The organism is Streptomyces sp. NPDC005706, from assembly GCF_040631045.1.
In the GTDB taxonomy this organism is placed as follows: domain Bacteria; phylum Actinomycetota; class Actinomycetes; order Streptomycetales; family Streptomycetaceae; genus Streptomyces.
In genome coordinates this window covers 172642-229639 of record NZ_JBEXYS010000001.1, presented here as the reverse complement: position 1 = coordinate 229639, position 56998 = coordinate 172642, and the positions used below count along the sequence as shown (strand labels likewise).

General features: G+C 71.8%; 51 protein-coding genes and 2 tRNA genes (2 of these 53 running past the window's edge). 34 read left to right on the top strand and 19 right to left on the bottom strand.

Annotated elements, in window-relative coordinates:
* Positions 1 to 45 carry the 3' end of a phosphatase gene (locus tag ABZ478_RS01035; RefSeq protein WP_359544397.1) on the top strand. It extends 744 nt beyond the left edge of the window, so only the last 45 of its 789 coding nucleotides appear in the window; its start codon lies off the left edge, out of view; the stop codon is at positions 43 to 45.
* A 76-nt stretch (positions 46 to 121) separates the two neighbouring features.
* Here ABZ478_RS01035 and ABZ478_RS01030 read toward each other — a convergent pair whose 3' ends face one another.
* Positions 122 to 466: a hypothetical protein gene (locus ABZ478_RS01030; RefSeq protein WP_359544396.1), complete on the bottom strand. Its 345-nt coding sequence runs from the start codon at positions 464 to 466 to the stop codon at positions 122 to 124.
* A gap of 513 nt (positions 467 to 979) precedes the next feature.
* Between ABZ478_RS01030 and ABZ478_RS01025 the strand changes: the two genes are divergently transcribed.
* The 3 genes from ABZ478_RS01025 to ABZ478_RS01015 are packed head-to-tail and all read left to right on the top strand — an operon-like array spanning position 980 to position 4424.
* Positions 980 to 1393 (top strand): hypothetical protein, encoded by a 414-nt coding sequence (locus ABZ478_RS01025; protein ID WP_359544395.1) that lies wholly within the window; start codon positions 980 to 982, stop codon positions 1391 to 1393.
* A gap of 29 nt (positions 1394 to 1422) precedes the next feature.
* Positions 1423 to 2139 (top strand): ABC transporter ATP-binding protein, encoded by a 717-nt coding sequence (locus ABZ478_RS01020; protein WP_359544394.1) that lies wholly within the window; start codon positions 1423 to 1425, stop codon positions 2137 to 2139.
* On the top strand, positions 2136 to 4424 hold the full coding sequence (locus ABZ478_RS01015) for an FtsX-like permease family protein (RefSeq protein WP_359544393.1): 2289 nt from the start codon (positions 2136 to 2138) through the stop codon (positions 4422 to 4424). The genes ABZ478_RS01020 and ABZ478_RS01015 overlap by 4 nt, the downstream gene beginning before the upstream one ends.
* A gap of 71 nt (positions 4425 to 4495) precedes the next feature.
* On the opposite strand, the gene tesB is transcribed toward ABZ478_RS01015, so the two are convergent.
* From tesB to ABZ478_RS01000, 3 genes are all read right to left on the bottom strand, one after another.
* Complete coding sequence (tesB, locus tag ABZ478_RS01010; protein WP_359544392.1) at positions 4496 to 5362, bottom strand: acyl-CoA thioesterase II; 867 nt, start codon at positions 5360 to 5362, stop codon at positions 4496 to 4498.
* A 34-nt stretch (positions 5363 to 5396) separates the two neighbouring features.
* Entirely contained in the window at positions 5397 to 6554 is a 1158-nt protein-coding gene (locus ABZ478_RS01005; protein ID WP_359544391.1) for an acyl-CoA dehydrogenase family protein, read from the bottom strand.
* 135 nt (positions 6555 to 6689) lie between these two features.
* Entirely contained in the window at positions 6690 to 7295 is a 606-nt protein-coding gene (locus ABZ478_RS01000) for a TetR/AcrR family transcriptional regulator (protein WP_359544390.1), read from the bottom strand.
* Positions 7296 to 7390: 95 nt separating this feature from the next.
* On the opposite strand from ABZ478_RS01000, the gene ABZ478_RS00995 reads away from it, so the two are divergent.
* From ABZ478_RS00995 to ABZ478_RS00950, 10 genes are all read left to right on the top strand, one after another.
* Positions 7391 to 9007, top strand: a complete 1617-nt coding sequence (locus ABZ478_RS00995; protein WP_359544389.1) for a carboxyl transferase domain-containing protein — start codon at positions 7391 to 7393, stop codon at positions 9005 to 9007.
* A gap of 11 nt (positions 9008 to 9018) precedes the next feature.
* Complete coding sequence (locus tag ABZ478_RS00990; RefSeq protein ID WP_359544388.1) at positions 9019 to 10944, top strand: acetyl/propionyl/methylcrotonyl-CoA carboxylase subunit alpha; 1926 nt, start codon at positions 9019 to 9021, stop codon at positions 10942 to 10944.
* Positions 10945 to 11886 (top strand): hydroxymethylglutaryl-CoA lyase, encoded by a 942-nt coding sequence (locus ABZ478_RS00985; protein ID WP_359544387.1) that lies wholly within the window; start codon positions 10945 to 10947, stop codon positions 11884 to 11886.
* A 5-nt stretch (positions 11887 to 11891) separates the two neighbouring features.
* Positions 11892 to 13052, top strand: coding sequence for an acyl-CoA dehydrogenase family protein (locus ABZ478_RS00980; protein WP_359544386.1), 1161 nt, complete (start codon positions 11892 to 11894; stop codon positions 13050 to 13052).
* A gap of 183 nt (positions 13053 to 13235) precedes the next feature.
* Entirely contained in the window at positions 13236 to 14282 is a 1047-nt protein-coding gene (locus tag ABZ478_RS00975) for an ABC transporter substrate-binding protein (RefSeq protein WP_359544385.1), read from the top strand.
* A 38-nt stretch (positions 14283 to 14320) separates the two neighbouring features.
* Positions 14321 to 15142 (top strand): siderophore-interacting protein, encoded by an 822-nt coding sequence (locus tag ABZ478_RS00970; protein WP_359544384.1) that lies wholly within the window; start codon positions 14321 to 14323, stop codon positions 15140 to 15142.
* Positions 15143 to 15285: 143 nt separating this feature from the next.
* The gene (gene desA, locus ABZ478_RS00965; protein ID WP_359544383.1) at positions 15286 to 16728 is read left to right on the top strand and encodes a lysine decarboxylase DesA; all 1443 of its coding nucleotides are present in this window, start codon (positions 15286 to 15288) and stop codon (positions 16726 to 16728) included.
* Entirely contained in the window at positions 16712 to 17998 is a 1287-nt protein-coding gene (locus ABZ478_RS00960; protein WP_359544382.1) for a lysine N(6)-hydroxylase/L-ornithine N(5)-oxygenase family protein, read from the top strand. The genes desA and ABZ478_RS00960 overlap by 17 nt, the downstream gene beginning before the upstream one ends.
* Entirely contained in the window at positions 17995 to 18534 is a 540-nt protein-coding gene (locus ABZ478_RS00955; protein ID WP_359544381.1) for a GNAT family N-acetyltransferase, read from the top strand. The genes ABZ478_RS00960 and ABZ478_RS00955 overlap by 4 nt, the downstream gene beginning before the upstream one ends.
* Positions 18531 to 20300, top strand: a complete 1770-nt coding sequence (locus tag ABZ478_RS00950) for an IucA/IucC family siderophore biosynthesis protein (protein WP_359544380.1) — start codon at positions 18531 to 18533, stop codon at positions 20298 to 20300. The genes ABZ478_RS00955 and ABZ478_RS00950 overlap by 4 nt, the downstream gene beginning before the upstream one ends.
* Positions 20301 to 20362: 62 nt before the next feature.
* Here the strand turns inward: ABZ478_RS00950 and ABZ478_RS00945 are convergent, their stop codons facing one another.
* Positions 20363 to 21967, bottom strand: a complete 1605-nt coding sequence (locus ABZ478_RS00945) for a beta-N-acetylhexosaminidase (protein WP_359544379.1) — start codon at positions 21965 to 21967, stop codon at positions 20363 to 20365.
* A gap of 119 nt (positions 21968 to 22086) precedes the next feature.
* The gene (locus ABZ478_RS00940; RefSeq protein ID WP_359544378.1) at positions 22087 to 23652 is read right to left on the bottom strand and encodes a metallophosphoesterase family protein; all 1566 of its coding nucleotides are present in this window, start codon (positions 23650 to 23652) and stop codon (positions 22087 to 22089) included.
* A 165-nt stretch (positions 23653 to 23817) separates the two neighbouring features.
* Between ABZ478_RS00940 and ABZ478_RS00935 the strand changes: the two genes are divergently transcribed.
* Positions 23818 to 24075: a hypothetical protein gene (locus tag ABZ478_RS00935; protein WP_359544377.1), complete on the top strand. Its 258-nt coding sequence runs from the start codon at positions 23818 to 23820 to the stop codon at positions 24073 to 24075.
* A gap of 26 nt (positions 24076 to 24101) precedes the next feature.
* Complete coding sequence (gene glmS, locus ABZ478_RS00930; protein ID WP_359544376.1) at positions 24102 to 25919, top strand: glutamine--fructose-6-phosphate transaminase (isomerizing); 1818 nt, start codon at positions 24102 to 24104, stop codon at positions 25917 to 25919.
* 230 nt (positions 25920 to 26149) lie between these two features.
* On the opposite strand, the gene ABZ478_RS00925 is transcribed toward glmS, so the two are convergent.
* Positions 26150 to 26677 (bottom strand): universal stress protein, encoded by a 528-nt coding sequence (locus ABZ478_RS00925; RefSeq protein WP_358937851.1) that lies wholly within the window; start codon positions 26675 to 26677, stop codon positions 26150 to 26152.
* Positions 26678 to 26994: 317 nt separating this feature from the next.
* Between ABZ478_RS00925 and ABZ478_RS00920 the strand changes: the two genes are divergently transcribed.
* The 4 genes from ABZ478_RS00920 to ABZ478_RS00905 all read left to right on the top strand — a co-directional run bounded on the left by ABZ478_RS00920 (position 26995) and on the right by ABZ478_RS00905 (position 29773).
* Positions 26995 to 27252, top strand: a complete 258-nt coding sequence (locus tag ABZ478_RS00920; RefSeq protein WP_359544375.1) for a hypothetical protein — start codon at positions 26995 to 26997, stop codon at positions 27250 to 27252.
* A gap of 377 nt (positions 27253 to 27629) precedes the next feature.
* Complete coding sequence (locus tag ABZ478_RS00915) at positions 27630 to 28841, top strand: helix-turn-helix domain-containing protein (protein ID WP_359544374.1); 1212 nt, start codon at positions 27630 to 27632, stop codon at positions 28839 to 28841.
* Between the two features lie 130 nt (positions 28842 to 28971).
* Positions 28972 to 29574 carry an oligoribonuclease gene (gene orn / locus ABZ478_RS00910; protein ID WP_359544373.1) on the top strand — a complete coding sequence of 201 codons (603 nt, stop codon included), beginning with the start codon at positions 28972 to 28974 and terminating at the stop codon, positions 29572 to 29574.
* A 126-nt stretch (positions 29575 to 29700) separates the two neighbouring features.
* Positions 29701 to 29773, top strand: a tRNA-His gene (locus tag ABZ478_RS00905).
* Positions 29774 to 29881: 108 nt separating this feature from the next.
* Here ABZ478_RS00905 and ABZ478_RS00900 read toward each other — a convergent pair.
* From ABZ478_RS00900 to ABZ478_RS00880, 5 genes are all read right to left on the bottom strand, one after another.
* Positions 29882 to 30937, bottom strand: a complete 1056-nt coding sequence (locus ABZ478_RS00900) for a LacI family DNA-binding transcriptional regulator (protein WP_358937843.1) — start codon at positions 30935 to 30937, stop codon at positions 29882 to 29884.
* Between the two features lie 212 nt (positions 30938 to 31149).
* On the bottom strand, positions 31150 to 32607 hold the full coding sequence (locus ABZ478_RS00895; protein ID WP_359544372.1) for a GH1 family beta-glucosidase: 1458 nt from the start codon (positions 32605 to 32607) through the stop codon (positions 31150 to 31152).
* Between the two features lie 63 nt (positions 32608 to 32670).
* Positions 32671 to 33591, bottom strand: coding sequence for a carbohydrate ABC transporter permease (locus ABZ478_RS00890; RefSeq protein WP_358937839.1), 921 nt, complete (start codon positions 33589 to 33591; stop codon positions 32671 to 32673).
* A 14-nt stretch (positions 33592 to 33605) separates the two neighbouring features.
* A complete protein-coding gene (locus ABZ478_RS00885) occupies positions 33606 to 34604 on the bottom strand; it encodes a sugar ABC transporter permease (RefSeq protein ID WP_359544371.1) in 999 nt (332 codons plus the stop codon).
* 400 nt (positions 34605 to 35004) lie between these two features.
* A complete protein-coding gene (locus tag ABZ478_RS00880; RefSeq protein WP_359544370.1) occupies positions 35005 to 36327 on the bottom strand; it encodes an ABC transporter substrate-binding protein in 1323 nt (440 codons plus the stop codon).
* 495 nt (positions 36328 to 36822) lie between these two features.
* On the opposite strand from ABZ478_RS00880, the gene ABZ478_RS00875 reads away from it, so the two are divergent.
* Together ABZ478_RS00875 and ABZ478_RS00870 are read left to right on the top strand one after the other, a co-directional pair.
* Entirely contained in the window at positions 36823 to 37860 is a 1038-nt protein-coding gene (locus ABZ478_RS00875; RefSeq protein ID WP_359544369.1) for a LacI family DNA-binding transcriptional regulator, read from the top strand.
* A gap of 264 nt (positions 37861 to 38124) precedes the next feature.
* On the top strand, positions 38125 to 39558 hold the full coding sequence (locus ABZ478_RS00870; RefSeq protein ID WP_359544368.1) for a GH1 family beta-glucosidase: 1434 nt from the start codon (positions 38125 to 38127) through the stop codon (positions 39556 to 39558).
* Between the two features lie 128 nt (positions 39559 to 39686).
* On the opposite strand, the gene ABZ478_RS00865 is transcribed toward ABZ478_RS00870, so the two are convergent.
* The 3 genes from ABZ478_RS00865 to ABZ478_RS00855 all read right to left on the bottom strand — a co-directional run bounded on the left by ABZ478_RS00865 (position 39687) and on the right by ABZ478_RS00855 (position 43394).
* A complete protein-coding gene (locus ABZ478_RS00865) occupies positions 39687 to 41141 on the bottom strand; it encodes a cellulose binding domain-containing protein (protein WP_359544367.1) in 1455 nt (484 codons plus the stop codon).
* Between the two features lie 175 nt (positions 41142 to 41316).
* Entirely contained in the window at positions 41317 to 42690 is a 1374-nt protein-coding gene (locus ABZ478_RS00860; protein ID WP_359544366.1) for a HAMP domain-containing sensor histidine kinase, read from the bottom strand.
* Positions 42687 to 43394 (bottom strand): response regulator transcription factor, encoded by a 708-nt coding sequence (locus tag ABZ478_RS00855; RefSeq protein ID WP_359544365.1) that lies wholly within the window; start codon positions 43392 to 43394, stop codon positions 42687 to 42689. Before ABZ478_RS00855 ends, ABZ478_RS00860 begins: the two co-directional genes overlap by 4 nt.
* Before the next feature lie 99 nt (positions 43395 to 43493).
* Here ABZ478_RS00855 and ABZ478_RS00850 point away from each other — a divergent pair, with 99 nt between their 5' ends.
* The gene (locus ABZ478_RS00850; RefSeq protein WP_359544364.1) at positions 43494 to 44015 is read left to right on the top strand and encodes a hypothetical protein; all 522 of its coding nucleotides are present in this window, start codon (positions 43494 to 43496) and stop codon (positions 44013 to 44015) included.
* A 74-nt stretch (positions 44016 to 44089) separates the two neighbouring features.
* Here ABZ478_RS00850 and ABZ478_RS00845 read toward each other — a convergent pair whose 3' ends face one another.
* Together ABZ478_RS00845 and ABZ478_RS00840 are read right to left on the bottom strand one after the other, a co-directional pair.
* The gene (locus tag ABZ478_RS00845) at positions 44090 to 44959 is read right to left on the bottom strand and encodes a fused MFS/spermidine synthase (RefSeq protein WP_359544363.1); all 870 of its coding nucleotides are present in this window, start codon (positions 44957 to 44959) and stop codon (positions 44090 to 44092) included.
* Between the two features lie 34 nt (positions 44960 to 44993).
* The gene (locus tag ABZ478_RS00840; RefSeq protein WP_359544362.1) at positions 44994 to 45404 is read right to left on the bottom strand and encodes a hypothetical protein; all 411 of its coding nucleotides are present in this window, start codon (positions 45402 to 45404) and stop codon (positions 44994 to 44996) included.
* 266 nt (positions 45405 to 45670) lie between these two features.
* Between ABZ478_RS00840 and ABZ478_RS00835 the strand changes: the two genes are divergently transcribed.
* The gene (locus ABZ478_RS00835; protein ID WP_359544361.1) at positions 45671 to 47122 is read left to right on the top strand and encodes a hypothetical protein; all 1452 of its coding nucleotides are present in this window, start codon (positions 45671 to 45673) and stop codon (positions 47120 to 47122) included.
* Positions 47123 to 47243: 121 nt separating this feature from the next.
* Here the strand turns inward: ABZ478_RS00835 and ABZ478_RS00830 are convergent, their stop codons facing one another.
* Positions 47244 to 47840 carry a histidine phosphatase family protein gene (locus ABZ478_RS00830; protein WP_359544360.1) on the bottom strand — a complete coding sequence of 199 codons (597 nt, stop codon included), beginning with the start codon at positions 47838 to 47840 and terminating at the stop codon, positions 47244 to 47246.
* A 211-nt stretch (positions 47841 to 48051) separates the two neighbouring features.
* Here ABZ478_RS00830 and ABZ478_RS00825 point away from each other — a divergent pair, with 211 nt between their 5' ends.
* From ABZ478_RS00825 to ABZ478_RS00785, 9 genes are all read left to right on the top strand, one after another.
* A complete protein-coding gene (locus ABZ478_RS00825) occupies positions 48052 to 48996 on the top strand; it encodes a phosphatase PAP2 family protein (protein WP_359544359.1) in 945 nt (314 codons plus the stop codon).
* 1 nt (position 48997) lies between these two features.
* Positions 48998 to 50089 carry a hypothetical protein gene (locus tag ABZ478_RS00820; RefSeq protein ID WP_359544980.1) on the top strand — a complete coding sequence of 364 codons (1092 nt, stop codon included), beginning with the start codon at positions 48998 to 49000 and terminating at the stop codon, positions 50087 to 50089.
* Positions 50080 to 51714, top strand: coding sequence for a hypothetical protein (locus tag ABZ478_RS00815; RefSeq protein WP_359544358.1), 1635 nt, complete (start codon positions 50080 to 50082; stop codon positions 51712 to 51714). Before ABZ478_RS00820 ends, ABZ478_RS00815 begins: the two co-directional genes overlap by 10 nt.
* Positions 51711 to 53048 (top strand): AAA family ATPase, encoded by a 1338-nt coding sequence (locus ABZ478_RS00810; RefSeq protein ID WP_359544357.1) that lies wholly within the window; start codon positions 51711 to 51713, stop codon positions 53046 to 53048. Before ABZ478_RS00815 ends, ABZ478_RS00810 begins: the two co-directional genes overlap by 4 nt.
* On the top strand, positions 53045 to 53194 hold the full coding sequence (locus ABZ478_RS00805) for a hypothetical protein (RefSeq protein ID WP_359544356.1): 150 nt from the start codon (positions 53045 to 53047) through the stop codon (positions 53192 to 53194). The genes ABZ478_RS00810 and ABZ478_RS00805 overlap by 4 nt, the downstream gene beginning before the upstream one ends.
* Positions 53191 to 53340 (top strand): hypothetical protein, encoded by a 150-nt coding sequence (locus tag ABZ478_RS00800; RefSeq protein ID WP_359544356.1) that lies wholly within the window; start codon positions 53191 to 53193, stop codon positions 53338 to 53340. Before ABZ478_RS00805 ends, ABZ478_RS00800 begins: the two co-directional genes overlap by 4 nt.
* Before the next feature lie 148 nt (positions 53341 to 53488).
* Positions 53489 to 53860, top strand: a complete 372-nt coding sequence (locus tag ABZ478_RS00795; RefSeq protein WP_359544355.1) for a hypothetical protein — start codon at positions 53489 to 53491, stop codon at positions 53858 to 53860.
* A 114-nt stretch (positions 53861 to 53974) separates the two neighbouring features.
* On the top strand, positions 53975 to 54547 hold the full coding sequence (locus tag ABZ478_RS00790; protein ID WP_359544354.1) for a bifunctional DNA primase/polymerase: 573 nt from the start codon (positions 53975 to 53977) through the stop codon (positions 54545 to 54547).
* Positions 54538 to 54611: transfer RNA gene (locus ABZ478_RS00785), tRNA-Lys, on the top strand. Before ABZ478_RS00790 ends, ABZ478_RS00785 begins: the two co-directional genes overlap by 10 nt.
* Before the next feature lie 139 nt (positions 54612 to 54750).
* On the opposite strand, the gene ABZ478_RS00780 is transcribed toward ABZ478_RS00785, so the two are convergent.
* Positions 54751 to 56076, bottom strand: a complete 1326-nt coding sequence (locus ABZ478_RS00780; protein ID WP_359544979.1) for a M6 family metalloprotease domain-containing protein — start codon at positions 56074 to 56076, stop codon at positions 54751 to 54753.
* A 320-nt stretch (positions 56077 to 56396) separates the two neighbouring features.
* On the opposite strand from ABZ478_RS00780, the gene ABZ478_RS00775 reads away from it, so the two are divergent.
* Positions 56397 to 56998, top strand: the 5' end (the start) of a protein-coding gene (locus tag ABZ478_RS00775) for a bifunctional diguanylate cyclase/phosphodiesterase (protein WP_359544353.1). 1213 nt of this gene lie beyond the right edge of the window; 602 of the gene's 1815 nt are visible here — the first part of the coding sequence; the start codon lies at positions 56397 to 56399; its stop codon lies off the right edge, out of view.

The window sequence follows — 56998 nt, the reverse complement described above, 5'->3', positions numbered from 1 at the left end:
GACCCCATGACGGTGTATCTGCTGGCGGCGGCGGGTCTCGACTAGGGCCTGTCCGGCGGGAACGGCGGATGTGCGGCTCCGTGGACGGGGCCGCACATCCTTGTCTCAGGTGATGGTCGGCTCAGCGCCCTCCGTGGCCGCCGCCGCCGTGGCCGCCGCCGTGACCGCCGTGGTCGCCGCCGTAGCCACCGTGGTCGCCACCGTAGCCGCCGTGGTCGCCGCCATAGCCACCGTGGTCGCCGTGGTCGCCGCCATAGCCACCGTAGTCGCCGTAGTCGTCGTCATCGTCGTCGTTCCACCACCCGTTGTGGTGGTTGTAGTGGTCGTTGTCTCCCCAGTCCCGGTCGTGGCCGCCCCAGTCCCGGCTGTGGCTGTAGGAGCCGTGGTCGCTGTGGTCGGAGGCCGAGGCGGTGCCCGCCGTGCCGACCGCTGCCCCGCCGGCCAGCAGCAGGCCTGTGGCGGACATGGCGACAAGGCGCCTCGTGCGCTGTGCTCGCATGGGAAATACCTTCCATCCCTGGGTGGATGGCCGCCGCCGCGGATCAAGGGGGAAGAGCGGGGCGGTCGAAGAGGTGTCACCGCAGCATGTGATGCGGCACGACGTGCGTCACCTTGCCGGCGCCTGTGGCCCACCCCGTACGCGATCGCGCCCTCGGGTGCCGTGGCTGAGGTCCGGGCTCATCCGAACACTCGCCGGCCGGGCATGCCGTGCACTGCGGCTTTCACTTTCAGAGCCTAGTCCCCCATGCGTCACACGTCATTTTGAGCAGGCAACTATTTTCCGCCCGCCTCAAAAAACCTCGGAAGATCATATTCCGCCCAGCGGCAGGCAAGGTGACGGCAAAGTATGCCCGGAACTACCGCCCCAAACACCGCCATACCTCACCCAAATTCGTCCGGCGCCGACCACTCCTGCGGCTACGTTCTAGAAGTTCCTGGCCTGACCACCAGGAATCACACAACTGAAACGGGAGAACACATGCGGAAACTGGCAACGGGCATCCTGACGGCAGCCCTGTTCGCCACGGGGGCAGGAACCGCGTTCGCAGCCTCTTGGCACACGATTCCGACGCTGCACACGGGTGGAGCGAAGTTCTACGACGGCCAGTACAAGTTCTGGCCCGCCGGCCAGCACCACGGCGCCTTCGAGTGGAAGGGCAAGCTCCAGGACGCCGACCACGGTGACGGACACAACGTGTACATGCAGGTGAAGGTCGAGGGTTACGACTGGAACCGGTACAACGGCAAGCAGAAGAAGACCGTCCCCATGGACAACTACAACTGGGACGGCGCAGAGCGCTACACGGTCAACGCCTACATACGCGTCTGCCGTGACAAGGGCTCGTTCCACCCGGACAACTGCTCCGTGACCAAGCACTACAAGCGGCCGTAGCCGGTACACCGGCGAGATTTAGGGCCCAGGTGCGAGCCTGGGCCCTCCCGCTTCTGGGGGAAGTCATCACTACGTCACACATTCTCTCCGCCTCGGGCGTCGAACTCTCCTACGGCGATCACCTCGCCGTCCGCGGCGTTGATCTCTCGATCGCGCGGGGCGAGGTCGTGGCCGTCACGGGGCAGAGCGGTTCGGGCAAGTCCTCGCTGCTGTACTGCCTGGCCGGGGTGCTGGCGCCCGCGCGCGGGCGGGTGCGCTTCGACGGGACGGTGCTCGCGGACCTCGACGACGAGGAGATGAGTTCGCTGCGCCGCGAGCGCTTCGGCTTCGTCTTCCAGTACGGCGAGCTGCTGCCCGAGCTGACCGTCGAGGAGAACACGGCGCTGCCGCTGCGCCTGGCCGGGAAGCGCAAGAAGGCCGCCCTGGCGGAAGCCGGCCGGGTTCTGGAACGGCTCGGCCTGGGTGAGCTGCGCGAGCGGCGGCCCTCGCAGGTGTCGGGCGGTCAGAGTCAGCGCGTCGCGGTGGCCCGTGCCCTGGTGCACCGCCCGGCGGTGGTCTTCGCCGACGAACCCACCGGGTCGCTGGACAGCGCCAACGCCGCCGCCGTTCTGCGGGAGTTCCTCGACCTGGCGCGCTCCCAGGGCACCGCCGTGGTGCTGGTGACGCACGATCCAGCCGTCGCCGCGCGGGCCGACAGCCACTACACCATGGCCGACGGCGTGCTCTCCCCACGAGGTGTCTCATGAGGGAGTTCCTACTCGGACTACGGCTGCTGTTCGGCGCGGGACGGGGCAACCGGCTGCGCTTCTTCCTCATGGCGGCGGGCAGTTCCCTCGGCGTGTGCTGTCTGGCCCTGGTGCTGACGATCCCGGCCGTCCTGGACGCGCACGACGGACGGACCGCGGCCCGTGAACCACAGACGACGTCCGTGGGCAAGGCAGGGGCAGGCTCGGCGCTCGTCCTGGAGCGCCGCGATCCGCACGGCTCCAGGCCGTTCACCCGGATGTTCGTCGCCCGCGGCGGCGCGCACCAGCAGCCGCCGCCCGGCCTCGACGCGCTCCCGGCCCCCGGCGAGCTGTACCTCTCCCCCCGTCTGCACGACCTGCTGCACTCCGAACCCGGCATCAAGGGGCTGCTGCCGGGCCGGGAGAAGGGCCTGATCGGCGCCCACGGTCTCGCGGACCCGGACGAGCTGTACGCCTATGTCGGCACGACCCGCGCGAAGATCGCCCACGACGCGGACACCGGGGCCCTGCAGTCCTTCGGCTACTCCTACGCTCCGGTCTCGGTCGTCGAGCCCTCCACTCTGACCAACCTGCGCTTCGCCCTCGCCACTCTGGTCCTGCTCCCGCTCGCTGTCTTCCTTTCGGTGTGCGCCCGGCTCTCCGCCGCCAGCCGCACCCGGCGCCTCGCGTCGCTGCGGCTGCTGGGCCTGAGCACCAGGGGCACCCAGCGCGTCAACGCCGCCGAGACGGTGGCCGCCGCGCTGCTCGGCGTCCTGCTCGGGCTCGGCGAGTACTGGCTCCTCAACCAGGCGATGTCCCGCTCCGGCCTGCCCGCGTTGCGCTGGTACCCGGCGGACGGCGCGCTGTCCTGGACCACCGTGGCCGTCTGCCTGATCGGCTGCCCGGCCCTCGCCTGGTTCGTCGGCCGGGCGAGCGCGCGCGGCGCCGCCGCCAACCCGCTGGCGGTGCGCCGTACGGCCGTGCCGAAGCCTCCCTCCAAGTGGGGCGGCCTGTTGCTGGTCACCGGGCTCGGCATCGTCACGGGCTTCTGCGCGACCGGCCTCACCGACCATCCCGCGACGAGCAACGGTGTCTTCGGCATTCTCCTGGTGGGCGGAGTACTGCTGACCGGGATGGGGCTCGTACTGGCTCTGCCCTGGCTGTCGTACCTGCTCGCCCGCAAGGTGGCCGGCACCACCCAGTCCCTGACGCTCAATCTGGCCATGCGCCGCAACGAGGTCGAGCCCGGCAGCGCCATGCGGGTCGTGACCGGCCTGGTGCTGCTGGTGTTCGCGGCGTCGCTGGCACAGGGTGTGCTGATCGAATTCGAACAGGTCAGCAGGCCGAACAATCCCGTGCAGGACTACTCCATGCCGCTCACGGACCTCTCCGAGAGGCAGCAGGAGCGGCTCACCGAGGTGCCGGGAGTACGGGCGCACGCTCGGACGATGGAGTCCTGGAGCAAGCCGACGGATTCCGGCATTCCGCCGCAGGCCACCGCACTGATCGCCACCTGCACCCAGCTGACGCGGCTGGTACGGAGCGTCGAGGGATGCCAGGAGGGGCGGGTCATGCGGCTTGTGAATCCGAACAGCTCCACCGATCCGGACATCCGGCCCGGCGCCTCCTTCCCTTTCCGGCTGCGGGACGGGCAGCGGCACCTCACGCTGTCGCTCACGCTCCCGTCCGCCGCCACCGTCGTGCGCCCGTACGACCCCTCAGTGGTCGGCGACGCGTCCGTGATCGTGCCGCCCTCGCTGCTGCCGGCCCACGCCCGGCCGCAGTCGGGCTCGCTGGTCCTGGACAGCGACTCCGACCCGCACGTCGTCCGCACCGTCCTGGACGGCATCGGAGCCGCCGCGCCCACCGTCTCCGTAGAGCCGGTCGGCGTCAACGTCGACAGCCTGCAGCAGATCGCCGTCATCGAGACGCTGCTGGTCCTCGGCATGATCATGGGGCTGGTGATCGGTGTCGCCGCCTTCCTGGTCGCCGTCACCGACCGGGCCGTCGAACGCCGGGCGCAGGTCACCGCCATCACCCTGATCGGGGCCAGGCGCCGCACGCTGCGCGCGGTGCAGAGCGTCCAGGTCGTGCTGCCGCTCGCCATCGGTCTCACGCTCGCCGTGGTCACCGGAAAGCTCGCCGAGTCCAGCTATCTGATCACCGGAGGCGGTGCGGTCTTCTGGGACTTCGCCGGGGTCCCGGTGCTGGTGTGCGCGGCCCTGGGTGTGGTCGTCGTCGCGACGCTGGGCACGCTGCCGCTGGTGGGGCGGCGCATCGATCCGGAACTCGTCCGGCGGGACTGACCCGGCGCGGCGAGGCCCGCCCGCGCCCCCCTTGGTGCGAGGGCGCGGGCGGGCCTGCCGGCGGGACGGGTTCAGCGCGGGACGCGGACCACGCCCTCCTGGATGACCGAGATGGCCAGCCGTCCGTCCTGGGTGTAGATGCGGGCCTGGCCGAGGCCCCGGCCGCCGTGCGCGGACGGCGACTCCTGGTCGTACAGCAGCCACTCGTCGGCGCGGAACGGCCGGTGGAACCACATCGCGTGGTCCAGCGACGCCCCGACGACGTCCCCGACGGCCCAGCCGCCGCGACCGTGCGCGAGCAGCACGGAGTCGAGGAGGGTCATATCGGAGACGTAGGTGGCGAGTACGACGTGCAGCAGCGGGTCGTCGTCGAGCTTGCCGTTGGTGCGGAACCACACCTGGGAGTGCGGCTCGCGCGGCTCGCCGAACCTGCCGTACGGCGGCTCGTCCACATAGCGCAGGTCGATCGCCTCGCGGGCCTCGAGGAAGCGCTCCACGACCTCGGGCGCGAGATGGCCGTAACCGCGCATCCGCTCCTGGGACGTGGGCAGCGCGGCCGGGTCGGGCGCGGCCGGCATGGCGGTCTGGTGGTCGAGCCCCTCCTCGTACGTCTGGAAGGACGCCGAGAGATGGAAGATCGGCTTGCCGTGCTGCACGGCGACCACGCGGCGGGTGGTGAAGGACCGGCCGTCGCGGATGCGGTCGACGCTGTAGACGATCGGCGCGCCGGGGTCGCCCGGGCGCAGGAAGTACGCGTGCAGGGAGTGGGCCTGCCGGTCCCCCGGGACCGTACGCCCGGCGGCGACCAGCGCCTGCGCCGCGACCTGCCCGCCGAAGACGCGGGGTACGACGGCGGAGCGGGACCGGCCGCGGAAGATGTCCTCCTCGATCTGCTCGAGATCGAGCAGATCGAGGAGGTTCTGAAGTGCCTGGCTCATGAGGTGGTTGTACCCGCCAGTGATTGCGGGGACCTTACAGACCCATGTCCTTGGCGATGATCGTCTTCATGATCTCGCTGGTGCCGCCGTAGATGCGGTTGACGCGATTGTCCGCGTACAGGCGGGCGATCGGGTACTCGTTCATGTAGCCGTAGCCGCCGTGCAGCTGGAGGCAGCGGTCGATGACGCGGTGCGCGACCTCGGTGCAGAACAGCTTGGCGGAGGCGGCCTCGGCGGGGGTCAGCTCACCGGCGTCCAGGGCCTCGGTCGCGCGGTCGGCGACGGCTTCGGCGGCGTCCACCTCGGCCTGGCAGGCGGCCAGCTCGAACTTGGTGTTCTGGAAGTGGGCGACCGGCTTGCCGAAGACGGTGCGCTCCTGCACGTACTGCTTGGCGAACCGGACGGCGGCCTTGGCCTGGGCGTAGGCGCCGAAGGCGATGCCCCAGCGCTCGGAGGCCAGGTTGTGGCCGAGGTAGTAGAAGCCCTTGTTCTCCTCGCCGAGCAGGTCCTCGACCGGCACCTTGACGTCGACGAAGGCCAGTTCGGCGGTGTCGGAGGTGCGCAGGCCCAGCTTGTCCAGCTTGCGGCCGATGGAGTAGCCCTCGGACTTGGTGTCCACGGCGAACAGGGAGATGCCGTGGCGCCGGTCCTCGGCGGTCGGCGCGGCCGTACGGGCGCAGACGATGACCTTGTCGGCGTGCACACCGCCGGTGATGAAGGTCTTGGCGCCGTTGAGGACGTAGTGCGTGCCGTCCTCGGAGAGCTTGGCGGTGGACTTCATGCCCGCGAGGTCGGAGCCGGTGCCCGGCTCGGTCATCGCGATGGCCCACATCTCCTCGCCGGAGACGAACTTCGGCAGGTAGCGCTTCTTCTGCTCGTCCGTGGCCAGCATCTTGATGTACGGCAGGGCGAGCAGCACGTGCACGCCGGAGCCGCCGAACTGCACGCCGGCGCGGGCGGTCTCCTCGTAGAGGACGGCCTCGAACTTGTGGCTGTCCAGACCGGCGCCGCCGAACTCCTCGGGCACGTTGATCCCGAAGATGCCCAGCTCGCCGAGCTTGTGGTAGAAGTCGCGCGGCGCCTGGCCGGCGGCGAACCACTCGTCGTAGACGGGGACGACCTCGGCCTCGATGAAGGCGCGAAGGGTCTCCCGGAACGCCTCGTGATCCTCGTTGAACACCGTACGGCGCACGCCGCCACCTCCACGTACCTCGGCATGACATTCGGGCATGTCTAAGCGCTTGCTCAGAGTCCAAGATACTGGCGGGTACGTTCAGCCGTCCAGGGTGACCTTGGCCACCCGGCGGTCAGGAGCGGCCCTCCCGGCTCAGCCCTCGGCCGCCCCGGCCGCCCCGAAGGCCCCCCGGGCCATCCGGTGCAGCAGGGCCGCCGTGGCCGCACGGCCCGGCAGGGTGCCGGCGCGGCCGAGGTGCGGGGTGGAGTTGAGCAGGCCGAAGACCGAGTGGACCGCCGAGCGGGCGCTGGGCTCGGTCAGCCCGGGGTAGACCTCGCGCACCACCTCCACCCACAGCTCCACGTACTGCCGCTGGAGCTGCCGCACCAGCTTGCGGTCGCTGTCGCGCAGCCGGTCCAGCTCGCGGTCGTGCAGGGTGATCAGGGGCCGGTCGTCGAGGGCGAAGTCGATGTGCCCCTCGATGAGCGAGTCCAGGACCTCCGGGGCCCCGGTCCTCCCGTCGGCCTCGGCCAGGCGGAGCTTGGCCCCGGTCAGCAGCCGGCCGCTGATGCCGACCAGCAGCTCCGCGAGCATCGCGTCCTTGCCGGGGAAGTGGCGGTACAGGCCGGGGCCGCTGATGCCGACCGCGGCGCCTATCTCGTCCACCCCGACGCCGTGGAAGCCGCGCTCGGCGAAGAGCCGGGCAGCCTCCTTGAGGATCTGCTCGCGGCGGGTGGGGGCGTCGGTTCTGGTGACCATGCCAGTAATTCTAGACAGCGAGGTTAGCGGTCGTTAACCTGAAGGAAATGGTTAACGCTCATTAACAGTCACCACTGGGTGAGGGGACCGCAAGGATGCAAGAGGCACCGGAGCTTCACAGCGCGGCCGATCCCGCGTCGGAGGCCTGGCGGGCCAATGAACAGGCTCATCTCGCACTCGTCGGGGAGCTGCGCGGCAAACTGGCCGCCGCCGCTCTCGGCGGCGGCGAGAAGGCCCGGGCCCGGCACACCGCGCGCGGCAAACTGCTGCCGCGGGACCGGGTGGACACGCTGCTCGACCCGGGATCGCCCTTCCTGGAGCTGGCTCCCCTCGCCGCCGACGGGCTGTATGACGGGCAGGCACCGGCCGCGGGCGTGATCGCCGGTATCGGCCGGGTCAGCGGGCGCGAGTGCGTGATCGTCGCGAACGACGCCACCGTCAAGGGCGGCACGTACTACCCGATGACGGTGAAGAAGCACCTGCGCGCGCAGGAGGTGGCCCTGGACAACAGGCTGCCCTGCGTCTACCTGGTCGACTCCGGCGGGGCGTTCCTGCCGATGCAGGACGAGGTGTTCCCGGACCGTGAGCACTTCGGGCGGATCTTCTACAACCAGGCGCGGATGTCCGGCGCCGGCATCCCGCAGATCGCGGCCGTCCTCGGTTCGTGCACGGCCGGCGGGGCCTACGTACCGGCGATGAGCGACGAGGCCGTCATCGTCCGCAACCAGGGGACGATCTTCCTGGGCGGCCCGCCGCTGGTGAAGGCGGCCACCGGCGAGGTCGTGACCGCCGAGGAGCTGGGCGGCGGCGAGGTGCACTCCCGGATCTCCGGGGTCACCGACCACCTCGCCGAGGACGACGCGCACGCCCTGCGGATCGTGCGGAACATCGTCGCCACGCTGCCCGCCCGGCAGTCCCTCCCCTGGGAGGTCACCCCGGCCGTGGAGCCCAAGGTGGACCCGGCCGGGCTGTACGGCGCCGTCCCCGTGGACTCCCGCACCCCCTACGACGTGCGCGAGATCATCGCGCGTGTGATCGACGGCTCGCGGTTCGCCGAGTTCAAGGCCGAGTTCGGGCAGACCCTCATCACCGGCTTCGCCCGGATCCACGGCCACCCGGTCGGGATCGTCGCCAACAACGGCATCCTGTTCTCGGAGTCCGCCCAGAAGGGCGCCCACTTCATCGAGCTGTGCGACCAGCGCGGCATCCCGCTGGTGTTCCTGCAGAACATCTCCGGCTTCATGGTCGGCCGGGACTACGAGGCGGGCGGCATCGCCAAGCACGGCGCCAAGATGGTCACGGCGGTGGCCTGCACGCGCGTGCCGAAGCTGACCGTCGTCGTCGGCGGTTCGTACGGCGCCGGCAACTACTCGATGTGCGGCCGGGCCTACTCCCCCCGCTTCCTGTGGATGTGGCCCAACGCCAAGATCTCCGTCATGGGCGGCGAGCAGGCCGCCTCCGTGCTCGCCACGGTCAAGCGGGACCAGATGCAGGCGCGCGGCGAGGAATGGCCCGCCGAGGAGGAAGAGGCCTTCAAGGCCCCGATCCGCGCCCAGTACGAGAACCAGGGCAACGCCTACTACGCCACCGCCCGCCTGTGGGACGACGGCGTGATCGACCCGATGGAGACCCGTCAGGTGCTGGGACTCGCCCTGACGGCCTGCGCCAACGCGCCGCTGGGAGACCCCCAGTTCGGCGTCTTCCGGATGTGAGGAGGGGAACCGTGTTCGACACAGTGCTGGTGGCCAACCGGGGCGAGATCGCCGTACGCGTCATCCGTACGCTGCGCTCGCTGGGCGTCCGCTCGGTGGCGGTCTTCTCCGACGCCGACGCCGACGCGCGGCACGTCCGGGAGGCCGACACGGCGGTACGGATCGGCCCGGCGCCCGCGGCCGAGAGCTATCTGTCGGTGGAGCGGCTGCTCGAGGCCGCCGCCCGCACCGGCGCCCAGGCCGTCCACCCCGGCTACGGCTTCCTGGCCGAGAACGCCGGCTTCGCGCGTGCCTGCGAGGAGGCGGGGCTGGTCTTCATCGGCCCGCCCGCGGACGCGATCGCGCTCATGGGCGACAAGATCCGCGCCAAGGAGACGGTGAAGGCGGCCGGGGTCCCGGTCGTGCCGGGCTCCAGCGGCAGCGGCCTCACGGACGCCGAACTGGCCGGTGCCGCCCGCGAGATCGGGACGCCCGTGCTGCTCAAGCCCTCGGCGGGCGGCGGCGGCAAGGGCATGCGGCTGGTGCGGGACATCGCCGTGCTGGAGGAGGAGATCGCGGCCGCCCGCCGCGAGGCCCGCGCCTCCTTCGGCGACGACACCCTCCTGGTGGAGCGGTGGGTCGACCGTCCCCGGCACATCGAGATCCAGGTGCTGGCCGACGGGCACGGCAACGTCGTCCACCTCGGCGAGCGCGAGTGCTCGCTGCAGCGGCGGCACCAGAAGATCATCGAGGAGGCGCCGAGCGTGCTCCTCGACGAGGCCACCCGGGCCGCGATGGGCGAGGCCGCCGTGCAGGCGGCCCACAGTTGCGGTTACCGGGGCGCGGGCACGGTGGAGTTCATCGTGCCGGGCGGCGACCCCTCGTCGTACTACTTCATGGAGATGAACACCCGTCTCCAGGTGGAGCACCCGGTCACGGAGCTCATCACCGGGCTGGACCTGGTGGAGTGGCAGCTGCGGGTGGCGGCCGGGGAACGGCTGGGCTTCGCGCAGGAGGACGTCCGGCTGACCGGGCACGCGGTGGAGGCCCGTATCTGCGCCGAGGACCCGGCGCGCGGCTTCCTGCCCTCGGGCGGCACGGTGCGGCTGCTGAACGAGCCGCAGGGCGACGGCGTGCGCACCGACTCGGGGCTCAGCGAGGGCACCGAGGTGGGCAGCCTCTACGACCCGATGCTGTCCAAGGTGATCGCCTACGGCCCGGACCGGGAGACGGCGCTGCGCAGGCTCCGCTCCGCGCTCGCCGAGACGGTCACGCTGGGCGTGCAGACCAACGCGGGCTTCCTGCGGCGGCTGCTGGCGCACCCGGCGGTGGTGGCCGGCGAGCTGGACACCGGTCTGGTGGAGCGGGTGGTCGACGAGCTGGTCACCACGGACGTGCCGGAGGAGGTGTACGAGGCGGCGGCGGCCGTACGGCTTCAGGCGCTGCGGCCGGCCGGTGACGGCTGGGTCGACCCCTTCTCGGTGCCGAGCGGCTGGCGTCTGGGCGGCACGCCCAAGGGGCCCGTCGTCCACCTGCGGACGCAGGAGGCGGTCGCGTACACCCCGCGCGGCACACACACCGTCACCGGCGACCGGGTGTCCGTGACCCTCGACGGTGTCCGGCACACCTTCCGCCGGGCCGGTGACTGGATCGGCCGCGACGGCGACGCCTGGCAGGTCCGCGACCACGACCCGGTGGAAGCCGCCCTGACCCGGTCGGCGCACGCGGGTGCCGACTCGCTCACCGCGCCCATGCCGGGCACGGTGACGGTGGTGAAGGTCGCTGTCGGCGACGAGGTCGCGGCCGGGCAGAGCCTGCTGGTGGTCGAGGCGATGAAGATGGAGCACGTCGTCTCCGCCCCGCACGCGGGCACCGTAGCCGAGCTGGACGTGACCCCGGGCTCGACGGTGGCCATGGACCAGGTGCTGGCCGTCATCACGCCCAAGGAGGAGGCCTAAGTGAGCGCCGAGGGGCTGCCCATGGTCGTACCGGCCCAGGATCTGCCCGCGCGGGTGCGGATCCACGAGGTCGGGGCGCGCGACGGGCTGCAGAACGAGAAGACGTCCGTGCCGACGGCGGTGAAGGCGGAGTTCATCCGCCGCCTGGCCGGCTCGGGCCTGACGACGATCGAGGCGACCAGCTTCGTGCACCCCAAGTGGGTGCCCCAGCTCGCCGACGCCGAGCAGCTGTTCCCGCTGGTCTCGGACCTCGACGTCGAACTCCCGGTGCTGGTGCCGAACCAGCGCGGCCTGGACCGGGCCCTGGCGCTCGGCGCCCGCCGGATCGCGGTGTTCGCCAGTGCCACGGAGTCCTTCGCCAAGGCCAATCTCAACCGCACCGTGGACGAGTCGCTGGCCGTGTTCGAACCGGTGGTGCGGCAGGCCAAGGACGCCGGCGCGCAGGTGCGCGCCTATGTGTCGATGTGCTTCGGCGACCCCTGGGAGGGAGCCGTCCCGCTCCACCAGGTGGCCCGCGTCTGCAAGGCACTGCGCGACATGGGCTGCGACGAGCTGAGCCTCGGCGACACCATCGGCGTCGCCACTCCGGGCCACGTCCTGGAACTGCTCGCCCTGCTGAACGAGGAGGGCGTGCCGACGAACGTGATCGGCGTGCACTTCCACGACACCTACGGCCAGGCGCTCGCGAACACCTACGCGGCCCTGGAGCACGGCGTGACCACGGTCGACGCGTCCGCCGGCGGCCTCGGCGGCTGCCCGTACGCGAAGTCCGCCACCGGCAACCTCGCCACCGAAGACCTCGTCTGGATGCTGCACGGCCTCGGCATCGAGACCGGGGTCGACCTCGGCCGTCTGACCGCCACCAGCGTGTGGATGGCCGAACAGCTGGGCCGGCCGAGCCCGTCCCGTACCGTCCGCGCTCTCTCCCACAAGGATCAGTGATCAGCATGGACCACCGTCTCAGCCCCGAGCTGGAGGAACTCCGCCGCACGGTGGAGGAGTTCGCGCACGACGTGGTGGCGCCGAAGATCGGCGACTTCTACGAGCGGCACGAGTTCCCGTACGAGATCGTCCGCGAGATGGGCCGCATGGGCCTGTTCGGGCTGCCGTTCCCGGAGGAGCACGGCGGCATGGGCGGTGACTACCTGGCCCTCGGCGTCGCCCTGGAGGAACTGGCGCGGGTCGACTCCTCGGTGGCCATCACGCTGGAGGCCGGCGTCTCGCTCGGCGCCATGCCGATCCACCTCTTCGGCACCGAGGAGCAGAAGCGCGAGTGGCTCCCCCGGCTCTGCTCCGGCGAGATCCTGGGCGCCTTCGGCCTGACCGAGCCGGACGGGGGCAGCGACGCCGGTGCCACCCGCACCACGGCCCGCCTGGACCCGGACACCGACGAGTGGGTGATCAACGGCACGAAGTGCTTCATCACCAACTCGGGCACCGACATCACCGGTCTGGTCACGGTCACGGCGGTCACCGGCCGCAAGCCGGACGGCAAGCCCCTGATCTCGGCCATCATCGTCCCGTCGGGCACCCCCGGCTTCACGGTCGCCGCGCCCTACTCCAAGGTCGGCTGGAACGCCTCCGACACCCGCGAACTGTCCTTCCAGGACGTCCGGGTGCCCGCCGCCAACCTGCTCGGCGAGGAGGGCCGGGGTTACGCGCAGTTCCTGCGCATCCTCGACGAGGGCCGTATCGCCATCGCGGCGCTCGGCACCGGTCTTGCCCAGGGCTGTGTGGACGAGTCGGTGAAGTACGCGAAGGAACGCCACGCCTTCGGCCGGCCGATCGGCGCCAACCAGGCCATCCAGTTCAAGATCGCCGACATGGAGATGAAGGCCCACACGGCCCGGCTGGCCTGGCGTGACGCCGCCTACCGGCTGGTGGCCGGCGAGCCCTTCAAGAAGGAGGCGGCGATGGCCAAGCTGTACTCCTCCACCGTCGCCGTGGACAACGCCCGCGACGCCACGCAGGTGCACGGCGGCTACGGCTTCATGAACGAGTACCCGGTGGCCCGGATGTGGCGCGACTCCAAGATCCTGGAGATCGGCGAGGGCACGAGCGAGGTGCAGCGGATGCTGGTGGCCCGCGAGTTGGGCCTGATCGGCTGAGGCGTTCCCCTGCGCCGAATACGCGGGGCGGCGGGCGGATCCATCCGTCCGCCGCCCCGCGTTCGCGCTGCTGACGGGGTGTCGGCGTCGGACCCCGCCCCCTGGACATTCACTGAGGTTAGGCTAACCTACCTTCGAACTGTCCGGCGGGCGGCCACGCCCCGGTCGAAAGCAGCCATACCCATGTCCCATGCCCGTTCCACCCACTTCTCCCGTCGCGGTCTGCTCGCCGCGGGCGGCGCCCTCGGACTCGGTGCCGCGCTCGCGGCCTGCGGTGACGACAAGGGCGAGGACGCGGGGTCCGGCGGACAGGCCAAGGGCGGCAAGTCCGGCCCCTGGAGCTTCACGGACGACCGCGGCACGACGGTGAAGCTGGACAAGGTCCCCGCGAACATCGTCGCGTTCACCGGCGCCGCCGCCGCGCTGTACGACTACGGCATCCAGGTCAAGGGCGTCTTCGGCCCGACGAAGACCACCGCGGGCAAGGCCGACGTCCAGGCCGGCGACATGGACATCAGCAAGGTGACGATCCTCGGCAACACCTGGGGCCAGTTCAACATCGAGAAGTACGCGGCCCTCGCCCCCGACGTGCTCATCAGCACCATGTTCGACGACGCCGGCACCCTCTGGTACGTCCCCGACGAGTCGAAGAAGAAGATCGCCCAGCTCGCGCCCGGCGTCGGCGTCTCCGTCTACGACCGTCAGCTCACCCAGCCGCTGCAGCGCATGTGGAAGCTGGCCGAGTCGCTCGGCGCCGACATGAAGGCCGCGAAGGTGACGGACGCCAAGAAGCGGTTCGAGGACGCATCGGCCCGGCTGCGCGCCGCCGCCAAGGCCAAGCCCGGCGTCAAGGTGCTGGTGGGGTCTGCGAGCGACGAGCTCTTCTACGTCTCCGGCACCAACCTCTCCGTCGACCTGGAGTACTTCAAGGCCCTCGGCGTGAACTTCGTCGAGCCCCCGGAGAGCGCCAAGAAGCAGGGCGGCGGCTGGTACGAGTCGCTGAGCTGGGAGAACGTCGACAAGTACAAGGCCGACATCATCATGATGGACGACCGCACCTCGGCCATCCAGCCGGCCGGCATCACCAAGGCCACCTGGAAGAAGCTGCCCGCGGTCAAGGCGGGACAGGTCATCCCCCGCTCCCCCGAGCCGATCCTCTCCTACGACAAGTGCGTGCCGCTGCTCACCGGCCTGGCCGAGGCACTGGAGAAGGCCAAGAAGGTCGGCTGAGACCCCCTTTCCTGGACGGCAACCTCAGGAGCCCCCCCATGACGACGGCCGTAGCCGCCCCGTTCCGTTTCTTCTCCCTTCAGGTCGTACGGACGAGGCGGCTGGGGCCGTCTCTGGTCCGGGTCACCTTCGCGGGGGACGATCTGCACGCCTTCCACTCCGACGGACGCGACCAGTCCCTGTCGCTGTTCCTGCCGCACCCGGGGCAGACCGAACCCGCCGTACCCCTCGAACTGGGCGACGGCTGGTGGCAGGGCTGGCGTGAACTGCCGGACGACGTAAGGGCCGTGATGCGTTCTTACACGCTCCGGGCGCTTCGGCGCGATCCCGACGAGATCGACATCGACTTCGCCCTGCACACCCCCGCGGGGCCGGCCTCCCGCTGGGCCTCCCGGGCCGCCGCCGGTGACCGTGTGCTGTTGCTCGGCCCGGCGATCGCCGACAACCGGGCGATCCGCTTCCGGCCGCCGGCCGGCACCGACCTCGTCCTCCTCTGGGGCGACGAGACCGCCGTGCCGGCCGCCTGCGCCATCCTCGAATCCCTGCCCGGGGGCACCCGCGTCCGTGCCTGGCTGGAGGTGCCGCACGCCGGCGACATCCAGGACGTGGCGACCGACGCGGACGCGGAGATCACCTGGCTCGTACGGCACGCGGGGTCCCCGACGGCCCTCGACACCGTGCGCGCCGCCGAACTGCCCGCCGCCGAGGCGCCGTACGTGTGGATGGCGGGCGAGTCCGGCCGGATCAGGGAGCTGCGGCGGCACTTCGTCGGCGAGCGCGGTGTCGACCGACGGCGCGTCACCTTCGTCGGCTACTGGCGGCAGGGCATGACGGAGGAACAGCTCCGCGCCTCGGAGTAGAGCGAACGACTCCCTCCGCAGTGACCCCGGTCACTGCGGAGGTGTATCTCCATCCAGTCAACTTAGGTTAGGCTAACCTAAGTTGAAGCCGTCGACTTCGCCCCTTCCATCCCGCACGGACAGTCCCCCCGGAGGACCCCCACATGCGCTCGCACCTGCTCAATGGCCTCACAGCGGAGCACTACCGCCGCTCCGTGACCGAAGGAGTAGAGCGGGTGGCGGCCAAACTCGCCACCACCGACCGTCCGTTCACCGGCGTCACCGTCGACGCCCTCGCCCCCCGCGTCGACGCGATCGACCTCGACCGGCCGCTCGGCGACACCGCCGCGGTGCTGGACGAGCTGGAGGACCTCTACCTCCGCGACGCCGTGTACTTCCACCACCCCCGCTACCTCGCCCACCTCAACTGCCCGGTGGTCATCCCGGCGGTGCTCGGCGAGGCGGTGCTCTCCGCCGTCAACTCCTCCCTCGACACCTGGGACCAGTCGGCCGGCGGCACCCTCATCGAGCGCAGGCTCGTGGACTGGACGGCCGCCCGCATCGGACTCGGACCCAGCGCCGACGGCGTGTTCACCTCCGGAGGCACCCAGTCCAACCTCCAGGCGCTGCTGCTGGCCCGGGAGGAGGCGAAGAGCGACAGCCTCGGGAAACTGCGCGTCTTCGCCTCCGAGGCCAGTCACTTCAGCGTCCGGAAGTCCGCGAAACTGCTCGGCCTGGGCCCGGACTCCGTGGTCACCGTGCCCGTCGGCCACGACAAGCGGATGCGGACCGTGGCGCTCGCCCATGAGCTGGAGCGCTGCGCACAGGACGGCCTCGTGCCCATGGCCGTGGTCGCCACCGCCGGCACCACCGACTTCGGCTCCATCGACCCGCTGCCCGAGATCGCCGAACTCTGCGCCCAGTACGGCGTGTGGATGCACGTGGACGCCGCCTACGGCTGCGGGCTGCTCGCCTCGCTGAAGCACCGGGACCGCATCGACGGCATCGAGCGCGCCGACTCGGTGACCGTCGACTACCACAAGTCCTTCTTCCAGCCGGTGAGTTCCTCCGCGCTGCTGGTCCGGGACGCGGCCACCCTGCGGCACGCCACCTACCACGCCGAGTACCTCAACCCCCGCCGCATGGTGCAGGAACGCATCCCCAACCAGGTGGACAAGTCCCTGCAGACCACCCGCCGGTTCGACGCCCTCAAGCTGTGGCTGACGCTGCGCACCATGGGCGCCGACGGCATCGGGCAGCTCTTCGACGAGGTCTGCGAACTGGCCCGGCAGGGCTGGCGGCTGCTCGCCGGCGACCCCCGCTACGACGTGGTCGTCGAGCCCGCTCTGTCCACCCTCGTCTTCCGCTACGTCCCGGCGGCGGTCACCGACCCGGCCGAGATCGACCGCGCCAACCTGTACGCCCGCAAGGCGCTGTTCGCCTCCGGCGACGCCGTGGTCGCGGGCACCAAGGTCGGCGGCCGCCACTACCTGAAGTTCACCCTGCTCAACCCCGAGACGACGACGGCCGACATCACCGCCGTCCTGGACCTGATCGCCGGCCACGCCGAGCAGTACCTGGGAGAGTTCCTTGACCGCGCGTCCTGAAGCCCCGACCGACCCGTACGACTTCGTGGGGATCGGGCTCGGCCCCTTCAACCTGGGCCTCGCCTGCCTGACCGAGCCGATCGCCGAACTGAACGGCGTCTTCCTGGACTCCAAGCCCGGCTTCGAGTGGCACGCCGGCATGTTCCTGGACGGCGCCCACCTGCAGACCCCGTTCATGTCGGACCTGGTCACCCTGGCCGACCCCACCTCCCCGTACTCCTTCCTCAACTACCTGAAGGAGAAGGGCAGGCTGTACCCGTTCTACATCCGGGAGAACTTCTACCCGCTGCGCGTCGAGTACGACGACTACTGCCGCTGGGCGGCGGGAAGGCTCAGCAGCGTCCGCTTCGGCACCACGGTCACCGAGGTGACGTACGAGGACGAGGTGTACGTCGTCCGCACCGCGGCCGGCGAGACGTTCCGCGCCCGGCACCTGGTCCTCGGCACGGGCACGGTCCCGTTCGTCCCCGAGGCCTGCCGGGACCTCGGCGACGACGTCGTCCACACCGCGCGGTACATGCACCGCAAGGCCGACCTGCGGGCCCGCAAGTCCCTCACGATCGTCGGCAGCGGCCAGAGCGCCGCCGAGATCTACCACGAGCTGCTGGCCGAGATCGACCTCCACGGCTACGAGCTGAACTGGGTCACCCGCTCCCCGCGGTTCTTCCCGCTGGAGTACACCAAGCTGACCCTGGAGATGACCTCCCCGGACTACATCGACTACTTCCGGGCGCTGCCCGAGGAGACCCGCTACCGGCTGGAGGAGCAGCAGAAGGGCCTGTTCAAGGGCATCAACTCGGACCTGATCGACTCGATCTTCGACCTGCTCTACCAGAAGAACGTGGAGAGCGGCGACCGCCCGGTGCCCACCCGGCTGCTCACCAACTCCACGCTGACCGAGGCCCGTCACGAGGACGGCGCGTACACGCTCGGCTTCCACCAGGACGAGCAGGGCAAGGACTTCGAGATCCGCTCCGAGGGCCTGATACTGGCGACCGGCTACCACTACCGGCCGCCGGCCTTCCTGGAGCCGGTGCGCGAGCGCCTGAACTTCGACGGCCACGGCCGCTTCGACGTCGCCCGCAACTACGCCATCGACGTCACCGGCCGCGGCGTCTTCCTGCAGAACGCCGGCGTCCACACCCACAGCATCACCAGCCCCGACCTGGGCATGGGCGCGTACCGGAACGCGTACATCATCCGGGAGCTGCTCGGCACGGAGTACTACCCGGTCGAGAAGACCATCGCCTTCCAGGAGTTCGCCGTATGACCAGCGACACCACGACGTTCACCCTCCGGCCGCTCGACCCGCTGAGGGACGCCGGACTGCTGCACGGCTGGGTCACCCACCCCAAGGCGGCGTTCTGGATGATGCAGGACGCGAGACTCCAGGACGTCGAGCGGGCCTACATGGAGATCGCGGCCGACGAGCACCACCACGCCCTCCTCGGGCTGCGCGACGGGGAGCCCGTCTTCCTGATGGAGAAGTACGACCCGGCCCACCGCGAGCTGGTCGGGCTGTACGAGCCGCGGCCCGGCGACGTCGGCATGCACTTCCTCGTCGCCCCCACCGACACCCCCGTGCACGGGTTCACCCGGGCCGTCATCACCGCCGTGATGGCGCACCTCTTCGAGGACCCGGCGACCCGGCGGGTCGTGGTCGAGCCCGATGTGGGCAACACGGCGGTGCACGCCCTGAACGCGGCGGTCGGGTTCGTGCCCGAGCGCGAGATCCAGAAGCCGGAGAAGCGGGCGCTGCTGAGTTTCTGCACACGCGAGCGGTTCCTGAAGGCGGTGTCCGCATGAGCCCCGCCGACGCCGTCGCCCACCTCTCCCCCGAGCGCTGGGAGCGGGCCAACCGGCTGCTCCTGCGCAAGGCGCTCGCGGAGTTCGCCCACGAACGGCTGCTCACCCCGGAGGAGGACGGCGGGGGGTACGTCGTCCGCAGCGACGACGGGCTCACCCGGTACCGGTTCACCGCCGTCCGCCGCGCCCTGGACCACTGGCAGGTCGACGCCGAGTCCATCACCCGGCACCGCGCCGGGGCCGAACTCCCGCTCGCGGCGCTGGACTTCTTCATCGAGATGCGGGACGCCCTGGGACTGAGCGACGAGATCCTGCCGGTCTACCTGGAGGAGATCTCCTCCACCCTCGCGGGCACCTGCTACAAGCTGACCAAGCCCCGCGTCACCGCCGCGGAGCTCGCGCGAAGCTCCTTCCAGGACATCGAGACCGGGATGACCGAGGGCCACCCCTGCTTCGTCGCCAACAACGGGCGGCTCGGCTTCGGCGTCCACGAGTACCTGTCGTACGCCCCGGAGACCGCGAGCCCCGTCCGGCTGGTGTGGCTGGCCGCGCACCGCTCGCGGGCCGCGTTCACCGCGGGGGCGGGGATCGAGTACGAGTCGTTCCTGCGGGCGGAGCTGGGCGAGGAGACCCTGGAGCGGTTCCGGGCCACCCTCACCGGTCAGGGACTCGATCCCGCCGAGTACCTGCTCATCCCGGTGCATCCCTGGCAGTGGTGGAACAAGCTCGCCGTCACCTTCGCCGCCGAGGTGGCCCGCCGGCATCTGGTGTGCCTCGGCGAGGGTGACGACGAGTACCTGGCCCAGCAGTCCATCCGGACCTTCTTCAACACCTCCGACCCGCGCCGGCACTATGTGAAGACGGCCCTGTCCGTCCTCAACATGGGCTTCATGCGCGGACTTTCGGCCGCCTACATGGAGGCGACCCCGGCGATCAACGACTGGCTCGCCAAGCTCGTCGAGAACGATCCCGTGCTGAAGTCCACCGGTCTGTCGGTCATCCGGGAGCGGGCGGCCGTCGGCTACCGGCACCTGGAGTACGAGCGCGCCACCGACCGCTACTCGCCCTACCGGAAGATGCTGGCCGCGCTGTGGCGGGAGAGCCCGGTGCCGTCCCTGCGCGAGGGCGAGTCACTGGCCACCATGGCCTCGCTGCTGCACGTCGACGACGCGGGCGCCTCCTTCGCGGGCGCGCTCATCGAGCGCTCCGGCCTCCCGCCCGCCGAGTGGCTGCGGCACTACCTGCGGGCCTACCTCACCCCGCTGCTGCACAGCTTCTACGCCTACGACCTGGCCTTCATGCCGCACGGCGAGAACGTGATCCTCGTACTGCGGGACGGGGTGGTGGAGCGCGCGATCTACAAGGACATCGCCGAGGAGATCGTCGTCATGGACCCCGACGCGGCGCTGCCGCCGGAGGTGCGGCGGATCCGCGTCGAGGTGCCCGAGGACCAGAAGCTGCTGTCGGTCTTCACGGACGTCTTCGACTGCTTCTTCCGGTTCCTGGCGGCGAACCTCGCCACCGAGGGGATCCTGGCGGAGGACGGCTTCTGGCGCGTGGTCGCCGAGGTCACCCGCGAGTACCAGCGGTCGGCGCCCGAACTGGCCGACCGGTTCGAGCGGTACGACATGTTCGCCCCCCGGTTCGCGCTGTCCTGCCTCAACCGGCTCCAGCTGCGCGACAACCGGCAGATGGTGGACCTCGCCGATCCGTCCGGCGCGCTGCAGCTCGTGGGACATCTGGACAACCCCGTCGCGGGGTTCTGATGTCCTGAGGGACGGACGGGCGCCCCGCGGTACGGCCCCGCGGGGTGCCCGTCGTGCTGTGCTCAGCCCGCCGGCCAGGGGACCTGGGGCGACTTGTAGTAGCTCATCCCCAGGGCGTCCCAGCGCGGGGCCTGGGCCGCGAGCCGGACCTTGTAGGTGTCCCAGTCGTGGGTGGCCGCCGGGGACCAGCCCAGCTCGGCCGCTCCGGGCAGGCGCGGGAAGGCCATGTACTCGATGTCGGAGGACTTGGTGAGGGTCTCCGACCACAGCGGCGCCTCGACCCCCCGGACCGCCGAGGCCGGCGCGCCGGGCAGGTAGCTGCCGGGGTTCCAGTCGTAGGAGCGCCGCACCTCGACGTAGCCCGCCCACTTGGTGCCCAGCCGCGTGCTCGCGGTGTACTTCATGTCGAGGTAGAACCGGTCGGCCGGGGACAGGATCAGGCCGGTGCCGTTCTGGGCGGCCTTGGCCACCTGGGCCTTCTCCGTGGCGCTGGTGCCTTCCACGCCCCAGTACTGGGCGAGGGCGCCCTTGACGGGGGTGGCCCCGGTGAGCTGGTGCCAGCCGATGACCGTCTTGCCGTACCTGCCGACGACCGGCTGGACGCGGTTCATGAACTTCACGTAGTCGGCGTGGCTCGTGGAGTGCGCCTCGTCGCCGCCGATGTGCAGATAGCGGCCGGGGGTGATCGCGGCCAGTTCGCGGATCACGTCGTCCACGAAGTCGTACGTCACCTCCTTCGGTACGCACAGCGAGCTGAAGCCGACCTGGGTGCCGGTGTAGAGCGGGGGTGCGGTGCCGTCGCAGTTGAGCTGCGCGTAGGAGGCGAGGGCCGCGTTGGTGTGGCCGGGCATGTCGATCTCGGGCACCACCTCCAGATAGCGGGAGGCGGCGTAGCGGACGATGTCCTGGTAGTCGGCCTTGGTGAAGTAGCCGCCCTTGCCGCCGCCGACCTGGGTGGAGCCGCCGTAGGTGGTCAGGCGGGGCCAGGAGTCGACGGCGATCCGCCAGCCCTGGTCGTCGCTGAGGTGCAGATGCAGGGTGTTGATCTTGTACAGGGCCAGCTCGTCGATGTAGCGCTTGACCTGACCGACGGTGAAGAAGTGCCGGGAGACGTCCAGCATGGCGCCGCGGTAGGTGTAGCGGGGGCGGTCCTCGACGGTGCCGCCGGCGATCCGCCACGGGCCGGGCTGGAGGCTCTTGCGCTCGACGGACGCCGGAAGGAGCTGGCGCAGGGTCTGGACGCCGTGGAAGAGGCCGGCGGGGGCGCTCGCGGTGATGGTGACGCCCGTGGGTCCGCTGGTCAGCCGGTAGCCCTCGGCGCCGAACCGGTCGCCGGTCAGGTGGAGTCGGATGCCGCGGGTGCCGGTCTCGGTGACCGGCACGCGGTAGCCGGTGGACGGGCGCAGGATGCCGGCGAGGTACTCGCCGATCCGGCGGACCTCGTCCGAGCCGTCCACGCGGACGCCGGTGGCCCAGGTGACGCGGTACGGACGCCCGCCGGGCTGTGTCTCGGCGGGCGCCGGGACCACCCGGGCCAGTGGGGTGGGCGCCGCGGCGGCCGTCGGCGCCGGGGCCGCGCCGACGGCGGTCACGCCCGCCGCCGCGACGAGCAGCAGGGATCCGAGGACGCGGGTCAGCCGGGGAGTCGTGCTGTGGTGCCGTCTCACATGCGCTCCCTTCACGAGTGGTAAAGACCACTCTCCCGCAGATCCGGTGAATCAATCCCCGCCCTGCGGAAATCCCCCGCAGGAACGGCGGTTGGGCCCTCGGTGCGGCCGTCCGGCCCCTACTTCGCCGTACGGGCCACCGTGAAGTGGTCGATGCGCCTGCCGGTCTCGGCGATGCCCGACACCGTCAGCGTGGTCCGGCGGCCCTTCGGCGCGGGTGTGACGTCCACGCGCAGGAAGGAGTAGTCGAGGTAGCGCACCCGGGACCAGGTGACCGTCTCGTTCCGTTTGCCGTCCTCGGTGTTGACGAAGGAGGCGACCGAGTCGACCTCGTGCTCGTGGCCCTCGTAGGAGTCCGGGGCGGAGAAGGCGTACAGACCGCGGCCCGCCGCGCCGGCCGTGACGTAGACCACGCCGTCGGTCTCGGGGTGGGCGGTGCCGCCGATCGGCAGCTTCCTGGTGACCCGGCCCGCCTTGATGACGTCGGTGCGCTCGTACTGGTGGTTGTGGCCGTTGATGACCAGGTCCACGGTGTACTTCTCGAACAGCGGCACCCACTCCTGGCGGACACCGCCCTCCGAGGCGTGCGCGGTGGAGGTGCAGTAGGCGCAGTGGTGGAAGAAGACGACGATGAAGTCGACGTCCTTCGCGGCGCGGTACCGCTTGAGCCGCGCCTCCAGCCAGGAGGTCTGGGTTCCGCCGGAGATGCCCAGGTTCGCGGGGATCTCGAAGGAGATGTCGTTGGCGTCGAGCGAGATGACGGCGGTGTTGCCGTAGACGAAGGAGTAGACGCCGGGCAGGTTCTCGCGGTCCGGACCGTTGTCGGGGAGGGTCCAGCGGGCGTCCTCGCCGCCGTAGCCGTTGGGCGAGTACCAGGCCTCCATGTCGTGGTTGCCGTAGGCGGGCATCCAGGGGACCTGCTTGGCGACCGACTCGGTCTGGTGCAGGAACTGGTCCCAGGTGCGCGAGTCGAAGCCGGTGTCACTGGCCTTGCCCTGGCCGGCCGGGTCGCCGTAGGCGATGTCGCCGGCGTGCAGGTGGAAGGCCGGGTTCTGGCCGAGGATCAGAGCGTTGTTGGCCAGGCCGTGATAGCCGACACCCTCGTCGCCGAAGGCGGTGAAGGTGAAGGGCGCCTTGTGGGCGGGGGCGGTGGTGAAGGTGCCCAGGGTGCCCAGCAGGTGGGGCTCGGCCGGGTCGAAGCCCTGGTGGCCGACGCCGTAGTAATAGGTGCAGCCGGGCCGCAGGTGGGTGAGCTTTGCGTGCAGGTAGTACTGGGTGTGGTCGCCGCTCGCGCCGACACCCGCCGGGGTGTGGAGGGTGCGGACCTCGGCGTCGATCCGGCGGGAGAGGTCCCAGGGGTGGGCGCCGACGCGGATGAAGGGCTTCTTCACCGCGACGGGGACCTGCCAGGAGACGCTGATCTCGGTCCGGGGGTCGTTGCCCCAGGCGAGGTGGCGGCCGAAGGGAGCGACCAGGGAGCCGTCGACCCGCTCGGCCGCGGGCGCGGTGCGCGGGGTGGCGACCGTGGCCCGGGCACTGGCGCCCGACACGAACGCGCCGCCGGTGACGGCGCCCAGGGTGACGGCGCCGCCCCTGATCATCGTGCGCCGCGAGAACCTGGAGCGCAGATACTCGTGCCGCTCGGCCATGCCCATGCGCGCGGCCAGCTTCTCGGGTACTCCCATACGAGGAATGTCCATGACGTCTGAAACTCGTCCGGCCGGGCAACGCGGCGCGGGACACAGGGTGGACAGCCCGCAAACAGAGCGCCATAAGACTTCCAACAGCCCCCTGCCCGGAATCGGGCAGGATTCTTGCGAAACTCGCGCTCTTACCCCAGGATCTACCGGGTGCACGAGGAACTTGTCGATCACCTGACGCGATCCACGCCCCTGAGCAGGGGCGAGGCGCTGCGGGTGGTGCAGGACGTGCTCGCCTATTTCGACGAGACGACGCACGACTACGTCCGTCGCCGCCACCGCGAGCTGCAGGCCCAGGGCCTGACGAACACGGCGATCTTCGACCGGATCGAGGCGGACCTGAAATACCGGGCGGTGGCGCCGCCGGAGCTGACGCTCAGGCAGCTGCGCCGCATGGTCTACGGCTGAGACGCCAGACTGAGAGATACCTATACATGTGCGGAATTGTCGGATACATCGGCAGGCGTGACGTGGCTCCGCTGCTCCTGGAGGGCCTGCAGCGCCTGGAGTACCGCGGCTACGACTCGGCGGGCATCGTCGTCACGTCCCCGAAGACGGCCGGCCTGCGGATGGTCAAGGCCAAGGGCCGGGTGCGCGACCTGGAGGCCAAGGTCCCGGCACGCTTCAAGGGCACCACCGGTATCGCCCACACCCGCTGGGCCACCCACGGCGCCCCCTCCGACGTGAACGCCCACCCGCACATGTCGGCCGACAGCAAGGTCGCCGTCGTGCACAACGGCATCATCGACAACGCCGCCGACCTGCGCCGCAAGCTGGAGGCCGACGGCGTCGAGTTCCTCTCCGAGACCGACACCGAGGTCCTCACCCACCTCATCGCCCGCTCCACGGCCGAGAAGCTGGAGGACAAGGTCCGCGAGACCCTCCGGCTGGTCGAGGGCACGTACGGCATCGCGGTGATGCACGCCGACTTCAACGACCGCATCGTGGTGGCCCGCAACGGCTCCCCGGTGGTCCTCGGCATCGGCGAGAAGGAGATGTTCGTCGCATCGGACATCGCCGCCCTGGTCGCCCACACCCGGCAGATCGTCACGCTGGACGACGGCGAGATGGCCACCCTCAAGGCCGACGACTTCCGCACGTACACCACCGAGGGCACCCGCACCAGCGCCGAGCCGACCACCGTGGAGTGGGAGGCGGCGTCGTACGACATGGGCGGCCACGACACGTACATGCACAAGGAGATCCACGAGCAGGCCGACGCCGTGGACCGGGTGCTGCGCGGCCGCATCGACGAGCGGTTCTCCACCGTGCACCTGGGCGGCCTCAACCTGGACGCCCGCGAGGCGCGCCGGATCCGCCGCGTGAAGATCCTCGGCTGCGGCACCTCGTACCACGCGGGCATGATCGGCGCCCAGATGATCGAGGAGCTGGCCCGCATCCCCGCCGACGCCGAGCCGGCCTCCGAGTTCCGCTACCGCAACGCGGTCGTGGACCCCGACACGCTGTACGTCGCGGTCTCCCAGTCCGGTGAGACGTACGACGTGCTCGCCGCCGTGCAGGAGCTGAAGCGCAAGGGCGCCCGGGTGCTCGGCGTGGTCAACGTGGTGGGTTCCGCGATCGCCCGCGAGGCCGACGGCGGCATCTACGTGCACGCCGGTCCCGAGGTCTGCGTCGTCTCGACGAAGTGCTTCACCAACACCACGGTCGCCTTCGCCCTGCTCGCCCTGCACCTCGGCCGCACCCGCGACCTCTCGGTGCGCGACGGCAAGCGGATCATCGAGGGCCTGCGCAGGCTGCCGGAGCAGATCACCGAGATCCTCAAGCAGGAGGAGGACATCAGGCAGCTCGCCGAGAGCTACGCCGAGGCCCGCTCCATGCTCTTCATCGGCCGCGTCCGGGGCTACCCGGTGGCCCGCGAGGCCTCCCTGAAGCTCAAGGAGGTCTCCTACATCCACGCCGAGGCCTACCCCGCCTCCGAGCTGAAGCACGGCCCGCTGGCCCTCATCGAGCCGGCCCTGCCGACGGTCGCGATCGTCCCCGACGACGACCTGCTGGAGAAGAACCGCGCGGCCCTGGAGGAGATCAAGGCCCGCAGCGGCAAGATCCTCGCGGTGGCGCACCAGGAGCAGGAGAAGGCCGACCGGACCATCGTGGTCCCGAAGAACGAGGACGAGCTGGACCCGATCCTCCTGGGCATCCCGCTCCAGCTCCTCGCCTACCACACGGCGAAGGCCCTGGGCCGGGACATCGACAAGCCGAGGAACCTGGCGAAGTCCGTCACGGTGGAGTAGCGACTCCCTCCGCCCGACGGCGCGAAGAACGGACCCCCGCGTTGCCACCTCGTACGCGGGGGTCCGTTCTCGTGCCGCTGCGATCAGCCGGCGGCCGTCACCCGCCGGCTCGCGGCACACCTCGGTGCGATGACCCGTATATGCCCTTCACAAGGGCACAAACACCTCTACGGGCGAGTAGTTTCCGGTTGCACAAAGGGAGTTGACGGAGCGTCGGCGAGGAGCGGGCCTCAGGGGATGACGATGACCGGCCGCTGCGCCCGCTTGGCGAGCCGCCCGGCCACGGAGCCGAAGATGCGGCCCACGATGCCGTGGGTGGTGCCGACCACGATCGCGTCGGCCTCGTACTCCCGCCCCACCTCTTCGAGTTCGTGGCAGATGTCACCGCCGCGCTCGACCAGGATCCAGGGCACCTCGGCCAGATAGTCCGCGCAGGCCAGTTCGAGACCGAGCACCTCGGTGCGGTGGTCCGGCACGTCGACGAAGACGGGCGGCTCGCACCCGGCCCACACGGTGGTGGGCAGCCGGTTGGCCACATGGACGATGATCAGTCCCGAGCCGGAGCGGTGGGCCATGCCGACCGCGTAGGCGAGGGCGCGCTCGCTGGAGGTCGAGCCGTCGAAGCCGACGACCACACCGTGCAGGAAGGCGGGGTCGCAGGACGGGCGCGACTCTGGCGCCGCCAGGGGATCGGCCGCCGTGGGATCGGCGACGGGCCGCTTGCGGTCCGCGGGTTCGAAGAATTCGTGACCGGCCATGACTGTCTCGGCGTTGTGATCCTTGTGTGGGTGGGAGTGACATCGAGCGGCGGAGCAGTGTCCGGGATTCGTCTTCCCAACCCCATACCCCCAAGGGTACGGCGGCACGCCTCCTCTGCCCATTTCCCGCGCACGCTCCGTAAGCGGGGCCCCCGAATGTCCGTGGGGGTTCCACGGAGCATGCACGAGCGGCGCCCGTAACGCAATGGTTGCTGCCTCGTACAGGCGGTTTGCACAGCATGAACGGAGCAGCGTTCGGTGACCGACGGATCGAACGGGCGTTGATCTCCCCGAGCCACCGCCACAGGGAGTACGAGTTGCCCGTACCGAGATCCTCCACCGACCCTCGCCCCGCCCCGGACACCACGAGCGAGGTGATCCGCTGGGCGGCGTTCAGCTGTGTCCTCGTTCCCGTGGTCCTCGTCTGGTACGGCACCTCGCTCGCCGGCGCGGCCGGCACCGCCTTCGGACTCGCCGCCGTCACGGCCGCCTGCCGGGTGCTGCTGCGGCGGTCCGAACGTTGCGCCGAGCAAAGAGGCGGTCGTCACACCCGAGGAGAGACACCGGTCGACTGACCGGTTTCCGTACCCTCGAGCGCTTCTTTTCGGCCAACTTCCGGATACCGCTCGGGAGGGGTCCCGACCACCCCCCAACCCCCGTTCCACCTGCACGGAAAGGGTCCGGGCCGGCCTCCGCACCCTACGCGGTTTGGCCACTGCGACAAGGCGCACTTCCCTGCGCGCCCCACGAGTGCAACGCTTCGTGATCGAATGCTTCACGCCAAGTTGTCATGTCGACAATGTCCGGCGTGTCGAACTGGCCACCGTCAGACCGCGGTAGCCAGTAGATTCGATCTTGATGTCTTACGGCGGGGGACTCGTGCAGGACCGAGGGGAAACGTGCAGGAGCGACACAACCGAGGAGCCGCGACCACCGAGGGGGGCTTAGCAGGATGAGCCACGACTCCACTGCCACGCCGGAAGCCGCGGCCCGCAAACTGTCCGGGCGCCGCCGCAAGGAGATCGTCGCGGTGCTGCTTTTCAGCGGCGGCCCCATCTTCGAGAGTTCCATACCTCTTTCGGTGTTCGGAATCGACCGCCAGGACGCCGGAGTACCGCGCTACCGGCTGCTGGTGTCCGCCGGCGAGGAGGGCCCGCTGCGGACCACGGGGGGCCTGGAACTCACCGCGCCACATGGGCTCGAGGCGATCTCACGCGCCGGGACGGTCGTCGTACCGGCCTGGCGCTCGATCACCTCGCCTCCACCGGAGGACGCGCTCGACGCGCTGCGCCGGGCCCACGAGGAGGGCGCCCGCATCGTCGGGCTGTGCACGGGCGCGTTCGTCCTCGCGGCGGCCGGCCTGCTGGACGGCCGCCCGGCGACCACCCACTGGATGTACGCGCCGACGCTGGCCAAGCGCTATCCGTCGGTGCACGTGGATCCGAGAGAGCTGTTCGTCGACGACGGCGACGTCCTGACGTCGGCGGGTACGGCGGCCGGGATAGATCTCTGTCTCCACATCGTGCGGACGGACCACGGCAACGAGGCGGCCGGCGCGCTCGCCCGGCGCCTGGTGGTCCCGCCGCGCCGGTCGGGCGGCCAGGAGCGCTATCTCGACAGGTCTTTACCCGAGGAGATCGGCGCCGACCCGCTCGCCGAGGTCGTCGCCTGGGCGCTGGAACACCTCCACGAGCAGTTCGACGTGGAGACCCTGGCGGCACGCGCCTACATGAGCCGCCGTACGTTCGACCGCCGGTTCCGCTCGCTCACCGGCAGCGCGCCGCTGCAGTGGCTGATCACCCAGCGGGTGCTCCAGGCGCAGCGGCTGCTGGAGACGTCGGACTACTCCGTGGACGAGGTGGCGGGCCGTTGCGGCTTCCGCTCCCCGGTCGCGCTGCGCGGGCACTTCCGCCGCCAGCTCGGCTCGTCCCCGGCCGCCTACCGCGCGGCCTACCGGGCGCGCCGGCCGCAGGGCGAACGGCCGCATGAGGCGGAGATCCCGGTGCAGCCCGGACCGGGCGGGCCGGGCCTGGGCGGTCCCGGACCGGTCGGCCACGCGCCGCCGGTGCTGCACCCGGACCGCGAGAGCGGGGTGCCGATGCAGAGCCGCCGGCAGGCGGCGGGCGCGGTGAGCCTGCTGCCGGGGCCGCGCAGCGGGAGCTGAGCGAGTAGCGGGAAGGGGAGGGGCGGGGCACGGCTCCGCCCCTCTTCCGCTGTCGTCCTTCTGTGTGCACACCGACAAGGTCGCCGCACGCCCGGTCCGGCCCGGGGCGGCGCGCCGTAAGGTGAGACACATGAACGATCGCATGGTGTGGATCGACTGCGAGATGACCGGCCTCTCGCTGTCCGACGACGCGCTCATCGAGGTGGCCGCCCTCGTCACCGACTCCGAGCTGAACGTGCTCGGCGAAGGGGTGGACATCGTCATCCGCCCGCCGGACTCGACGCTGGAGACGATGCCGGAGGTGGTGCGTGAGATGCACACCGCGTCCGGGCTGCTGGAGGAACTGGCCGGCGGCACCACGCTGGCCGACGCCGAGGCGCAGGTCCTCGCCTACGTCCGCGAGCACGTCAAGGAACCAGGCAAGGCCCCGCTGTGCGGCAACTCCGTCGGCACCGACCGCGGCTTCCTGCTGCGCGACATGCCGACCCTGGAGGACTACCTCCACTACCGCATCGTCGACGTCTCCTCGATCAAGGAGCTGGCCCGCCGCTGGTATCCCCGGGCCTACTTCAACAGCCCGGAGAAGAACGGCAACCACCGCGCCCTCGCCGACATCCGCGAGTCGATCGCCGAACTGCGCTACTACCGCGAGGCCGTCTTCGTCCCGCAGCCCGGCCCGGACTCCGAAACCGCCAGGGCGATCGCCGCCAAGCACGTCCTGCCCGCGCGGTAGGACCTCGCGGACGGCCGCCGGGGTCCGCTCGGGACGCGCGCGAAAACCCGTGCGCGAGCACCCCTTCGGACCCTGTAGACTTCTTCTCGGCCGGTGGGGGAAAGCGCTCCTCGAACTCCGGTCATGGTGGGTGTAGCTCAGTTGGTAGAGCACCTGGTTGTGGTCCAGGTGGCCGCGGGTTCAAGTCCCGTCACTCACCCTGAGTAATCAGCCGGTGACTCCGTCTAAGGACGAGGTCACCGGCTGATTCGTTTTTGCGCCCGCCTCCCCGTGGCGGGTGACTGGCGTCACCCGCCCGGAAGGACCGTCACGACGACGCCCGGCCCACCAGTTCCGTGGGCAGTACCGCGTGGCGGCGTTGCGGGTCGCGGGCGAGGGCCGGACGGCGGTCGGCGATCTCGGTGAGGAGCAGGTCGATCATGGCGCGGCCCATCTCCTCGATCGGCTGGCGGACGCTGGTCAGCGGCGGGTCCATGTGCCGGGCGATGGCCGAGTCGTCGTAGCCGACCAGGGCCACGTCGCCGGGGACGCTTCGGCCCGCCTCGCGCAGCACCTGCCGGGCGCCCGCGGCCATGACGTCGGACCCCGCGAAGACCGCGTCCAGGTCCGGGTGGCGTCCGAGCAGGGTCGTCATGGCCCGCCGGCCGCCCTCGTCGGTGAAGTCGCCGGGTTCGATCAGTCCCTCGTCCACGGGCAGGCCCGCGTCGCGCAGGGCGTCGCGGTAGCCGTCGACACGGCGCTGGGCGCCGTAGACGTCGAGGCGGCCGGTGATGTGGGCGATCCGGCGACGGCCCCGGGACATCAGGTGCTCCACCGCGGAGCGGGCACCCCCGTAGTTGTCCGAGTCCACCGAGGTCAGCGTCTCGGCGGCCGAGCGGGGGCCGCTGATCACCGCGGGGATCTCCAGCTGGGACAGCATGTCCGGCAGGGGGTCGTCGGCGTGCACCGAGACCAGCAGGACGCCGTCGACGCGATGGGCGGCCAGGTACTGCGCCAGCCGCTGCCGCTCCCGGTCGCTGCCCGCGAAGATGAGCAGCAACTGCATCTCGCTGTCGGAGAGTTCGGATCCGACGCCGCGCAGCATGTCGGAGAAGTACGGCTCCGAGAAGAAGCGGGTCTCCGGCTCCGGCACCACCAGCGCGATGGCGTCGGTGCGGTTGGCCGCGAGGGCCCGCGCCGCGGTGTTGGGCACGTAGCCGAGTTCCGCGACGGCCGCCTCCACGGCGGCCCGGGTCGCCTCGCTCACCCGGGGCGAGCCGTTGATCACCCGCGAGACCGTGCCTCTGCCGACACCGGCACGGGCGGCGACCTCTTCCAGCGTCGGCCGCCGACTGCTCCGGCTCCGCTCTCCGTTGACTGGCATGGTCTCCGCCTCCCGCTCACAACCGACCGGCCGGGGGATTGTCCGCTACCGTCCGGCCAGGAATGTAACCGAGATCCCACAGCACCCGCTCTCATCATCCCGCGCCCGCCGCGCCCGCGGTGCCGGGCCCCCGGCGGGCGGCCCGGCACACGACGCCGGGAGGTGCCGCCACCGTGGCGGCGGCACCTCCCGGCCGGGCCGCGGGGCGGACGTCAGAGCCGCGGGTCGGCGTCCGGCAGCGCGTTGCGGCGGATCACATCGGAGTACCAGTGGGCGCTGGCCTTGGGGATGCGGCGCTGGGTGCCGTAGTCCACGTAGACGGCGCCGAACCGCTTCGAGTAGCCGTAGGACCACTCGAAATTGTCCAGCAGCGACCACAGGAAGTAGCCCCGGACGTCGACGCCGTCGGCGATGGCGCGCCGGACCGCGTCCAGGTGACGGCTGAGGTAGGCGATCCGCTGCGGGTCGTTCACCTTCCCCTCGGGGGAGACGTAGTCGTCGAAGGCGGCGCCGTTCTCGGTGACCATCAGCGGCAGACCGGGGTGCGCCGCCGCCGTGCCGGCCAGCAGCGTGTGCAGGCCGTCCGCGTCGATGGCCCAGTTCATCGCCGTCAGCTCGTCGTTGGCGAGGTGGAAGGAGACGTCCTCGGAGCCGGTCCACGGCGAGTGGTCGCTGGCCCCGTGACCGTCGTTCTTGGTGGCGCCGGCGCCGTCGGCGGGCCGGGAGACCACGGTCGGCGAGTAGTAGTTGACGCCGAGCACGTCGATCGGGCGGGAGATCTCGGCGAGGTCGTCGCCGCGCACCAGCTCGTCCCAGTCGACGATGCGCGCGGTGTCCGCGAGCAGGTCCTGCGGGTAGGCGCCGTCGAGGATCGGGCCGGTGAAGATCCGGTTGCCGACCGCGTCGATGCGGCGGGCCGCCTCCACGTCGCCGGGGGCGTCGGTGAGCGGGCGCACCTGGTGCAGGTTGAGGGTGATGGAGAGCTGCGCGGTGCTGGGCAGAACGGAGCGCAGCGCCCCGACCGCCCGGCCGTGCGCGAGGTTGAGGTGGTGGGCGGCGCGCAGGGTGGCGGCCGCGTCGGTGCGGCCGGGCGCGTGCACGCCGGAGCCGTAGCCGAGGAAGGCCGAGCACCACGGTTCGTTGAGCGTGGTCCACACCCCGACGCGGTCCCCCAGGGCCCGGCCCACCGTCTCGGCGTACTCGGCGAAGCGCTGCGCGGTGTCCCGCTGCGGCCAGCCGCCCGCGTCCTCGAGCTCCTGGGGCAGGTCCCAGTGGTAGAGGGTGGCGACGGGGGTGATGCCGGCCTCGAGCAGTTCGTCGGTGAGACGGCGGTAGAAGTCCAGGCCGCGTTCGACGGCGGGCCCCCGCCCGGTGGGCTGCACACGGGACCAGGAGACGGAGAACCGGTACGCCTGCAGGCCGAGGTCCTTCATCAGCGCCACGTCGTCGCGGTACCGGTGGTAGTGGTCGGCGGCGATGTCGCCGGTGTCGCCGTTGCGCACCCTGCCGGGCGTGCGGCTGAAGGTGTCCCAGATGGAGGGCGTGCGTCCGTCCTCGGCGGCCGCGCCCTCGACCTGGTAGGCGGCGGTGGCCGCCCCCCAGACGAAACCGGGCGGGAAGGACAGGTCCGCGGCCGGCCGGGTCGTCGGCTCGGGTCGTACAGCGGTCATGGTGAGAGCGCTCCCAAAGTGGCGTGTGGAAAGGTCGGTCTGCTGCCCGGGACGGCTGTGCCGTCAGCCCTTGACGGCGCCCGACATGATGCCCCCGACGATCTGCTTGCCGAAGATCACGAAGACCAGCAGCAGCGGAAGCGTGCTGATCAGCGCGCCGGCCATGACGATGCTCTGGTCGGGGGTGTAGGAGGCGCTGAGCTGGCCGAGCGCGACCTGGATGGTGGGGTTCTGCTGGTTCAGGGCGAGGAAGGGCCAGAAGAAGTCGTTCCACGCCTGCACGAAGGTGAGCATCCCGAGCACCATCATGGCGGGCCGGGCCACGGGCAGGACCACGCTCCACACGATGCGGAAGTTGGTCGCGCCGTCCACCTTGGCGGCCTCGATCAGCTCGTAGGGCAGGGCCTCCAGCAGGTACTGGCGCATGAAGAAGACGCCGAAGGCGCCGACGAGGGTCGGGAAGATCACCGACTCCAGCTTCCCGCCCCACCCGATGTCCGACATCATCATGAACAGCGGGACGACGCTGAGCTGCGGCGGGATGGTCAGCGTGGCGATGACTGCGGTCATCAGGAAGCCGCGGCCGCGGAAGCGCATCTTGGCGAAGGCGTAGCCGGCCAGCGTGCAGAAGAACAGGGTCGCCGCGGTGATGCAGCCGGCCACGATGACGCTGTTGACGATGGCCTTGCCCAGGTTGGCCTGCTCCCAGGCGGCCTGGAGGTTGCTCCACAGTCTGCCGCCGGGCAGCAGCGGCGGCGGGCTGTCCAGGACCCGCTGCTGGTCGTGCGAGGCGGCCACCAGGGTCCAGTACAGCGGGAAGATCGATCCCAGGCCGACGATGACGAGGGCCACGTAGGTGAAGGGACCGCCCTTGAGCTGCTGGCCTGCGCCGAGCTTGAGGCGGGCGCGGCCACCGCTGCCGGGGGCGGACGGGCGGGCCGGGGTGAGGTCGGCCGCGGTCTTGATGGGACTGGTCGTGGTCATCGAAGTCGCTCCCGTCAGGCCGCGCTCTTGCGCACGAACCGGCCGACGATCCAGTTGATCAGGGCGATCAGCAGCAGCAGGACGAGCATCGCCCAGGCCACGGCGGCGGCCGGACCCAGGTGCCCCAGCTTCCAGCCGTAGTTGAAGAGGTAGATGCTGAGGGTTTCGTACTGGTGCTCGCTGCCGCCGATGGACCCGAGCGTTCCGCCCTGCAGCAGCAGCGGCTCGCCGAACAGCTGCATGGAGCCGATGGTCGAGATGACGATGGTGAACAGGATCGTCGGCCGCAGCGAGGGGATCGTCACCTTGCGGAACTGCTGCCAGCGCGACGCGCCGTCGATCGAGGCGGCCTCGTACAGATCGGTCGGCACGGCCTGCATGGCCGCCAGGTAGATCAGGGCGTTGTAGCCGGTCCAGCGCCAGATCACGATGACCGAGATGGCGATCTTGGACGTCCACTCGCCGTTGCCCCAGTCGATGTTGCCGATGCCGGCGAAGTGCAGCACCCAGTTGAGGATGCCGCCGTCCGCGCGGAAGACCAGGGCGAAGACCAGCGCCGCCGTCGCCACCGAGGTGGCGTACGGGGTGAGGATGAGCGTCCGCCAGAACGTGCTGGCCCGCAGCTTGTAGTTGAGCAGGTGGGCCAGGCCCAGCGCCACGAGGAGCTGGGGAACGGTCGATATGACGCCGATGACGAAGGTGTTGGCGACGGCGGTCCAGAACTCCGAGTCCTGGAGGATCCGGGAGAAGTTGTCCCAGCCGACCCACTCGGACTGGCCGAGGCTGGTCATCTCGACCCGGTGCAGGGCGATCCAGCCGGTGTAGAGGAGCGGATAGAGCCCGAAGGCTCCGAAGATGAGGAAGAAGGGCGCGATGTAGGCGTAGGGCGACGCCAGGTCGTCGAAGCGCCACAGCCGGCTGCGCCAGGTGCGGGGGCCGGGTCCGTTCGACACGGCGCCGGAACCGCCGGGCGGCGGGCTGTACGCGCCCCGGGTCGGGGTTGCTGTTGCCACGGAGGAGTCCTTATCTGCAGGGTTGCGGCCGGATGCGGGGCGGGCACGGCGTCCACCGGACCGCGCGCCGGCCCCCGTCCCGCGCGCCACGGCGGCCGGTACGGTACCGAGCCGCCCGGCCGGGCATCCAGAGCCCGGCGTCCCGGATCCGATGCGCTGAACCCGGTCCGCCGGACCGGGTCCGCCGGGCGCGGCTCGCGGGCGCGGCTTCCGGGCCGGTGCCACGGCCGGGCCGGCGCCCGGATCCGTCACCGGTGCCGGGTGCCATCGCGCCGGCGGTGCCGCGTCGCCGCCCGTGTACCGGTGGGCCCTCGCGGTCACGGCACCGGCGCGGTGGGACCCGGCCGGACGCGCGGGCGCGGGGCGGGCGGTCCGAGGGACCGGCCCGCCCCGGCGCGCGTCAGCCGATCGCCTTGTCGATCGTCTCGGTCGCGGCCTTCCATGCGTCGGCGGGCTTGGTGCCCCGCTGCTCCATGTTGTTGATCTGCGTGGAGATCGTGTCCTTGATCACCGCGTCCTTCGGGCCGAGCACCGCCTCGGGGATGGACTTGGCCTCGTCCGCGTAGATCTCACCGATCGGGGCGTTGTTGAAGTACGGGAGCTTCGCGCTCTTCACGTCGGCCAGTTCGTAGGCGCCCTTGTTGGACGGGAAGACACCGATCGCCTTGAACACGGCGGCCTGCTGCTCGGGCGCCGTCAGCCACTTGACCAGCTCGGTGGCCTCCTTGACGTGCTTGCCGCCCTGCGGGACCGCCAGGAAGGAGCCGCCCCAGTTGGCCGCCGTGGAACCGGGCGCGCGGGAGATGTCCCACTTGCCCTTGTAGGCGTCACCGGAGTTGGTGGAGATCTGGCCGGCCATCCAGGCCGGGCACGCCACCGTGGCCACGCTGCCCTTGCGCAGCGCCGCCGTCCAGGCGTCGGTGAACTGCGGCAGACCGTGGGTCAGCTTCTTGGACGCGGCTTCGGCGGAGAGGTCCCAGCCCTGCTGCACCGAGGCGCTGTCCTTGTAGACCGGCTTGCCGTCGGTGTCGTAGTACTGCTTGTCCGAGGAGCTGACGACCGCGTTGAACATGGCGCTCGCGGAGTCCATGAAGTAGGTGCCGGACGGCGCCTTCTTCTTGTACTGCTCGCCGAGCTTCAGGTAGTCCTCCCAGCCGCCCGCTATCGCCTTGGCCACCTCCTCGCGGTCGGTGGGCAGGCCCGCCTTCTCGAACAGGTCACGGCGGTAGCACAGCGACATCGGGCCGATGTCGGTGCCGGCGCCCACCACCTTGCCGTCCTTCGTGGTGGCCTGGTTCTCCTTCCAGGAGACCCAGTCCTTGACGTCGATCGACTTGCTCAGGTCGGCGAACTTGTCCGCCTGGGTGTCGACGACCTCCTTGATCCGGCCGACCTCGACACCGGTGACGTCTCCCAGACCGCTGCCCGTGTTCAGCTGCTGAAGGAGCTTGGGGTAGTAGTCCTGCTCGTTGGCGGTGACCTCTTCCTTCACCGTGATCTTCGGGTGGAGCTTGTGGTACTTGGCGAACAGGCCGGCCTCCTTGTAGCCGAACTGCCCGAAGTCGGCCACGGTGAGCGTGATCGATCCGTCGGCCGAGGTGTCCGAGTCGTCGTCGCTGCTGCAGCCCGTCAGCAGCAGGGCCGATGCCGTCAGGACCGTGGTGGCGAGGGCCGCCGCTCTGCGACGGCGACCGCCACCGCCGTCGGTACCGGTGATGCGCATTCCACTACTCCTTGTTCCGGTGAAAAACGGGACCCCAGGAAGCGGACCGTCAGGGATCGACGGTCCGGACCTGCCCTCTCGATTTCGAGCAGCGGCCGGCTCACAGCACGCGACGTGCGGTGCAAAGACGCTGGTCAACGGTGTGTCGTGCGAGGCAGAGGGAAAGGTCATCAGTGCTTTGATCCGCGCGAGCCGGTCCCCCGAACTTCCCGTGGGACCGCTCCCACGCGGCATGCCGGAAGACTCCTTGCTGTGGGGGCCGGGTGTCAAGACTTGAAAACAGCGTTGTTGCCTGAGCGTGTCCCAGACGTCACGTGAACGTGTCACGAAATCCCCTGCCCCGCTCTGGACATCCCCGCGTCACCCGATGGATCTTCGCTGGTCACAGGGATGATCTTCGCGCCGGCCCGGCGGACGGCCCGGACGGGGCGGCCGGCCGCGGAACGCGCTGGGACACAATGAGGCAACCCCTTGCCGCACACCGGAAGGTGAACGATGAGCCACGCCCAGCCGCCCGAAGCACTCGGCGTCCGGCGCCCGACGCTGAACGCCGTGGCCGCTCGGGCCGGTGTCGGCCGTGGCACGGTGTCCCGGGTGCTCAACGGCTCCCCCAAGGTGAGCGACCGGTCCCGGGCCGCGGTGGAGAAGGCGATCGCCGAACTCGGCTACGTCCCCAACCGCGCCGCGCGCTCCCTGGCCACGCGCCGTACCGACGCCGTGGCCCTGGTCGTTCCGGAAGCCGAGAGCCGGCTGTTCGCGGAGCCGTACTTCTCGGGCATCATCCGGGGCGCCTCCGCCCGGCTCACCCAGGCCGGCATGCAGTTGCTGCTGGTGCTGGCGCGCGACGGGAAAAAACACCGGCGCCTTGCCTCGTACCTGACCGCCCAACGGGTGGACGGCGTACTGATGGTGGCCGTCCACCGCGACGACACCCTCCCGGATCTGCTGGACGAGCTGTCGGTGCCCACCGTGCTGGCCGGGCGGCGCGGCGATCCGGAACCGCTCGGCCATGTCCGCGCGGACAACGGCGGCGGCGCCCGGAGCGCGGTCCAGCACCTGCTCGGCAGGGGGCGGCGCAGCATCGCCACCATCACCGGTCCCCTGGACATGGACGCCGCCCGGACCCGGCTCGACGGCTACCGCGAGGCGCTGCGGACAGCGGGAGTCGCGGTGGACGAGGAACTGATCGAGCAGGGTGACTTCACCGAGGAGGGCGGGCGCGCGGCGATGCGCGAGCTGCTGCGGCGGCGCCCCGGACTCGACGCGGTGTTCGCGGCCTCCGACGTGATGGCCTCCGGGGCGGTGCTCGAACTGCGCGCCGCGGGCCGGCGGGTCCCGGACGACGTGGCCGTCGTCGGCTTCGACGACTCGATCGTGGCGCGGCACATCGACCCTCCGCTGACCAGCGTCCGCCAGCCGATGGAGGAGATGGGGCGCGCCATGGCGGACCTGCTGCTGGACGAGATCGCGGGCAGGGCCGGCCGGCGCGAGGTGGTCCTGCCGACCCGGCTGGTCGTGCGGGAATCGGCCTGAGCGCCACCGGCACCGCACGGCTCTGCCACGGGTCGTGAACCGGAACCCGCGCGTCAGCGGCCGACCGGAACCGGTCGCGGGTCTCGAACCGGAACCGGCGGCGAGCCGTGAACCGGAACCGCCCGGAGCTCTGGAAGGGGCCGGCCGTGAGCCGCGGGCCGGGCCGGCCGCGAGCTGTGGGAACACGGGTCGGAGAGGGTGGGGGCTTCCGCATGGGAGCGCTCCCATGCACAATGGGGCGCAGCCGATCCGGGGAGTCCTTCCATGACAGAGCCCTTGCCGCCCGCGACCTTCCCGCCCGCCTTCCTCTGGGGCGCCGCGACATCCGCGTACCAGATCGAGGGTGCGGTGCGGGAGGACGGCCGAACTCCCTCGATCTGGGACACCTTCAGCCACACCCCCGGCAGGACGGCGGGCGGTGAGACGGGTGACGTCGCCGTCGACCACTACCACCGCTACCGCGAGGACGTGGCGCTGATGGCGGAGCTGGGCCTGACCGCCTACCGCTTCTCCGTCTCCTGGTCCCGGGTGCAGCCGACCGGCCGGGGCCCGGCGGTCCAGGTGGGCCTGGACTTCTACCGCCGCCTGGTCGACGAACTGCTGGCGCACGGCATCAAGCCGGCGATCACCCTCTACCACTGGGACCTGCCCCAGGAGCTGGAGGACGCGGGCGGCTGGCCGGAGCGGGACACCGCCCACCGGTTCGCCGAGTACGCGCGGCTGGTCGGCGAGGCGCTCGGCGACCGGGTGGACCAGTGGATCACCCTCAACGAGCCGTGGTGCAGCGCCTTCCTGGGCTACGGCTCGGGCGTGCACGCCCCCGGGCGCACCGACCCGGCGGCCGCCCTGCGCGCGGCCCACCACCTCAACCTCGCGCACGGCCTGGGGGCGGCGGCCCTGCGCTCGGTGCTGCCGGCCCGTGGCGAAATCGCGCTCAGCCTCAACTCCTCGGTGGTGCGCCCGCTTTCCCAGAGCCCGGCCGATCTGGCGGCGGCCCGCCGGATCGACAACCTGGCCAACGGCGTCTTCCACGGCCCGGTCCTGCACGGCGCCTACCCCGAGACCCTGTTCGCCGAGACCGCGTCGGTCACCGACTGGTCGTACGTGCTGGACGGGGACCTCCGTACGATCAGGTCGCCGCTGGACGCGCTGGGCCTGAACTACTACACCCCGACCCTGGTCTCGGCGGCGGACGGCAAGGCCGCCGGCCCGCGTGCGGACGGTCACGGCGCCGCCGCGCACTCCCCCTGGCCGGCCGCCGACGACGTGCTGTTCCACCAGACGCCGGGCGAGCGCACCGAGATGGGCTGGACCGTCGACCCGACCGGGCTGCACGAGCTGATCACACGTTACTCGCGCGAGGCGCCCGGCCTGCCGCTGTACATCACGGAGAACGGCGCGGCCTACGACGACAAGCCCGACGCCGACGGCCGGGTGCACGACCCCGAGCGCGTCGCCTATCTGCACGGCCACCTGGCGGCGGTCCGTCGGGCCATCGCCGACGGCGCCGACGTCCGCGGCTACTACCTGTGGTCCCTGCTGGACAACTTCGAGTGGGCGTACGGCTACGACAAGCGGTTCGGCGCGGTGTACGTGGACTACTCGACGCTGGAGCGCACCCCGAAGTCGAGCGCCCGCTGGTACGGCGAGGTGGCCCGGGCGGGGGCGCTGCCGACGGCGGTGGAGCCGGTGGCCTGAGAGACCGTCCGGCGGTCCGGGTCGCCGTCCGGTGACGCCGGCGGCGGGGGCGCGGCACCCGGGTAGGGGGTGCCGCGCCCTCGTCATACCGCCGTGCCGAGGCGGCCGGTGCGGCCGCCGCGGCCCGCTCAGTTGAAGGCGCCGAAGGCCTTGGCGAAGGCGAACCTGTCCTGGGTGATGGAGCTGCAGGTGGCGTCGGCGGTGGGCTTGGTGCCGCCCTCGCACTGCTTGTCGCGGGTCGCGGACCACATGGAGAGCCAGCCGAGTCCCTTGGACTTGGCGAAGTTCACGAGCTGGGTGGCGTCGTCGACCTTGAAGACCTCGGAGGAGACATCGTTGACACCGATCATCGGGGTGACCGCGACCGTCTTCCAGGCGGCCTGGTCGGACAGCCCCAGCACGCTCTTGACCTGGGCCTGGGTGGCGGTGGCGGCCTGCTCGGCGTAGGTGCCCATGTCACCGCTGTACGCGGGGCCGTAGTCCATCGCCATGATGTTGACGGTGTTGATCCGCACGCCGTTGGACTTGGCGTTGGACAGGAGGTTGACGCCGTCCTGGGTCAGGCCCTCGGGCATCACCGGCAGGGTGAAGGAGACGTCCAGGTTCGGGTGCTGGGCCTGAAGCTTGGCGATGGCCTGGGCCCGGCGGGTGTTGGCCGCGGTGTTGGGCAGCGCGCCGCCCTCGACGTCGAAGTCGACCTTGGTCAGCTTGAAGGCGTCCACGGCCTTGCCGTACGCCGCCGCCAGGGCGTCCGCCGAGGAGCAGGTGGTGGCCAGCTCCGAACCGGAGGCACCGCCGAAGGAGACCCGGACGTCGCCGCCCTTGGCGCGCAGGGAGCCTATCTGTGCGGCGACCGCGTCGCCGGTGAGGTCGGTGACGCCGCCCCACTTGGGGGTGCAGCCGCCGCCGTCGGTGACGAAGGCGAGGTTGAAGTTCTTCACGCCGGTCGCGTCGGCCGCGGCGAGGAGGTCGAAGGCCGGGTAGAGGGAGGTGTCCACGTAGGGGGCGAAGCCGGCCGAGGCGGTGGTGCCGGTGCCGGTGCTCTGCGTGGGGGTCGGGGTCGCACTCTGGCTGGGGGTGGCGCTCTGGCTCGGCGTCGCGCTGGGGGCCGGGGTCTGGGTCTGGGTCGGGCGGCCGCTCGGCTCGGGGGTGGCGCCGTCGTCAGCGGAACAGCGCGCGTCGTCGACCCGGCAGCCCGTCGGGTCGCCCTTGCCGTTGACCACGAATCCGACGGTGACCGACTTGCCGACGGCCAGGCCGTCGGTGTCCCACTTCGCGGGCTTCACGGTGACGTGCTGACCGCTGACGGTGGATTCGCCGTTCCACAGGGAGCCGAGCTTGGCGCCCGCCGGGAGGTCGAACTCCAGCGTCCAGGTCTTCTCCGTCTGGCCGCTGTTGTTGGTGACGACGTACTGCGCGGTGTAGCCCGTCGACCAGTCGCTCGTCTTCGTGTACGCGGCGTTGACCCCGGCCGCGTTCGCCGTACCGGTGAGCAGGAGGGCGCCGCCACCGATCACGGCCGCGGCCACCACGGAGCCGATCGCCTTGTTCCTGCCACTGATCCTGCGCCGGTGCGTGCTCATGCGCGTGCCTGCCTTCGCTGTTCACGGGGGGTGGGGTGCGGCAGCACGCTAGCGAGCCGGAAACGGGCAAACGGGCCTATGGGGACGGCCGTCGCAGTCCTTAGGGTGCGCTTAAGGAAGGGATCGGGGACGGTTAAAGGTCGAGACCAATCCGTGGTCCGGTGCGAACGGAGCGTCAGCGGGCGCCCGCCATCCGCCGGCGTCCGCGCACGCTGCTCCGGTGCCCCCGGCCGGCCGGCTTGCGTCCGTCGAGCTGGAACCAGATCCGCACCTCGGTCCCGCCCAGCACCGAGGAGCCGATGCGCACGTCACCGCCGGTGGACTCGGCGAGGCGGCGCACTATGTCCAGGCCGAGCCCGGTCGAGCCCGCGCTCCCCGAACCGCGGCCGCGGGCCATCGCCGCCTCGGGGTCGGGTATGCCGGGGCCGGCGTCGGAGATCAGCACGATCACCGCGTCCTCCGCGTTGTGCACGTCGACCGCGAAGGCGGTGCCCTCGGCCGTGTGCCGGAAGACATTGCCGAGCAGCGCGTCGAGGGCGGCGGCCAGATCGGCGCGGGCCACGGGCAGGCGCACCGGCCGCTCGACCCCGGCCACCCGCCATTTGCGGCCCTCGTCCTCGGCCAGCGCGGACCAGAACTCCATGCGTTCGCGGACCACTTCGGCCGCGTCGCAGCCGGCGCCCGGACCGGCGGCCACCGTCTGCGGCTTGGCCTCCCGGGCGGTGCGGATGATGGTGTCGACCTCCCCCTCCAACTGGGCCACGGCCGCCCGGGTCTGCTCGGCGGCGGGCCCGGCACCGAGGGAGGCCGCGTTCAGCCGCAGCACGGTCAGCGGGGTGCGCAGCCGGTGCGACAGGTCGGCCGCCAGCTCACGCTCGTTGGCCAGCAGTTGCACGACCTGGTCGGCCATGGAGTTGAACGCGACCGCCGCGAGCCGCAGTTCGGTCGGCCCGTCCTCCGGCACCCGGGCTCCCAGCTTGCCCTCGCCCAGCTCCCGCGCGCCCTCGACCAGCCGTTGCGCGGGCCGCACCATGCGCACTCCGAGACGGTCGGCGACCGCGACCGAGCCGACGATCAGCGCGAGCCCGACCGCGGCGAGCACCGCCCAGGCCGTGCCGACGCCGTTGCTCGTCTCGGACTCGGGCACGTACACCTCGACGACCGCGATGCCGGAGCCGAGCGCGACCGGCTGGAGCAGCGTGGAGCCGCCGGGGACGGAGGTGGTGGAGGCGCGGCCCAGTCTCCGCACGGCCGCGATGTCCTTGCCGGCGGCGCGCTGCCGGCCCAGGTCGAGCGCGCTCCGGACTCCGTCGGCGGGCAGGTGCACGGCCATCCCGGAGTCGGCGCCGGCGGAGGCCACGACGCGTTCGAGCTTGTCCCGGTCGGTGGTGATGGACAGCGCGGGGGCGACCGCGGCGGCCTCCCGCTCGGCGTTGGAGAACGCCCGGTCGCGGGCCATCTCCTTCACGACCAGCCCGAGCGGTACGGCGAAGGCGACCACGACCATGGTGGTGACCGCGAGGCACACCTTGACCAGAGCCCATCTCATCGCGGCGGCTCCCCTCCCCCGGGCGGCTCCAGCTTCACGCCGACACCCCGGAGGGTGTGCAGATAGCGCGGCCGGGCCGCGGTCTCCCCCAGCTTGCGGCGCAGCCAGGACAGATGGACGTCGATCGTCTGGTCGTCACCGTAGGACTGCTGCCAGACCTCGGCGAGGAGTTCCTTTCGGGCCACGACGACTCCGGGGCGGCCGGCCAGGAAGGCGAGCAGGTCGAACTCGCGGCGGGTCAGGTCGAGCCGGGCGCCGTCCAGTTCGGCCTGGCGGCGCAGCGGGTCGACGGTGAGCCCGCCGACCCGCAGGACGCTGGAGGGCGGTGCCTCACCGCCGGTGGCCCGGGCCCGGCGCAGCACGGCCGCCATGCGGGCCGACAGGTGCTCGACCGAGAACGGCTTGGTCAGGTAGTCGTCCGCCCCCGCGTTGAGCAGCCGGACGATCTCCGCCTCGTCATCGCGCGCGGTGGCGATGATGACGGGCACGTCCGTGATGCCGCGCAGCATCTTCAGGGCCTCGGAGCCGTCCAGGTCGGGCAGTCCGAGGTCCAGGACGACCACGTCGAAACGGAGATGGGCGACCTCGCGCAGCGCCTCCAGTGCCGTACCGACGCTGCGCACGGTGTGTGAGGCGTCGGTCAGGTGCCGGATGAGCGCCGAGCGTACGAACTGGTCGTCCTCGACCACGAGCACACTTGCCATGCGCCGCACCGTACGCCATGCGGCCAACGCCGGTGCCCCGCCTGTGGACAAGCCGGGACGAGTGCGCATCCCGGTGCCCCTGGGGCAGTATGGCCCGCGATGCGCAGAGGACTCGTACACGTACTGGCCTGGCTGCTCGCCACGGGCGCGGCGGCCACGCTGTCGTGGTGGGGTGTGCACACGGTCATGGCCGGCACGGCGTACGACCCGCCGCGCGCCCTGCCGATCACGGCGGCCGACACCACCACGCACTCGAAGCCGGTGGGTTCGCCGACCGCCCGGCCGCCCCGGCCGAAGAGCCCGTCGGCCGAGCCGTCGGCCCGCACGCCCTCCCGGACCCCGTCCCGCACCGCCGGTCCCTCCCCTTCCGTCTCGGCCACCGCGGGCCCCACCGCCCCCGGCCGGGTCAAGGCCTACGACACCGACGGCGGCCGGGCGGTCTTCGACCTGGGCACGGCCGACGCGACGCTCGTCTCGGCGACCCCGGGCACCGGCTGGTCGATGCAGGTGTGGAAGACGGAGAGCTGGATCCGGGTGGAGTTCAGCCGGGACGCCGACCGGGTGTCGGTGTTCTGCACCTGGCACGACGGCCCGCCGCGCGTCGAAGTGGGCACGTACTGACGGCCCGTACGGAGGGCGGTCGGCGGAGGGCGGTCAGCGAAAGGCGGTCGCGGAAGGCGGTCAGCGGAAGGCGGTCAGCGGAAGACCGAGGGCGGCGGGGCCGGGGAGGCCACCGCCGCCTCGTCCGTGACGGGAACGGCGCCGCCGGTGAAGTCGGTGAGCTGCTTGCCGTGTTCGACCCGGGCGGGGTGCGGGTCGGAGGCGGCGCGGCGGGTGAGTTCGGCGAGCGGCAGCGGCAGCCCGGAGGCGGCGAGGACCGCGTTGCCGAAGCGCTTGCCGCGCAGCACGGCCGGGTCCGCGATCAGCGCGAGTTCCGGGAAGCGGGCGGCGGCGGTGGCTATCTGGCCGCGCAGGTGGGCGAGCGGCGGGCCGTCGGCGATGTTGGCGGCGTAGACCCCGGAGGGCTTCAGGGCCCGGCGGACCTCGTCCAGGAACTCGGTGGAGGTGAGGTGGGCGGGGGTCCGGGCGCCGCTGAAGACATCGGCGATGATCAGGTCGGCCCAGCCGTCCGGGACCTTGGCCAGGCCCTCGCGGGCGTCCGCCGACCGCACCCGTATTCGCGCGTTCGGATCCAACGGCAGCTCTCGCCGCACCAGTTGGACGAGGGCTGCGTCCCGCTCGACGACCTGCTGGGTGGAGCGCGGCCGGGTGGCGGCGACGTAGCGGGCGAGTGTGAGGGCGCCACCACCCAGATGCACGGCCCGCACCGGCCGGCCGGGCGGCACGGCGAGGTCGATGACGTGACCGAGCCGGCGCTGGTACTCGAAGGAGAGGTACGCGGGGTCGTCCAGGTCCACGTGCGACTGGGGCGCCCCGTCGATCAGCAGCGTCCGGGCGCGGGGGCGGTCGGGGTCGGGCACGAGCTGCGCGAGCCCGCCGTCGACGGTTTCCGTGACGGCCTGCGCGTCGGCCGGCCTGCGCCGGGTGTTCCTGGACCTGCCCATCGGTCCATTTTCGCAGGCGCACCGGGCGGGGGCGTCACCGGCAGTTGTCGGCCGCCTCGATCATCCGGGCCGCCTCACCGAGGGCCCGGCGCAGCACCGCGGGGTCGGTCGCGAGGTCGGCCTCGCCGGGCGGCAGCAGCCAGTCCGAGCCCTCCACGGGTGGCTCGGGGTTGAGCCTGAGTCCGCGCCCGTCGGTCTCCGTGCAGGTACTGCCCGGCACGTCCCAGCAGGCGGCGGTGCCGGCGGGGACCAGGAAGCCGAGGGTGTCGCAGCCGTCATCGTGCAGGACGGGCCCCACGGTCTCGGGCGCGCCGCGCCGCAGGATGTCGACGGCCTCCAGCCCCTGCCGGGTCGGCACCGTCACGAGGTCGCAGGTCGCGTCGCCCTCCGTCGCGGACGGTGGCGCGCCCGCTGTACAGGGATCGTTGCTCTGGCTGGTCTCCATGCCGGCCTCCACCACGCTGCACGTTTGCGGTCCACGGAGTCCAACGCGCGAGTGCGTCAACGGCTACGGCGCAAGTGCGCCGCAAAGGATGGCAGTTCATGGCAGATCGTGGATGAGATATCCGTTTTGTAGCTAAACACTGCGTGGCGGGTCCGGCACAGCGGGTACGTTCTTGCTCGCCGGAACCAGGGTGTCACACGGACAACTCAGCCCGAATCCACCTCGGATCCGGCATGGTTCGACGGTTCGCACGAGAGGACCCGGCCATGGCGTCGTCAACGGAGACCTCGTCACAGCCCGAACGGCCCGCACGGCCCAACCTCGCCTTCCGGCAGCTGCGCGGCCGGCACTCACCGGCCGAGTTCGCGGCACTGGTGCGGCGGGCGGCGCGCGAGATCGGCGAGCGGGTGAGCTGTGACGCGCGCTACGTCGGCAGGGTCGAGGCGGGTGAGATCCGCTGCCCGAACTACGCGTACGAACGGGTGTTCCTGCACATGTTCCCCGGTCGCACGCTCACCGACCTCGGCTTCGCGCCGCGCTCGTCCGTCCGCGGGCGCGCGGCGCGTACGGCCCCCGGGGCACCCCCGGCGTTCGGGACCACTGAGACGCGAGGGGCCCACGAGCCGTATGACACGCAGGACCCGTACGACCCGCACGAGCCGTACGAGAACGACCCCCTGAACCACGAGGAGAGCGACGTGCTGCGTCGCGCATTCATGACCGGCGGAGGCGCCACGGTGGCCGCCGCCACGCTGGGCCCGCTGCGGCTCACCATCGACGCCGGCGCGGCGGTCCGTCCGCCGCGCCGCGTCGGCACCCCCGAGGCGGCCGCCCTCGAGGAGGCCGTCCGCCGCATCCGGCTGCTCGACGACCGGCACGGCGCTGACAGCCTGTACCAGCGGGCGGCCGCACCGCTGCGCGCCGCCTACGCGCTACTGGACGCCGGTGCGACCCGGCAGACGACCGCCGAGCGACTGCACTCGGGCGCCGGTGAACTGTCCATCTCGGTGGGCTGGCTGGCCCATGACTCCGGACGCTTCGACGACGCCCGCTCGCACTACGCCGAGGCGCTGGCCACCGCCCGGATGACCGGTGACCCGGCCCTGGAGGCGCACGCCTTCTGCAACACCGCGTTCCTGGCCCGCGACGCCGGCCGCCCCCGGGAGGCGGTGCGCGCGGCGCAGGCCGCGCGACGGGCCGCCGCTCCCCTGGGCTCGCCCCGGCTGATGTCCCTGCTCGCGCTGCGCGAGGCGGGCGGCTGGGCGGGGCTCGCCGACCGCGCGGGCTGCGAACAGGCGCTGGCCCGGGCGCAGGCCCTCTTCGAGCGGGGCCACTCGGACGCCGACCCCGAGTGGATGAGCTTCTACGGAGAGGCCGAGCTGGAGGGCCTGGAGGCACAGTGCTGGTCGACGCTGGGCGACTGGCGGCGCGCGTCCCGGCACGCCCGCCGGGCGGCCCACCTCCAGGACCCCCACTTCACCCGCAACATCGCCCTCTACACCGCCGAACTGGCCGACGACCTGGCCCGTGAGGGCCGCCCCGACGAGGCGGCCGCGGCCGGCCTGCGCGTCCTGGAACTGCTCACCCAGGTCCAGTCCTCCCGCATCCAGACCATGCTGGCGGGCACGGCCCGGGTCCTGCTCCCCCACCGCCGCGCCTCAGGTGTCTCCGACTTCCTGGACCGCCACGCCTCGACCCCCCGAGCGGGCCGGGCCTGAACCCCCGCATGCCCGCAGCCGGCGGCTGCCGAGCTGCGGGCATGCGTGCCTCCTCAGAGCCTCAAGAGCCAAGCGAAACCCCCCGGCCGGCACCCACACCGAGCACCCGGAACAGCACCGGTCACCCCACCAGGTGCCCCAAGTCGTTCCAGCTCTCGACCGCCGGCTCCCCGTACGCCCACCCCAGCACCGACAGCGAGGTCGGGTTCAGCCGTATCCGCGCCCCGAAGGCCAGCGGCAGCCCCAGCCACCGCGCCCCGATGGACCGCAGGATGTGCCCGTGCGCGAACACCAGCACATCCCGGTCCGCCGACCGCGCCCACGCCACCACCTCGTCCGCGCGCGCGGTGACCTCCGCGAGGCTCTCCCCCTCTGGCACACCGTCCCGCCAGATCAGCCACCCGGGCCGGCCGGCCTGGATCTCGGCGGGGGTCATGCCCTCGTAGGCGCCGTAGTCCCATTCCATGAGCGTGTCCCAGACGGCCGCGCGCTCGCCGAACCCGGCCAGTTCACAGGTCTCGCGCGCGCGTACCAGCGGACTGGTGCGCACCTCGGCCTCCGGCAGCCCGTCCAGCGGAGCACGGTGCAGCCGCTCGCCGAGCGACTTGGCCCCGCGCCGCCCCTCCTCCAGGAGCGGTACGTCGGTCCTGCCGGTGTGCTTGCCGGACAGCGACCACTCCGTCTGTCCGTGCCGGGCCAGCAGGATGCGCGGTGCCATGGGAGACCTTTCGGGGACGTGCTCAACAGATCTTGGGCATCTTGAGCAGGAGACGCGGTACTTCCATCATCGCTCAGCCGGGGCACGGGCAACCCGGGGGGCGATGCCGGCGTCTTTGAGGGCTGAAGCGCCCGCGTGGCCGGGATCCGGACACCGTAAAGTGGCACGGCGCCGCCGGGGCGCGCCGCAGCAGAAGGGGGAGGGCGATCGGATGCCGCAGACCGACACACCGGGCACCGAGGTGACCCAGCGGGCCCGGCTGCGGTGGTGGACCGAGCTGCCCCTGATCCTGCTGGTCTACGGCTGCTACTCGGCCGGCCGCCTGCTCGCCCGGGGCGACGTCTCCGGCGCCGTCGACCACGGCCTGGCGATCCTGCGGCTCGAGAAGGCCCTGTACCTGAACGCCGAGCACCCGCTCAACCGGCTGTTCACGCACGAGCCGTGGCTCGGGATACCGGCGGACTTCTGGTACGCCTCACTGCACTACGTCGTCACACCGGCCGTCCTCGTCTGGCTGTTCCGGACCCGCACCGAGCACTACCGGCAGGCCCGGACCTGGCTGATGGCGTCCACCTTCATCGGTCTGATCGGCTTCACCCTGCTGCCGACCTGCCCGCCCCGGCTGCTCTCCCCGGGCTACGGCTTCGTCGACACGATGGCCCACTACAGCTCGTACGGCTGGTGGGGCGGCGAGGCCAGCGCGCCGCGCGGCATGGGCGGCATGACCAACCAGTACGCGGCGATGCCGAGTCTGCACGTCGGCTGGGCCCTGTGGTGCGGGGTCATGCTGTGGCGGTACGGCGGCACGCGCCTCACCAGGATCCTCGCCGTCGCCTACCCGCTGCTGACCGCCGTCGTGGTCATGGGCACCGCCAACCACTACTCCCTCGACGCGGTCGCGGGCGTGGCCGTGATGGGCGTGGGCCTGCTGCTGGCGCCGCGGTTGACGCGGGCCACCGACCTGCTCCGGGCCCGCTTCGCCGCCCGGGCACCGCGGGCCGCCGCGGCCGCCGGTTCCCCGATTGTCAGTGGCGGATGCCAGACTTCCGCGGGTGAGCGAATTCCACGGCAGCGCGAGTCGCAGCTCGCTTCCGCGGCCGAACCGGACGCCTCCCCCCGCGACGCGGGAGAAGGGGCTCCGGCAGCGGCTCGCTGAGCTGCGCGGTCCCGACGTACCCGCCAAGGCCCTCGACGCGCGCGCCCTCGCGGCGCTGGCCGCGAACCCGGGGTGCCGCAGGCGGGCGATCCTGGACGGCGCCGGGGTGGACAAGGCGGTGCTGGCGGACCGGCTGGGCGCGCCCTCCGCGTTCGGCCAGTCGCAGTTCGCGCTGACCCGGGGCAACGCGTTCGAGGCGAAGGTGAAGGCCGACGGCGGCGCGGAGCTGCTGCGGCTGGTCCACTCACGGCTCGACCCGGGCGCCGAACCGCCCGCCGAGGCCTCGGTTCCCGACCTGTCCGCGCACGGCCCCGAGGGGCGGACGGCCCGTACGGCGCTGGCGCTGCGCGAGGCCGTGGACGCGGGCGGCTGGACGCTGCTGGACCACCCGATGCTGACGCTCGACGTGGCGGGCTCGCTCGCGTTCCTGGAGCCCGACGCGGTGGTGGTGCACCCGGACGGGAGCTGGACGGTCGTGGAGATCAAGTCCTTCCCGATGCTGGACGGCTCGGCCGACCCGGCGAAGGTCGGCGCCGCCGCCCGGCAGTCGGCGGTGTACGTACTGGCCCTGGAGGACGTCGCCGCCCGGCTCGACCCGGCCCCGCGGGTGCGTCACCGGGTACTGCTGGTCTGCCCCAGGGACTTCTCCAACCTGCCCACCGCCTCCGCCGTCGACGTGCGCAAGCAGCGCGCGGTCACCGCCCGGCAGCTCGCCCGGCTCACCCGCGTCGAGGACATCGCCGGCACCCTGCCCGAGGGCACCTGCTTCGCTCCGGACCGGCCCGCCGAGGAATTGACGGCGGCCGTCAAGTCGGTCCCGGCCGCGTACGCGCCCGAGTGCCTGTCCGCCTGCGAACTGGCCTTCCACTGCCGCGGCCGCTCCCGCGCGGACGGCGCCGTGACCAGCCTCGGCCGCCCGCTGCGGGCCGAACTCGGCGGTCTGACGACGGTCGAGGACGTCCTCGCGGCGGCCCGCGGCGAGAGCGGCGACCCGGACGACCCGGCGGTCGCGGCCCTGCGCCGGGCGGCCGCCCTGCGCGCGGAGGCGCTCGCCGGGGCGGCCGGCCGGGAGGTGACGGCCCGGTGTCACTGATCGCCACCCTGGCCCGCCTCGAGGCCGTCAGCACCGGCCGCGCCCAGCCGGCCGCGACCGTCCGCCACCGCCGGCTGTCCGACCGCCCCCTGGTGTTCGTGCCGCTCACCACCGCCGGTGAGGCCGGTGCGCCGCTGGGCGCGCTGGTCGGCACCGACCGGGACGCGCCCCGGCTGCTGGTCGTGCCGCAGCCCCGCGACCGCGACCTGCGCTTCGCGTTCCTCGCCGAACTGGCCGACGTGGTCCTGCCGTACCTCGACTCCTACGCGCTGGACGTCGAGGCGGCCGAGCGCACGGAGACCGACCCGGAGACCGGCAAGCGGGTCAAGGTCGAGGTCGAGCTGTGCGCCGACGCGCCCCAGCTGATCGTGCCCAGCCGGGCGGGCCTGGACTTCGTACGGCTGCTGGGCCGTTCCATGCGGTTCCGCCGGACCGCCGAGCAGGACCCGGAGGCGCCCCACCCGGCGCCGCCCCGGGTCCCCCTGCTCGGCCGCTGGCTGACCCACTACGGCGAGCGGGCCCGGGTTCCCGGCTCCTCCCTGCTGCTGGCGCTCACCGACGTGCTCTCCCGGCACTGGGCGACCGGCCAGTCCAGCCTTGAGGACCAGCATCTGGGCGCCCTGCTCGCCTGGATCGACGCTCCCCCGCCGCCGGCGTCGCCCGAGGAGGGGCACCCCGGGCGGGCACGCACCGGCGCCGAGGCCGCCCAGTGGGCCGAGCTGGCCCGGGACGACGAGGGCCAGCTCCGGTGCCCGCCGGCCGGTCCGGCCACCGATCCGGCATTCGACAACAAGCTGCTGGCCCCGGCCATCGAGCGCTACGACCGGGCCCGTACCGCCCTCGCCGCCGCCGAGGACGCCGTGCAGGCGGACGACCGGCTGGCCGCGCTCACGGCGGCCGAACAGCACGTGCGCGATCTGGTGGAGAGCCGCGCCCGGCCCACCTGGGACTCCGTGTGGCACGGTCTGGACCTGCTGCGGGCGCTGCCGGAGGGCGCGCACGTCGAGGAGCGGTGGACGCGGGACCGCTGGTCGTTCACCGGCCACCGCGACCGGGTCCTGGCCGGTGAACCCCCGCAGCCGCGCCGGGACGACGCGGTGACCGCGGCGAACAAGCTGGCCACGCGCGAGCGCGAGCAGGCCCGGCTGGAGGCCCAGGAGGCGCTGGACGATCCGCTGGTGATGGCCGGGCGGCGGCTGGCCGGGGAGGCCTTCGCGGGCGAGGTCACCGATGCCGTCATGGCGTACAGCGAGGGCAAGCGGCCCAGCCCGCGCCCGCTGGTGACGGTCCGCACGGAGGACCGGCCCGCCCTGGCGGAGCGCGCGAAGGTGTACCGCTCGCTGGGCGGCAGGCCGCAGGCGGCGGAGTTCGTCGGGTACGAGGGCGCCCCGGAGGACGGTGTGCTCGTCCTGCGGATCGTGGACAAGATGGGCCGGGGCAAGGAGCCCGAGCCGGGCTCGGTGCCGGAGAAGGGCGACGCGGTCTGCTTCACGCTGTTCGAGCACGAGCAGCGCGGCGGCGCGAAGCTGCCCGACCCGGAGGAGACCCCGTGGACGCACGGCGGCCCGCCGGGCGAGGCGGCGCCCGAGGCACCCGACACCGTGACCGAGGAGGACGTGCTGTGACGACCGTCGACTTCGACCCCGGAGCCGCGGCGGCACGCGCCACGGAGGCGATCCTCCACGACACCCTGCACGGCACCGAGCGGGGCGTGGTCGTCGACTCCCCGCCGGGCGCGGGCAAGTCCACGCTGGTGGTGCGCGCGGCCCTGGAACTCGCCGCCGCCGGGCGCCCGCTGATGGTGGTCGCGCAGACCAACGCCCAGGTGGACGACCTGGTGCTGCGGCTCGCCGAGAAGGATCCGGACCTGCCCGTGGGCCGCCTGCACAGCAGCGACGCCGACCCGTACGACAAGGCGCTGGACGACCTGCCGCAGGTCCGTACGTCGGCGAAGGCGGCCGATCTGAACGGCCTCCCGGTCGTCGTCTCCACCGCCGCGAAGTGGGCGCACGTCAAGGTGGACGAGCCGTGGCGGCACGCGATCGTGGACGAGGCGTACCAGATGCGCTCGGACTCGCTGCTGGCCGTGGCCGGCCTGTTCGAGCGGGCACTGTTCGTCGGGGACCCGGGGCAGCTCGACCCGTTCTCGATCGTGGGCGGCGAGCAGTGGGCGGGCCTGTCGTACGACCCGTCGGCCTCGGCGGTCACCACTCTGCTGGCCCACAACCCGGAGCTTCCGCAGCACCGCCTGCCGGTGTCCTGGCGGCTGCCGGCGTCGGCGGCCCCGCTGGTCTCGGACGCCTTCTACCCGTACACCCCGTTCCGCAGCGGCACGGGCCACGGCGACCGCCGGCTGACGTTCGCGATCCCCTCCGACGGCTCCGGTCCCGACCGGGTGATCGACGAGGCGGCCGCGTCCGGCTGGGGCCTGCTCGAACTGCCCGCCCGCCACACCCCGCGCACGGACCCGGAGGCGGTACGGGCGGTGGCGGCGGTCGTACGGCGGCTGCTGGACCGGGGCGGCGCCGCCGTCTCCGAACGCTCACCGGACGCGACCCCGCTGACCGCCGACCGCATCGCCGTCGGCACGGCCCACCGCGACCAGGCCGCGGCGGTCCGCGCTGCCCTGGCCGACCTCGGCGTGCCGGACGTCACGGTCGACACCGCCAACCGCCTCCAGGGCCGCGAGTACGACGTCACGGTCGTCCTCCACCCGCTCTCCGGCCGCCCCGACGCCACGGCCTTCCACCTGGAGACCGGCCGCCTGTGCGTGCTGGCCTCCCGCCACCGCCACGCCTGCGTCGTGGTGTGCCGCGCGGGCGTCGGCGACCTCCTGGACGACTACCCGTCCACGGAACCGGTCCAGCTCGGCACCCTGGTGAAGTTCCCGGACGGCTGGGAGGCGAACCACGCGGTACTGGCCCACCTGGCCGAACACCGGGTGGAGTGGCGGCCATGACCGCACCCCGGCCCACCACGACCACCCGCCGGACGGAGTCCGGCACGCCGCCGGAGGCGGCCGGTGAACACAGCCCGGACGGCTGGGAGGCGAACCACGCGGTACTGGCCCACCTGGCCGAACACCGGGTGGAGTGGCGGCCATGACCGCACCCCGGCCCACCACGACCACCCGCCGGACGGAGTCCGGCACGCCGCCGGAGGCGGCCGGTGAACACAGCCCGGACGGCTGGGAGGCGAACCACGCGGTACTGGCCCACCTGGCCGAACACCGGGTGGAGTGGCGGCCATGACCGCACCCCGGCCCATCCGGCCGGACACGGGGTGGAGTGGCGGCCCCGAGGATCGTTCCCGAGGGCCTCTTGCGGGGGCGCGGGACAATGGACGGTGGGCCGCGCGAAGGCGCTGCCCAGCGAACCGACCGTACGGAGGAGACGAGACATGGCGGAGCCCACGCCGCGCAGGAACGAACCGCGGCTACGCCCCGCGCCCCTGCTCTTCGAGCCCGCGGAGGCGGCCACCGATCCCGAGCACTTCTTCGACCTGGAGTCGATCGAGGACCCGCGGGAGCTGCTGGCGCGGGCGACGGAGCTGACCCAGGCGTTCCGTGCGGCGGCCGACCGGGCCGTGGAGTTCCAGGCCGTCGCGGCGGCCCAGCTCGCCGACCCGCGCCGGTTCGACCGGCTCACCCCGGCGGACATCGCCGAACGCGCGGTGTGGACCGAGGACTACGCCAAGAAGATGGTCGAGTTCGGACGGGACCTGATGAGCGGCGCCGACACCGAGGGCCGGTCGCCCGTCGACCCGATCTGACCAATCCCGTCCGGCATATGCCAGGCGGGCAAGATACTCTCCTTCACCCTCTCCCGTCCCGGATTTCCGCAACTCAGGAGAACCGCGCACTCACGGCGGGTAAATCTAGTCGGCATGAGCAGCACGCCGAACGTCACTTGTGCCACGGCCGACGGAGCCTCCTGGCTCGCCTCGGCGGGAACGTACCCGCGCAGCACGCTCGCCCTCTGGCGTGAGCGGCCGGACGCCCCACTGGTGTTGCCCTGCGGCACCGTGTTCGACGTGGTGAGCGCCCCGGCGATCTTCGGGCGCCGGATGCTGGACCGGCTGTGGGACGAGGGGCCGGGTTCCGGGCCGGTGGCGGTGTTCCGGGGTCGCATGCTGCTCTTCACCGCCCCCGGTTCGGCCCAGCGGCTGCCCTCGCTGCTGACCTGGGAGGAGTGGGGATCCAACCGCACCGCGGCGGTGCCGCCGCTGCTCTGTCACGGCACCGGGGACGCGGTGACCGTCCCGGCCCTGACCGGCGGCGACCCGGCCTCCGGCGGCTCCCGCTGGCTGGTGGCCCCGGACACCCGTCACCCCTGGCTGCCGGGCCCCGAGGTGGTCCTCTGGGCGGCGGTACGGGCGGCCCGCGCGGCGGTGCGGATATCGATTTTTCCTCCCGCCGACCATGATGCTAATGTCTACGACGTCAGCAGGCGCCGCTAGCTCAGTTGGTTAGAGCAGCTGACTCTTAATCAGCGGGTCCGGGGTTCGAGTCCCTGGCGGCGCACTATGACGATGGCGAGGAGTGTTCGCGTGAAGCGCGAACCACCTCGCCATCTCTGTTTCCGCGCGGCTTCGCCACGCGCTGCGGGGGCTCCGCAACCCACACCCCCAGAGGGCGGCCGAACGCGGCGTTTCCCGGGAAGTCAGCCGACCAGCCCCGGTGTGATCCGCACCGTCCAGGCCCCCGACGCGGTCCGCTCCTCCACCTCGACCTTCACGCCCTCGCCCGGCACCGTGAAGCTCTCACCCAGGGCGACGGGGGCGTCGGCCAGCGGCGGGTAGACCGAGTTCTCCCAGCAGGCCTCGGTGCCGGGATGGGCGTCCACCACCTCGACGGGCCCGCCACCGGACGCCTCACCGCTGCGCACGCGGTACACCAGAACCCCCTGCCGGCAGGCCGCGCGGTCGTTCCCGGCCGGGCCGCGCGCCTCGAACGCGAGCACGCTGTCCGGGCCGGTGCGCACCACCGCCAGCTTGGTGCCGTGGCCGAGACCGAACGCCGGGGCGCCCGCGGCGCCCGCGGTGCCCGTGGCGTCCTCGGCGTCCTCGGCGTCCGGCGCACCGGACCCGGACCCACTCACCCCAGCCCCACTCGCCCCGGGCCCGGCGGCCAGCGGCTCCAAGGTCAGCCGGGTCGGGCCCGTACCCCGTACGCACGCCACCTGGCGCGGGTCCAGCCAGCCCAGCTTCCACTTGTGCCAGGCGAACAGATCCGGGGCGAGACCGAACTGGCTGCCCATCAGGTCCCAGTCGCCGACATAGGTGTCCCAGTCGCCCTTGCCGTCGACCGGGCGGTGGTAGAGGTCGGGCAGGTCGAAGGCGTGCCCGGTCTCATGGGCCAGTACCAGGCGGTCCGGCGGATGCTTCTCGAACACGGTGACGACCCGGCGGACGTCGGTGCCGTCGAGCCGCATCGGGGTCTGGAGGTTGACCACCTTCGTCGCGTCCGAGTCGACACCGGGCGCGTCCGGATCGGCGACGAGATAGATCACGTCGTAACGGGAGAAGTCCACCTCCCCGTCGGCCGCGGCGAAGGCGTCGCGCAGGTAGGCGGCCCGGTCGGCGGCACTCCAGTCACGCCTTATGGCGTACGCGGTCGACGGCCGCGGCATGCGCAGCCAGTGCTTCAGCGGGTGCGGGCGCAGGGTGAACCTGCCGTACGAGGCCTGTTCGTAGAAGCGGCTGGTGGCGGGGAAGTGGTCGGCGGCCAGTTCCTCGGGCGTGGTGTCCGGGTGGGCGTCCGGGAAGGACAGGAAGATCATGACGGCGTCGAGCGTCCCGGCCGGCCGGGGGTAGGCGCCGTTCCAGGTGTCCAGGCCCTCCGAGTGGTGGGCCTCGGTCCGGTGCAGTGCGCAGGGGGCCGTCGAGAAGGGCTCGGCGACCGACGGGCCGGTGAGGATCGAGGTGGCGGCGAGCGCCGACATCGTGGTGGCCACGGCGGCGGTGCTGCGCAGCTTGGGCACGGAAATGACCTCCGGAGGCGGTTCGCGGGACACCGCATCCAGAGTGTGGGGGGTTTTGGCGATTCGTCCTGTTTGCCTGAACCAGAAGGGTGAGTGCGCCCGTTTGCGCGGCGCGCGCACCGGCGGCCGACACCCCGAAACACTCACGGAACGTCACAACTGGTCGGAGGCCCAAAGAACCCGTCCAGGTGCGGGCAGAAACGATCTGTCGGAACCTGTGGTCTGTCCGGGACACTGGCAAGTGGCTGGAAGCCCCAAGGGCCAGCCTCTATGATCGGCACACTTTCCGGCACGGACCGAGATCGAGTGCACTGCGGGAGCGAGCGGTGAGCGGAACGTCCGAAGGGCCGACGCCCGCGGCAGGCCTCGACCGGTCAGCCGTCACAGACAGTGATCACACCATCTACCACCGTGTCTTCGCGGCCGCCCCGCTGTCCATGGCCGTCGTCGACCCCGAGGGCCTGGTCGTCGGCGCCAACGCCGCGTTCGGCGAACTCCTCGGCGCCGACCCGGGGACGCTGACCGGGCGGGCCGCCGCCGATCTGGTGGACCTGGCCTCGGACACCCGCACCTGGCACGCCTACCGCGAGGTCCTGCGCGGCCGGCAGGCGAAGCTGCGCTGCACCCGCCGGATCAAGCACCCCGAGGGGCACTCGGTGTGGGTGCAGGTCACCGTGACCCCGCTGGCGGACGGCGGACCGGGGGTACTGGTCTCGGCCACCGACATCAGCGCCCGCCGTGAACTGCAGTCCCGGCTGCGGCACTTGCAGATGCACGACCCGGTGACCCGGCTGCCCAACCGCACCCTGTTCTTCGAGCGCCTGACGGCCGCGCTGGAGGCGGAGGCCTACGAGCACAGCGGCACCGGCCGGATCGGCCTGTGCTACCTGGACATCGACGGCTTCAAGGCCGTCAACGACACCCTCGG

Coding starts and splice junctions, on each gene's coding strand:
- ABZ478_RS00835 (WP_359544361.1), top strand. CDS start 45,671: ATGGCGTCGTCAACGGAGACCTCGTCACAGCCCGAACGGCCCGCACGG.
- ABZ478_RS00795 (WP_359544355.1), top strand. CDS start 53,489: ATGGCGGAGCCCACGCCGCGCAGGAACGAACCGCGGCTACGCCCCGCG.
- ABZ478_RS00950 (WP_359544380.1), top strand. CDS start 18,531: ATGAGCCCCGCCGACGCCGTCGCCCACCTCTCCCCCGAGCGCTGGGAG.
- ABZ478_RS00995 (WP_359544389.1), top strand. CDS start 7,391: ATGCAAGAGGCACCGGAGCTTCACAGCGCGGCCGATCCCGCGTCGGAG.
- ABZ478_RS00865 (WP_359544367.1), bottom strand. CDS start 41,141: ATGAGCACGCACCGGCGCAGGATCAGTGGCAGGAACAAGGCGATCGGC.
- ABZ478_RS00925 (WP_358937851.1), bottom strand. CDS start 26,677: ATGGCCGGTCACGAATTCTTCGAACCCGCGGACCGCAAGCGGCCCGTC.
- ABZ478_RS00880 (WP_359544370.1), bottom strand. CDS start 36,327: ATGCGCATCACCGGTACCGACGGCGGTGGCGGTCGCCGTCGCAGAGCG.
- ABZ478_RS00975 (WP_359544385.1), top strand. CDS start 13,236: ATGTCCCATGCCCGTTCCACCCACTTCTCCCGTCGCGGTCTGCTCGCC.
- ABZ478_RS00970 (WP_359544384.1), top strand. CDS start 14,321: ATGACGACGGCCGTAGCCGCCCCGTTCCGTTTCTTCTCCCTTCAGGTC.
- ABZ478_RS00915 (WP_359544374.1), top strand. CDS start 27,630: ATGAGCCACGACTCCACTGCCACGCCGGAAGCCGCGGCCCGCAAACTG.
- ABZ478_RS00875 (WP_359544369.1), top strand. CDS start 36,823: ATGAGCCACGCCCAGCCGCCCGAAGCACTCGGCGTCCGGCGCCCGACG.
- ABZ478_RS00900 (WP_358937843.1), bottom strand. CDS start 30,937: ATGCCAGTCAACGGAGAGCGGAGCCGGAGCAGTCGGCGGCCGACGCTG.
- desA (WP_359544383.1), top strand. CDS start 15,286: ATGCGCTCGCACCTGCTCAATGGCCTCACAGCGGAGCACTACCGCCGC.
- ABZ478_RS00855 (WP_359544365.1), bottom strand. CDS start 43,394: ATGGCAAGTGTGCTCGTGGTCGAGGACGACCAGTTCGTACGCTCGGCG.
- ABZ478_RS00830 (WP_359544360.1), bottom strand. CDS start 47,840: ATGGCACCGCGCATCCTGCTGGCCCGGCACGGACAGACGGAGTGGTCG.
- orn (WP_359544373.1), top strand. CDS start 28,972: ATGAACGATCGCATGGTGTGGATCGACTGCGAGATGACCGGCCTCTCG.
- ABZ478_RS01000 (WP_359544390.1), bottom strand. CDS start 7,295: ATGGTCACCAGAACCGACGCCCCCACCCGCCGCGAGCAGATCCTCAAG.
- ABZ478_RS00940 (WP_359544378.1), bottom strand. CDS start 23,652: ATGGGAGTACCCGAGAAGCTGGCCGCGCGCATGGGCATGGCCGAGCGG.
- ABZ478_RS01015 (WP_359544393.1), top strand. CDS start 2,136: ATGAGGGAGTTCCTACTCGGACTACGGCTGCTGTTCGGCGCGGGACGG.
- ABZ478_RS00860 (WP_359544366.1), bottom strand. CDS start 42,690: ATGAGATGGGCTCTGGTCAAGGTGTGCCTCGCGGTCACCACCATGGTC.
- ABZ478_RS00890 (WP_358937839.1), bottom strand. CDS start 33,591: ATGACCACGACCAGTCCCATCAAGACCGCGGCCGACCTCACCCCGGCC.
- tesB (WP_359544392.1), bottom strand. CDS start 5,362: ATGAGCCAGGCACTTCAGAACCTCCTCGATCTGCTCGATCTCGAGCAG.
- ABZ478_RS00870 (WP_359544368.1), top strand. CDS start 38,125: ATGACAGAGCCCTTGCCGCCCGCGACCTTCCCGCCCGCCTTCCTCTGG.
- glmS (WP_359544376.1), top strand. CDS start 24,102: ATGTGCGGAATTGTCGGATACATCGGCAGGCGTGACGTGGCTCCGCTG.
- ABZ478_RS00955 (WP_359544381.1), top strand. CDS start 17,995: ATGACCAGCGACACCACGACGTTCACCCTCCGGCCGCTCGACCCGCTG.
- ABZ478_RS00850 (WP_359544364.1), top strand. CDS start 43,494: ATGCGCAGAGGACTCGTACACGTACTGGCCTGGCTGCTCGCCACGGGC.
- ABZ478_RS01030 (WP_359544396.1), bottom strand. CDS start 466: ATGTCCGCCACAGGCCTGCTGCTGGCCGGCGGGGCAGCGGTCGGCACG.
- ABZ478_RS00825 (WP_359544359.1), top strand. CDS start 48,052: ATGCCGCAGACCGACACACCGGGCACCGAGGTGACCCAGCGGGCCCGG.
- ABZ478_RS00805 (WP_359544356.1), top strand. CDS start 53,045: ATGACCGCACCCCGGCCCACCACGACCACCCGCCGGACGGAGTCCGGC.
- ABZ478_RS00800 (WP_359544356.1), top strand. CDS start 53,191: ATGACCGCACCCCGGCCCACCACGACCACCCGCCGGACGGAGTCCGGC.
- ABZ478_RS00840 (WP_359544362.1), bottom strand. CDS start 45,404: ATGGAGACCAGCCAGAGCAACGATCCCTGTACAGCGGGCGCGCCACCG.
- ABZ478_RS01025 (WP_359544395.1), top strand. CDS start 980: ATGCGGAAACTGGCAACGGGCATCCTGACGGCAGCCCTGTTCGCCACG.
- ABZ478_RS00790 (WP_359544354.1), top strand. CDS start 53,975: ATGAGCAGCACGCCGAACGTCACTTGTGCCACGGCCGACGGAGCCTCC.
- ABZ478_RS00980 (WP_359544386.1), top strand. CDS start 11,892: ATGGACCACCGTCTCAGCCCCGAGCTGGAGGAACTCCGCCGCACGGTG.
- ABZ478_RS00845 (WP_359544363.1), bottom strand. CDS start 44,959: ATGGGCAGGTCCAGGAACACCCGGCGCAGGCCGGCCGACGCGCAGGCC.
- ABZ478_RS00895 (WP_359544372.1), bottom strand. CDS start 32,607: ATGACCGCTGTACGACCCGAGCCGACGACCCGGCCGGCCGCGGACCTG.